At 65.0% G+C, this 57671-nt stretch carries 51 protein-coding genes (1 of these 51 running past the window's edge); 30 read left to right on the top strand and 21 right to left on the bottom strand.

Going from position 1 to position 57671, the window contains the following annotated elements; all coding sequences use genetic code 11:
• The 6 genes from gyrB to dnaA all read right to left on the bottom strand — a co-directional run.
• Positions 1-145: the beginning of a DNA topoisomerase (ATP-hydrolyzing) subunit B gene (gene gyrB / locus PUN71_RS14385; RefSeq protein ID WP_043448613.1), read on the bottom strand. Its footprint begins 1943 nt before the window's first position; 145 of the gene's 2088 nt are visible here — the first part of the coding sequence; it begins with the start codon at positions 143-145; its stop codon lies beyond the left edge, outside the window.
• Between the two features lie 375 nt (positions 146-520).
• Complete coding sequence (locus PUN71_RS14380; RefSeq protein WP_043448611.1) at positions 521-1075, bottom strand: DciA family protein; 555 nt, start codon at positions 1073-1075, stop codon at positions 521-523.
• Positions 1065-2267 (bottom strand): DNA replication/repair protein RecF, encoded by a 1203-nt coding sequence (recF, locus tag PUN71_RS14375; RefSeq protein ID WP_277798951.1) that lies wholly within the window; start codon positions 2265-2267, stop codon positions 1065-1067. The genes PUN71_RS14380 and recF overlap by 11 nt, the downstream gene beginning before the upstream one ends.
• Before the next feature lie 44 nt (positions 2268-2311).
• Positions 2312-3196, bottom strand: coding sequence for a phosphogluconate dehydrogenase (NAD(+)-dependent, decarboxylating) (gene gnd, locus PUN71_RS14370; protein ID WP_277798950.1), 885 nt, complete (start codon positions 3194-3196; stop codon positions 2312-2314).
• Between the two features lie 48 nt (positions 3197-3244).
• Entirely contained in the window at positions 3245-4369 is a 1125-nt protein-coding gene (dnaN, locus tag PUN71_RS14365; RefSeq protein ID WP_043448605.1) for a DNA polymerase III subunit beta, read from the bottom strand.
• Positions 4370-4907: 538 nt separating this feature from the next.
• Complete coding sequence (dnaA, locus tag PUN71_RS14360) at positions 4908-6329, bottom strand: chromosomal replication initiator protein DnaA (RefSeq protein WP_018769876.1); 1422 nt, start codon at positions 6327-6329, stop codon at positions 4908-4910.
• A gap of 468 nt (positions 6330-6797) precedes the next feature.
• Here dnaA and rpmH point away from each other — a divergent pair, with 468 nt between their 5' ends.
• The 8 genes from rpmH (at position 6798) to PUN71_RS14320 (ending at position 12531) form a co-directional block, all read left to right on the top strand.
• Positions 6798-6935, top strand: a complete 138-nt coding sequence (rpmH, locus tag PUN71_RS14355; RefSeq protein ID WP_003800212.1) for a 50S ribosomal protein L34 — start codon at positions 6798-6800, stop codon at positions 6933-6935.
• 40 nt (positions 6936-6975) lie between these two features.
• Positions 6976-7386 (top strand): ribonuclease P protein component, encoded by a 411-nt coding sequence (gene rnpA / locus PUN71_RS14350; protein WP_277798949.1) that lies wholly within the window; start codon positions 6976-6978, stop codon positions 7384-7386.
• A complete protein-coding gene (gene yidD, locus PUN71_RS14345) occupies positions 7379-7771 on the top strand; it encodes a membrane protein insertion efficiency factor YidD (RefSeq protein ID WP_277798948.1) in 393 nt (130 codons plus the stop codon). The genes rnpA and yidD overlap by 8 nt, the downstream gene beginning before the upstream one ends.
• Before the next feature lie 15 nt (positions 7772-7786).
• A complete protein-coding gene (gene yidC / locus PUN71_RS14340; RefSeq protein WP_277798947.1) occupies positions 7787-8752 on the top strand; it encodes a membrane protein insertase YidC in 966 nt (321 codons plus the stop codon).
• Positions 8752-9318 (top strand): Jag family protein, encoded by a 567-nt coding sequence (locus PUN71_RS14335; protein ID WP_043448597.1) that lies wholly within the window; start codon positions 8752-8754, stop codon positions 9316-9318. The genes yidC and PUN71_RS14335 overlap by 1 nt, the downstream gene beginning before the upstream one ends.
• A 20-nt stretch (positions 9319-9338) precedes the next feature.
• Entirely contained in the window at positions 9339-9989 is a 651-nt protein-coding gene (rsmG, locus tag PUN71_RS14330; protein WP_043448594.1) for a 16S rRNA (guanine(527)-N(7))-methyltransferase RsmG, read from the top strand.
• A gap of 89 nt (positions 9990-10078) precedes the next feature.
• Positions 10079-11161 carry a ParA family protein gene (locus PUN71_RS14325; protein ID WP_277798946.1) on the top strand — a complete coding sequence of 361 codons (1083 nt, stop codon included), beginning with the start codon at positions 10079-10081 and terminating at the stop codon, positions 11159-11161.
• A 65-nt stretch (positions 11162-11226) separates the two neighbouring features.
• Positions 11227-12531, top strand: coding sequence for a ParB/RepB/Spo0J family partition protein (locus PUN71_RS14320; protein WP_277798945.1), 1305 nt, complete (start codon positions 11227-11229; stop codon positions 12529-12531).
• A gap of 4250 nt (positions 12532-16781) precedes the next feature.
• On the opposite strand, the gene trxA is transcribed toward PUN71_RS14320, so the two are convergent.
• The 5 genes from trxA to PUN71_RS14295 all read right to left on the bottom strand — a co-directional run bounded on the left by trxA (position 16782) and on the right by PUN71_RS14295 (position 22814).
• Entirely contained in the window at positions 16782-17108 is a 327-nt protein-coding gene (gene trxA / locus PUN71_RS14315; RefSeq protein WP_018762822.1) for a thioredoxin, read from the bottom strand.
• A 36-nt stretch (positions 17109-17144) separates the two neighbouring features.
• Positions 17145-18101: a thioredoxin-disulfide reductase gene (gene trxB, locus PUN71_RS14310; RefSeq protein ID WP_277798944.1), complete on the bottom strand. Its 957-nt coding sequence runs from the start codon at positions 18099-18101 to the stop codon at positions 17145-17147.
• A 213-nt stretch (positions 18102-18314) separates the two neighbouring features.
• Positions 18315-19949 carry an ABC transporter substrate-binding protein gene (locus tag PUN71_RS14305; protein ID WP_277798943.1) on the bottom strand — a complete coding sequence of 545 codons (1635 nt, stop codon included), beginning with the start codon at positions 19947-19949 and terminating at the stop codon, positions 18315-18317.
• Positions 19950-20111: 162 nt separating this feature from the next.
• The gene (murJ, locus tag PUN71_RS14300) at positions 20112-22253 is read right to left on the bottom strand and encodes a murein biosynthesis integral membrane protein MurJ (protein ID WP_277798942.1); all 2142 of its coding nucleotides are present in this window, start codon (positions 22251-22253) and stop codon (positions 20112-20114) included.
• Positions 22254-22313: 60 nt separating this feature from the next.
• Positions 22314-22814, bottom strand: coding sequence for an NUDIX hydrolase (locus PUN71_RS14295; protein ID WP_277798941.1), 501 nt, complete (start codon positions 22812-22814; stop codon positions 22314-22316).
• A 208-nt stretch (positions 22815-23022) separates the two neighbouring features.
• On the opposite strand from PUN71_RS14295, the gene PUN71_RS14290 reads away from it, so the two are divergent.
• The 15 genes from PUN71_RS14290 to PUN71_RS14220 all read left to right on the top strand — a co-directional run bounded on the left by PUN71_RS14290 (position 23023) and on the right by PUN71_RS14220 (position 41274).
• Complete coding sequence (locus PUN71_RS14290; protein WP_277798940.1) at positions 23023-24531, top strand: CCA tRNA nucleotidyltransferase; 1509 nt, start codon at positions 23023-23025, stop codon at positions 24529-24531.
• A complete protein-coding gene (locus PUN71_RS14285) occupies positions 24528-25112 on the top strand; it encodes a histidine phosphatase family protein (protein WP_043448571.1) in 585 nt (194 codons plus the stop codon). Before PUN71_RS14290 ends, PUN71_RS14285 begins: the two co-directional genes overlap by 4 nt.
• 155 nt (positions 25113-25267) lie before the next feature.
• Positions 25268-25399 (top strand): hypothetical protein, encoded by a 132-nt coding sequence (locus PUN71_RS14280; protein ID WP_277798939.1) that lies wholly within the window; start codon positions 25268-25270, stop codon positions 25397-25399.
• A 401-nt stretch (positions 25400-25800) separates the two neighbouring features.
• The gene (locus PUN71_RS14275) at positions 25801-25929 is read left to right on the top strand and encodes a hypothetical protein (protein ID WP_277798938.1); all 129 of its coding nucleotides are present in this window, start codon (positions 25801-25803) and stop codon (positions 25927-25929) included.
• Between the two features lie 60 nt (positions 25930-25989).
• Complete coding sequence (locus PUN71_RS14270; protein ID WP_277798937.1) at positions 25990-27450, top strand: glycosyltransferase family 87 protein; 1461 nt, start codon at positions 25990-25992, stop codon at positions 27448-27450.
• Entirely contained in the window at positions 27443-28885 is a 1443-nt protein-coding gene (locus tag PUN71_RS14265; RefSeq protein ID WP_277798936.1) for a phytoene desaturase family protein, read from the top strand. Before PUN71_RS14270 ends, PUN71_RS14265 begins: the two co-directional genes overlap by 8 nt.
• An 87-nt stretch (positions 28886-28972) precedes the next feature.
• Positions 28973-30961 (top strand): penicillin-binding transpeptidase domain-containing protein, encoded by a 1989-nt coding sequence (locus PUN71_RS14260; protein WP_277798935.1) that lies wholly within the window; start codon positions 28973-28975, stop codon positions 30959-30961.
• Positions 30962-30986: 25 nt separating this feature from the next.
• Positions 30987-32669 (top strand): ATP-binding cassette domain-containing protein, encoded by a 1683-nt coding sequence (locus PUN71_RS14255; RefSeq protein ID WP_277798934.1) that lies wholly within the window; start codon positions 30987-30989, stop codon positions 32667-32669.
• A gap of 49 nt (positions 32670-32718) precedes the next feature.
• The gene (locus PUN71_RS14250) at positions 32719-33492 is read left to right on the top strand and encodes a DeoR/GlpR family DNA-binding transcription regulator (protein ID WP_277798933.1); all 774 of its coding nucleotides are present in this window, start codon (positions 32719-32721) and stop codon (positions 33490-33492) included.
• Complete coding sequence (locus PUN71_RS14245; RefSeq protein WP_277798932.1) at positions 33489-34751, top strand: MFS transporter; 1263 nt, start codon at positions 33489-33491, stop codon at positions 34749-34751. Before PUN71_RS14250 ends, PUN71_RS14245 begins: the two co-directional genes overlap by 4 nt.
• A 21-nt stretch (positions 34752-34772) precedes the next feature.
• The gene (locus PUN71_RS14240; RefSeq protein WP_277798931.1) at positions 34773-36269 is read left to right on the top strand and encodes a bifunctional phosphatase PAP2/diacylglycerol kinase family protein; all 1497 of its coding nucleotides are present in this window, start codon (positions 34773-34775) and stop codon (positions 36267-36269) included.
• Positions 36270-36445: 176 nt separating this feature from the next.
• Positions 36446-37369 carry an ABC transporter ATP-binding protein gene (locus tag PUN71_RS14235; RefSeq protein ID WP_043448548.1) on the top strand — a complete coding sequence of 308 codons (924 nt, stop codon included), beginning with the start codon at positions 36446-36448 and terminating at the stop codon, positions 37367-37369.
• A complete protein-coding gene (locus PUN71_RS14230) occupies positions 37369-38259 on the top strand; it encodes an ABC transporter permease (protein WP_277798930.1) in 891 nt (296 codons plus the stop codon). Before PUN71_RS14235 ends, PUN71_RS14230 begins: the two co-directional genes overlap by 1 nt.
• A gap of 284 nt (positions 38260-38543) precedes the next feature.
• Entirely contained in the window at positions 38544-39950 is a 1407-nt protein-coding gene (locus PUN71_RS14225) for an amino acid permease (protein WP_043448543.1), read from the top strand.
• Between the two features lie 22 nt (positions 39951-39972).
• The gene (locus tag PUN71_RS14220; protein WP_277798929.1) at positions 39973-41274 is read left to right on the top strand and encodes a M18 family aminopeptidase; all 1302 of its coding nucleotides are present in this window, start codon (positions 39973-39975) and stop codon (positions 41272-41274) included.
• A gap of 15 nt (positions 41275-41289) precedes the next feature.
• On the opposite strand, the gene PUN71_RS14215 is transcribed toward PUN71_RS14220, so the two are convergent.
• A complete protein-coding gene (locus tag PUN71_RS14215) occupies positions 41290-41949 on the bottom strand; it encodes a PglD-related sugar-binding protein (RefSeq protein WP_043448537.1) in 660 nt (219 codons plus the stop codon).
• A 182-nt stretch (positions 41950-42131) separates the two neighbouring features.
• The gene (locus PUN71_RS14210) at positions 42132-44828 is read right to left on the bottom strand and encodes a helix-turn-helix transcriptional regulator (protein WP_277798928.1); all 2697 of its coding nucleotides are present in this window, start codon (positions 44826-44828) and stop codon (positions 42132-42134) included.
• A gap of 488 nt (positions 44829-45316) precedes the next feature.
• On the opposite strand from PUN71_RS14210, the gene PUN71_RS14205 reads away from it, so the two are divergent.
• Entirely contained in the window at positions 45317-46168 is an 852-nt protein-coding gene (locus PUN71_RS14205) for a glycosyltransferase family 2 protein (protein ID WP_283532410.1), read from the top strand.
• A 13-nt stretch (positions 46169-46181) separates the two neighbouring features.
• Positions 46182-47171 carry a glycosyltransferase family 2 protein gene (locus tag PUN71_RS14200; RefSeq protein ID WP_043448696.1) on the top strand — a complete coding sequence of 330 codons (990 nt, stop codon included), beginning with the start codon at positions 46182-46184 and terminating at the stop codon, positions 47169-47171.
• Positions 47172-47274: 103 nt separating this feature from the next.
• Here the strand turns inward: PUN71_RS14200 and PUN71_RS14195 are convergent, their stop codons facing one another.
• The 8 genes from PUN71_RS14195 to PUN71_RS14160 all read right to left on the bottom strand — a co-directional run bounded on the left by PUN71_RS14195 (position 47275) and on the right by PUN71_RS14160 (position 54854).
• Complete coding sequence (locus tag PUN71_RS14195) at positions 47275-48318, bottom strand: hypothetical protein (RefSeq protein WP_277798927.1); 1044 nt, start codon at positions 48316-48318, stop codon at positions 47275-47277.
• The gene (locus PUN71_RS14190) at positions 48315-48521 is read right to left on the bottom strand and encodes a hypothetical protein (protein ID WP_043448530.1); all 207 of its coding nucleotides are present in this window, start codon (positions 48519-48521) and stop codon (positions 48315-48317) included. Before PUN71_RS14190 ends, PUN71_RS14195 begins: the two co-directional genes overlap by 4 nt.
• Positions 48518-48844, bottom strand: a complete 327-nt coding sequence (locus tag PUN71_RS14185; RefSeq protein ID WP_240471770.1) for a hypothetical protein — start codon at positions 48842-48844, stop codon at positions 48518-48520. The genes PUN71_RS14190 and PUN71_RS14185 overlap by 4 nt, the downstream gene beginning before the upstream one ends.
• 11 nt (positions 48845-48855) lie before the next feature.
• On the bottom strand, positions 48856-50646 hold the full coding sequence (locus PUN71_RS14180; RefSeq protein WP_277798926.1) for a glycosyltransferase: 1791 nt from the start codon (positions 50644-50646) through the stop codon (positions 48856-48858).
• Entirely contained in the window at positions 50643-51929 is a 1287-nt protein-coding gene (locus PUN71_RS14175) for a lipopolysaccharide biosynthesis protein (RefSeq protein ID WP_277798925.1), read from the bottom strand. The genes PUN71_RS14180 and PUN71_RS14175 overlap by 4 nt, the downstream gene beginning before the upstream one ends.
• Positions 51919-52737 (bottom strand): glycosyltransferase, encoded by an 819-nt coding sequence (locus PUN71_RS14170; protein WP_277798924.1) that lies wholly within the window; start codon positions 52735-52737, stop codon positions 51919-51921. The genes PUN71_RS14175 and PUN71_RS14170 overlap by 11 nt, the downstream gene beginning before the upstream one ends.
• A gap of 13 nt (positions 52738-52750) precedes the next feature.
• A complete protein-coding gene (locus PUN71_RS14165; RefSeq protein ID WP_043448521.1) occupies positions 52751-53842 on the bottom strand; it encodes a hypothetical protein in 1092 nt (363 codons plus the stop codon).
• A 289-nt stretch (positions 53843-54131) separates the two neighbouring features.
• Positions 54132-54854, bottom strand: coding sequence for a glycoside hydrolase family 16 protein (locus PUN71_RS14160; RefSeq protein WP_277798923.1), 723 nt, complete (start codon positions 54852-54854; stop codon positions 54132-54134).
• Positions 54855-55141: 287 nt separating this feature from the next.
• On the opposite strand from PUN71_RS14160, the gene rpsF reads away from it, so the two are divergent.
• The 5 genes from rpsF to PUN71_RS14135 form a co-directional block, all read left to right on the top strand.
• Positions 55142-55447, top strand: a complete 306-nt coding sequence (rpsF, locus tag PUN71_RS14155) for a 30S ribosomal protein S6 (RefSeq protein WP_015939036.1) — start codon at positions 55142-55144, stop codon at positions 55445-55447.
• A 73-nt stretch (positions 55448-55520) separates the two neighbouring features.
• The gene (locus PUN71_RS14150; RefSeq protein WP_043448519.1) at positions 55521-56093 is read left to right on the top strand and encodes a single-stranded DNA-binding protein; all 573 of its coding nucleotides are present in this window, start codon (positions 55521-55523) and stop codon (positions 56091-56093) included.
• Positions 56094-56220: 127 nt separating this feature from the next.
• Complete coding sequence (rpsR, locus tag PUN71_RS14145; protein ID WP_003800144.1) at positions 56221-56460, top strand: 30S ribosomal protein S18; 240 nt, start codon at positions 56221-56223, stop codon at positions 56458-56460.
• 17 nt (positions 56461-56477) lie between these two features.
• Positions 56478-56930, top strand: a complete 453-nt coding sequence (gene rplI / locus PUN71_RS14140) for a 50S ribosomal protein L9 (protein ID WP_043448517.1) — start codon at positions 56478-56480, stop codon at positions 56928-56930.
• Positions 56931-57011: 81 nt separating this feature from the next.
• Positions 57012-57671: PhzF family phenazine biosynthesis protein (locus tag PUN71_RS14135; protein ID WP_277798922.1), on the top strand; the 660-nt coding region annotated here is incomplete at its 3' end.

Genomic DNA, 57671 nt, shown 5'->3' with positions numbered 1-57671 from the left:
TGCGGACAGCTTCAAGGCCTTCAAGGACGGTGATGTCGCTGGCGCCGTATTCGCGGGGGGTGACGGCCTCGGCGGGGGTATCAGGGGTGGGGCCATCCTCGACTGCGTTTTCTGCTGCCAGAATATCTGTATTGTCGTTAGCCACAGGCGCTGTCGACTCCTCTGTTCTCGATGGTGGCCGGCCGGTTCCTCTTCCCAGGGAAAAGCCACCCGCCAACAGGCACAAACTTATGGCGCCGGTGACTTGCTGACGGTCGGTGGTCCACACTCCATGCGGAAACGCGCGGAGAACGGACCCAGTCAACGTCTCACCCGCGCCCAGTTATCTGCGTCAATTCTACCGCGAACACCCCCAGAACCCCGCATTCCAGGCCCGTGCGCAGCAGCGAACATGGCTGTGCGAGGCTCTTGGCCCGGCCTAGGGCGGCTTCGCGGTGGGCCCTCCGGGTGCCTATACACGCTCCGGGGCTTTCAGCGCTCTACACGCCGTTCGGCCGAGTTTCAAGAGCCGGCGCCCGGGCTATCCGTACGTGTCCCGTGGCCCACGGCCGTTGACGCTGCGTCCACCCTTGCGCCAGCTCGGTGCCGACGGACCCAAAACCTGGATGCTGGTGACCACTCCATCTCCCAGTTCCCGGCGGAATTTCTCCAGCAGGCTGGTGCTCAAAAGCCTCAGCTGGGTGGCCCAGGCCGTGGAATCGCAACGTACATGCAGGGTGGTGTCGGTGAAACTCTCAGGCGTGCAGTGGGCGGAGATTTCCGGCCCCACCAGCGTGGCCCACTCGGCCATGACGGAACCCACCGCGACGGGCGAGGTCCAGCCCCGTTCCGCCACAAGCCGACCGACGACCTTTCCCAGGCCCAGCGGATCCCTGCCGGTCGCATGGAACTGGCTAAATCCACGGGTGTCGCGGATGCTGCCTTTGGTCTTTTGCGAGCCGGGCCGTGCCACTTTCCGGCGCACCTCCCCACGCGCGGCGGCGGCCTCGCGCATCCGGTTGAGGGCGGCCTGCGCGGCATCGATGTGGTCGGGCTCGCGGCCGGGCTGAAGCCCGCCGCCCTGCTCACTGCTCATCGATACCTCCCGGGATGACTTTCACCCGCCGCCCGGACAGCTCCTCCGGAATATCGGCGTCGACGGCGGCGGTCACCAGGACCTGTTCCGCGCCGGAGACTATTGCCGCCAGTTTACGCCTGCGCTGGACGTCCAGTTCGGCAAAGACGTCGTCCAGGATGAGGATGGGCGCGGACCCCCCGGTCCGGGCGTCGTCGAGCATGACGTAGTAGGAGGCGAGCCGGAGCGAGAGGCACATGGACCAGGTTTCCCCGTGCGAGGCATAACCTTTCGCGGGTGCCTGGCCCAGCACCAGTTCCAGCTCATCACGGTGCGGCCCGACGAGGGATATGCCCCGTTCCAGTTCCTTCTTCCGGGATTCAGCGAATGCCTTGACGTAGCGGTCCGTCAGTTGGTCCACCGACAACAGGCGCAAATCATCCTCCACGGCGGAAGCACCGCCATCCGCGGGGCGCTGCCCTGGGCCGGGGACGCCGTCGTCGTCCATCTGGTTCTGAAGGGTTGACCGGTAGGTGGCGTCAGCGGGTTTGGACGCGTCGGTGAGCTGCGCATATGCCCGGGCAAGGTGCGGACGGAGCCGTTCCACCAGCTCCAACCGGGCGTGCAGCAGCTCGGCCCCGGCGCGCGCCATGTGCTGGTCCCATACATCCAGGGTCGATTCGTGCGCCGCTGTGAACCGTCCCGACCGGGCCGACTTCAACAAGGCGTTGCGCTGCTTGAGGACGCGGTCGTAGTCGCTGCGGGTGGCGGCATGGTGCGGGATAAGGCTGGCCAGCAGCTCGTCCAGGAACCGGCGGCGGTTGGAGGGGTCGCCCTTGACCAGGGACAGGTCCTCCGGAGCGAAAAGGACAGTCTGGCAGATACCCAGCAGGTCGCGTGCGCGCACCGGGTTGCTGCGGTTGATGCGGCCACGGTTGGCCCGGCCCGCGTTGATTTCGAGTTCCAGGACTGTTGTCTGGCTGCCGCGGACAAGCCGGGCCCGGACCAGCGCCCGCTCGGTTCCGAACCGCAGCAGTGGGGCATCCGAACTGACCCGGTGCGAACTGAGGGTGGCCAGGTAGCCGATCGCTTCCATCAGGTTGGTCTTGCCGATGCCGTTGGACCCCACCAGGACGGTCACACCCGGGCCCAGTGCGAGGTCCACCTGGGCGTAGCTGCGGAAGTCGGTCAGGGAGAGGTGTTCCAGATACACGTGGTTGTCGACAATTCTGGGGACGCTGCCGGTCCCCGCTGGTACTACTTGGCGGGACGGGTTGCGTGGCCACCGAACTGGTGGCGCAGCGCGGACACCATCTTCATGGCCGGCGAAGTGTCTTCGCGCGACGCGAAACGGGCGAAGAGCGCGGCCGTGATCGCCGGAGCCGGAACCGCGTTGGCGATTGCTTCCTCCACGGTCCACCGGCCCTCGCCGGAATCCTCCACGTAGTCGTCGATGGACGCGAGCCCCGGGTCCTCGTCGAGTGCCTTGACCATCAGGTCCAGCAGCCACGAGCGCACGACGGTGCCTTTTTGCCAGGCCCGGAAGGTGCCCGGAAGGTCGGTGACGATTTCTTTGGCTGCGAGCAGTTCATACCCTTCGGCGTACGCCTGCATCAGGCCGTACTCGATGCCGTTGTGCACCATCTTGGCGTAGTGGCCGGCACCGACGCCGCCTACATGGACGAAGCTGTCGGCGCGTTCGCCCTCGGGGCGGAGCGCATCAAAGACCGGCAGGGCACGCTCAATGTCCGCGGCGTCACCGCCGGCCATCAGGCCATAGCCGTTCTGCAGGCCCCACACTCCGCCGGATACGCCGCAGTCGGCGAAACGGATGCCCTTGGCAGCCAGGAGTTCGCCGTGCTTCTGGTCTTCGGTGAACCGTGAGTTGCCGCCGTCGATCACCAGGTCGCCCGGCTCCAGCTTGTCGCTGAGCTCAGTGATCACGGCATCGGTGATGGCGCCGGAGGGAACCATTACCCAGATGATCCTGGGGGCAGGAACAGCGGCGATCAGTTCCTCGACGCTGGCGGCGTCGGTGACGTCGGGGTTCCGGTCATAGCCGGTGACTTCCACGCCGCCCTTGCGCAGGCGATCACGCATGTTGAATCCCATTTTGCCGAGGCCGATCAGTCCAATGTGCATCGTGGAACTCTTTTCTGCGCTAGTGGGGAACGGGGTTGGCGGTGGGAACTAGTTGGGAAGCCGGACCGGCATGACGAGGTAGCGGTAGTCGTCCTGGTCCTCGCCGTCCGCGTCCGCCTGGGCTGTGATCATGGCGGGTTTCGGGGCCGTGGTGAAGGAGAAGCGGACGAATTTCGTCTCGATGACGCTCAGGCCTTCGATCAGGTAATGCGGGTTGAACGCCACCGTGATGTCATCACCTGACAGCTGGGCTTCGAGCTCCTCCGACGCCTGGGCGTCCTCGCCGGTGCCGGCGTCCAGGTTCAGCAGGCCGTTGGTGAAGGCGAGCCGAACGGGGGTGTTGCGTTCGGCCACGAGGGACACGCGGCGCACCGCTTCGACCAGTTCCTGGGTCTGGACGGTGGCGTGGATGGGGGTGGATTCGGGGAAGAGCGACCGGATCTTGGGGTAGTCGCCGTCCACCAGCAGGGACGTGGTGGTGCGTCCCCCGCTTTCGAAGCCGATGAGGCGGCTGTCGTCGTCGGACAGGGCCAGGTTGATGTCGCCGCTGTTGCCAAGGGTCTTGGCTACCTCGTTGAGGGTTTTTGCCTTGACCAGGGCGCTGGTGGAAATGCCCGGGGTGACCGGTTTCCACGGTACTTCGCGCATGGCGAGCCGGTAGCGGTCGGTGGCAAGCAGGGTGATCAGGTCATCCTCGATCTCCATGCGGACACCGGTGAGGATGGGGAGGGTGTCATCCTTGCTTGCCGCGATGATGACCTGGGAAACAGCCTGGGCAAAGGCGTCGCCGGGCACCGTTCCGCTGATGGCGGGCAACGCAGGCAGCGGAGGATATTCGGCTTCCGGCATGGTAGCCAGGTGGAAGCTGCTTCGACGGCAGGTGAGCGTGACTTTGTTGCCGTCGGTTTCGACGTCCACCGGTGCAGAGGGCAGGCTCCGGCAAATGTCTGCCAGCAGGCGCCCGGAAACCAGGATGGTGCCCTCGTCTCTGATGTCCGCCGCGATGTTCAGCCGCGCGGATGTTTCGTAGTCGAAGCTCGAGAGGCTGACGGTACCGGCTTCAGCTTTCAACAGGAGGCCGGAGAGGACGGGCACGGGCGGCCGCGGAGACAACGAGCGGGCTGTCCAGGTGACGGCTTCTGCCAGGACGTCCCGATCGACTCTGAACTTCACGGAAGGGTGCCGCCTTTCATTACTGCTGCCATGTAGACCCGGGAATTCCGTACGGAAACTCCGGAAGAAGTTGGACGCACCCGGGGTGGTGCATGGTCCGTGGAGTTCGAAACCACACGAAAACCCAGGGATGGGAGCGCTGCTGACAGCTTAGCCGGAAGATCCGGGATTAACCCATCCCCGGGACCGGCCCCATCCCGTCCGGGGGCCGGCAGGCCCCGTCGCGAGGGAGTGCGGATCGATCTTGTTGTTTGAGGGATTTCAATTTTTTGGGATTCGTAGTGTTAATAACTGCTGTGGAAACTGTGGATAACCCTCTCCTGTCCCACGGATCCGCGGTTAAGCCCTGTTCATGGAGTGTGCGTTACCTGGGTTTTAAACAGGGTGTGGATGGGGACAACGCCAAGGCCGGTTTTTGACGATCCACAGACGGCTTAAGGGTTTTAAGCCCATTAACCGCGCTTGTCCCCTTAACTATCCACAGGCTTATCCACATGCCCCTGTTAATAAGGTATAGAGCGCGGGGTGCAGTGTGGATTCAGGAGTCCCGCTGCTGCTGCTTGATCCGGTTGGTCAGTTCGGTCACCTGGTTGTAGATCACACGGCGCTCGGCCATCAGCTCACGGATCTTCCGGTCTGCGTGGATAACGGTGGTGTGGTCCCGGCCGCCAAGTTCCTGCCCGATCTTGGGCAAGGACATGTCGGTCAGTTCCCGGCAGAGGTACATGGCGATCTGGCGGGCGGTGACCAGGGTCCGGGTACGGGACTTGCTGCAGAGCTCCTCCATGCTGAGCTTGAAGTAGTCAGCCGTCTGCTGGAGGATCTGGGCGGACGTGATCTCCTGGGCGCCGTCGTCCGTAATCAGGTCCTTGAGGACCATTTCTGCCAGCGCCACGTCCACGGGCTGCCGGTTGAGGCTGGCGAAGGCCGTGACGCGGATCAGGGCGCCTTCAAGTTCGCGGATGTTGCTGGAGATCTTCGAGGCGATGTACTCCAGGGCGTCATCCGGTGCCGACAGTCCCTCGCTGAGCGCTTTCTTGCGGAGGATGGCAATACGGGTCTCGAGTTCCGGCGGCTGGATGTCAGTGAGCAGGCCCCACTCGAAGCGAGACTTCATCCGGTCCTCGAACCCTGCCAGCAGCTTTGGCGGCTGGTCCGAGGTGATGACCACCTGCTTGTTGTTGTTGTGCAGCGAGTTGAACGTGTGGAAGAACTCCTCCAGCGTCCGGTCCTTGCCGGCCAGGAACTGGATGTCGTCGATCAGCAGGACGTCAACGTTGCGGTACGTGGTCTTGAAGCTGGCGCCTTCATCGTCGCGGATTGAGTTGATGAAGTCGTTGGTGAATTCCTCGGAGTTGACGTAGCGGACACGGATCCCGCTGTACAGCCGGCGTGCGTAGTGGCCGATCGCATGCAGGAGGTGGGTCTTGCCCAGTCCGGAATCGCCGTAGATGAACAGCGGGTTGTAGGCCTTTGCCGGAGCTTCGGCCACCGCGACGGCGGCGGCATGGGCAAAACGGTTCGAGGAGCCGATGACGAAGGTATCGAAAACGTACTTCGGGTTCAGCCGGCCAAATTCATGGGACGTGCTGGGCAGCATGGGCTGCGGCTTTTGCTCGATGAGCTGGTCCGGTGCATAAGCAGGCTCGACGACGGGCTCGGGCTCTTCGTGGATGGGCACCAGGTCGGTGTCGACGTCGATGGCGCACCGGATGTCCTCGGAGAAGACGTTGTGCAGGGCATCGTCCAGGGCATCCTTCACCTGCGTCTGCAGCACTTCGCGGGTGAGCTCGTTGGGAACGGCTACCAGGAGCGTGGATCCGATGAGGCCCTGGGCCTGGGCGAGGATGACAAAGCCCCGCTGGCGCGGCGATACGCGGTGGTCCTGTTCCAGCAGGCTGACCACCCGGCGCCAGGAACTTCCGACAGTATTGGCGTGGTTGGCTTCGTCTACTGTCATCAATCGGTTCCCTCAAAACTTGCTATGCCTGCATTGCCTGGCAGCCCAAGTCCGGGACCAGGGTGCTGGCCCAACTTAATCCACAGGGTTATGCACAGTCCGTGGATAATCGGCTACTGGGACACTCTAGGGGATGAAAAGCCCAGAAGATAGCTGGCCTGTTGGCTGTGGATAATTACACGGTTGTGGTTCTGAAAGCACCCCTGTGAGCCACTTCATCCACAGGCTGTTGGGGATACTTAGGCACAGCTGGGGACAGCTGCGCGAGGGCCGTCCGGTTTGACTCGGGGCAGCGGATTGCCCTAACGTTGTGAAGTCCTTTGTGTCCGCTTTTTGGCCCCATCTGAACTCTCCAGGCAGTACGCCTGGGAAGCCGGGGCAGGCGTGCATATACAAAACTTAGCGTCGGCCAGTTCTTCCCCATTACTGATCGGGTGGGCGCACCTTTGATCCACTGGAGTAACTAACGTGAGCAAGCGGACTTTTCAGCCGAATAACCGCCGTCGAGCCAAGAAGCACGGCTTCCGCCTTCGTATGCGTACCCGTGCCGGCCGTGCCATCCTGGCAGCCCGTCGTGGCAAGGGCCGCACCGAACTGTCGGCCTAAATAACTGGCTTGTCGGTAGACATCCCTTTGCGAGTTTAAGGTGCTGGCCGCCCGCAACCGCCTGAGGACCTCAACCGATTTTTCAACAACTGTACGTTCCGGTGTCCGCAATGGGCGCCGGAACGTAGTGTTATATGCGGCAGCCATTGCTGCCGACGAACCCAGCCGGATCGGGTTCATTGTTTCCAAGAGTGTAGGGAACGCCGTGGTCAGGAACCTCGTTAAGAGGAGACTGAGAGAAGCAGGTGCTGCCTCGCTGCGCGAGCACGGTACGGGACTGGCCATTGTGGTGCGGGCGCTTCCTGCGTCCGCGTCCGCCAGCTGGGACCAACTGCTGTCGGACTATAACGCTGCACTGGAATCTACGCTGACCCGGCTCGCCGGCCGCACCCCACGGGTGGCGGCCAAAGGTTCGGCCGGTACAACACAGGAGGGGACAACGCGTGCCTAACGCCACCGCCGTCGTCGCCCGTTTCCGCAACGTACCTGCCGCCGTCGGGAGGTTCCTTTGGAACCTGCCCCGCAACATCCTCATTCTCCTGCTGATGGCCTACCGCAAGGTGGTTTCGCCCTTGTACGGCCAGGTCTGCAGGTTTTTCCCTTCATGCTCGGCCTATGCCCTTGAAGCAGTGACCGTGCACGGGGCCGTCAAGGGAAGCTGGCTCGCGCTCCGGCGCCTTGCCCACTGCCACCCATGGAACGCCGGCGGAGTGGACCACGTCCCCGCCGGCCGCCGGGAATGGCCTGCAGGCCAGACCCCCACAATTGTTGTGCTGAACAATCCGGACCGGTACCTGGTTGCTCGGACTGATGAAGAAGGCCGCAGTGCGGCCTGACGAATAGGGATAAGTATGGACTTCTTTGGAACAATCATGGCCCCGTTCAAGTGGCTGGTTTCCATCATCATGATTGGATTCCACGATGGCTTGAGCGCCATCGGGATGCCCGCCGCCAACGGCTGGACCTGGACTTTGTCCATCATCGGGCTGGTGCTGGTGATCCGTGCCGCCCTGATCCCGGTGTTCGTCAAGCAGATTAAGGCCCAGCGGGGCATGCAGCTGCTGCAGCCCGACCTGAAGAAGCTCCAGGACAAGTACAAGGGCAAGACCGACCAGCTGTCCCGCCAGGCCATGGCGCAGGAACAGATGGCCATGTACAAGAAGCACGGCACCAACCCGTTCTCGGCCTGCCTGCCCATGCTGATCCAGATGCCGTTCTTCTTCGCCCTGTTCCAGGTCCTCTCCGGCATCTCGGCCGCCAAGGACCAGGGGGCCGGCATTGGGGCCATGAGCCATGAGCAGGTTGTGGAATTCGACGCGTCCAGCATCTTTGGCGCCCCGCTGTCTGCGGCCCTGCTGCATGGCGGTTCCGGCAATGTCGCCGTGGTGGTGCTTTCGATCGTGATGATCCTGGCCATGACGGCTTCGCAGTTCATCACCCAGAAGCAGATCATGGCCAAGAACATGTCCGAAGAGGCCATGGCCAGCCCGTTCATGCGCCAGCAGAAGATGATGCTGTACATCCTGCCCATCGTCTTCGGTGTGGGCGGAATCAACTTCCCCATTGGTGTCCTGATCTACTGGACCACCACCAACCTCTGGACCATGGGCCAGCAGTTCTTCGTCATCCGCCGCATGCCGACGCCGGGATCCCCCGCAGCAAAGGCCCTCGCCGAACGCCGTGCCGCCAAGGGCCTGCCGGCACTGTCCGTCCTCAGCGGCAAGCGGGATGACGCAGCCGACGCCGCCGCGGCTGCCGCAGTTGAGATCAAGGGACAGCGCGTCCAGCCCCAGCGCAAGAACAGGAAGAAGAAGTAATGTCAGCCGAGAGCACCGAACACGCCTTTTCTGAAGAGCTCGAAGATCAGGACGCTCCCGTGAATGAGGACGCCTCCCCTGCCGCCAAGGCTTCCGCTGCCAGCCGCCTCGAGGAAGAGGGCGATGTGGCCGCGGATTACCTGGAGGAGCTGCTGGACATTGCCGACATCGACGGCGATATCGACATTGAGGTCCGCAATGGCCGGACCTACATCTCCATCGTTGCCGATGAGGAAGCCGAAGGGCTTGATGGCCTGGTGGGCGAAGACGGCGAGGTCCTTGAGGCCCTCCAGGAACTCACCCGGCTGGCAGTCCTGTCTGCCACGGAGAACCGCTCCCGGCTGGTGCTGGACATCAACGGGTACCGCCAGGAACGCACCGGACATCTGCAGAAGATCGCCGAGGACGCCGCGGCATCCGTCAAGGAGACCGGCAAGTCCGTGGCCCTGGAGCCCATGAGTGCCTACGAACGGAAGATCGTGCACGACGCCGTCGCGGACCTTGGCCTGGTCAGCGAGTCCGAGGGCGAAGGCGCCGGACGCCACATTGTTGTTTCCGCCGACTAGAGATTGCTGGCCCTATAACCATGGTTGACATCACGGCAGCAGAGCTTCGCGCTGCTGAGAAGATCTTCGGCGACCGCCTGGAACTGGCCAAGCGCTACGTGGAGCACCTTGCCACGTCCGGGACGGAACGCGGCCTGATTGGTCCGCGCGAGGTTCCCCGGCTCTGGAGCCGCCACGTGCTCAATTGTGCCGTCATCGAAAGCGAGATCCCGCAGGGAAGCCACGTCGCGGACGTCGGCAGCGGTGCGGGCCTGCCGGGCCTGTGCCTGGCCATCGCCCGTCCCGACCTTGAACTGACGCTCATCGAGCCGCTCGAACGACGGGTCATCTGGCTCCAGGAAGTGGTGGATGACCTTGGACTGGACAACGTCACGGTGATGCGTACTCGGGCTGAGCTTGCTGTGGGACAGGTGGAGGCCGACGTCGTCACGGCCCGGGCAGTCTCTGCCCTGACCAATCTTGCCGGCCTCACCATCCCGCTTCTGGGCGGCCACGGCGAAGTTGTTGCCATCAAGGGCCGCAGCGCCGGCGAGGAAATCGAGAAGGCGGCCAAGACCATCCGAAAGCTGGGAGGCGTCGAGACCACGGTGCTGACGGTTGGCGACAGCCTCCTTGAGGAGCCCACCACGGTGGTCCGCATCGTGGTGAACAAGTCCCAAAAGAAGTCCTGACCCCGGACCCGCTGACGGCTGTCAGCAGGCCGGAGCGGTTAGGCTAGACACGGCAGCAAAATTGGCTGAACGAGAGTGAGTGTGCCCCAGTGACCAGTAGTGAAGCCTCCGCACAACGGATCCCGCCGTTTGTGTCTTTGGGGTCGGCACGTTCTGTCGCTGGATCCGGGTTGGCCGGTCCGGCCATGGTTCCTGGACGGGGCGCCAATCACCCCAAAACGGTTGCTGGCCCTAGCGTCAGTAACGCAGTTTCACGTGAAACAACCTCTTCCGGTCGGTCAAACGTGATTGATGCGATCGATGATTCAAGCCCGATCGCGCGGGAGCTGGCGCATGAGACAAAGCGCCGGGAGCGCCTCATGGGCCGCCAATTGCCCCGGCCCGATAAGACCCGGATCTTCACTGTTTCCAACCAGAAGGGCGGGGTGGGGAAGACCACCACCACGGTGAATATTGCCGCCGCCCTGGCAGCTGCCGGCCTGAACGTCATGGTCATTGATATCGATCCGCAGGGGAACGCTTCAACAGCGTTGGGCATTGAACACCATGCCGACGTGGACAGTATTTATGATGTGCTGATCAACGACGTCCCGCTGGCCGACGTCGTGGCTCCCTGCCCCGACATCGGAAAGCTTATCTGTGCTCCGGCCACCATCCATCTTGCCGGTGCGGAGATTGAGCTGGTATCACTCGTTGCCCGCGAGCAGCGGCTTCGCCGCGCCATCGACGTTTATGCGAAGGCACGCGAGAAAAACGGCGAGGAACGCCTGGACTACGTCTTCATCGACTGCCCGCCCAGCCTTGGCCTGCTGACAGTGAACGCCTTCTGTGCCGCCAGCGAGGTACTCATTCCCATCCAGTGTGAGTACTACGCGCTGGAAGGCCTGAGCCAGCTGCTGAAAAACATCGAGATGATCCAGAAGCACCTGAATGCTGACCTCGTTGTTTCCACTATCCTCCTGACCATGTACGACGGCCGCACCAACTTGGCGGCCCAGGTCGCCGCCGAGGTGCGCCAGCACTTCCCGGAACAAGTGCTCTCTGCCGTGGTTCCACGCTCGGTCCGGATTTCCGAAGCTCCCAGCTACCAGCAGACCGTCATGACCTATGACCCGTCATCAAGTGGTGCACTGTCCTACCTGGAAGCCGCCGCTGAAATAGCGGAACGCTAGAATCTTCAATACCGCAACGCATGGAGTCAGGCTGGTCCTGGCTCTACCACTGGAGGGATTTACCCATGAGCGAGAAGCGACGGGGCCTAGGCCGCGGTCTTGGCGCGTTGATTCCAAGTTCTGCCGCAGCCGGTGGGTCTGCCAACGGTGGGACGGTCTCCCGGCCTGTGGATCTGTTCTTCCCGGAGGGCCGGCGGAAGACGGACGCTGCGGAAGAACCTGCCGTGGCACATACTGCACCTGCGCAGGGTAAAGAAGCCGGTGCCGCCGAGGCGCGGGAAATGGCCCCCAAGGCGGCAACCTCAAAGCCTGCATCAGGGAAGGCAAGTGAGGACAAGAAATCCACTCCTGCGGCCCCTGCAAAGAAGGCTCCTGCCAGGAAGACTCCTGCAGCCAACTCCAAGACGGCGTCCGAGGCCTTCCCCGATGTTGTAGACATTCCGGAGGTCGGGCCGGGTGCAGCACCAGGAGCCCAAAGCGAAACGGCCGATGACGTCGCAGCAGCTGCCCCTGGAGAAACCACCGGTGATTCCGGCGTGGAACTGGTGGAAGTCCCCGGCGCGCGTTTTGCGGAAATTCCCGTCGCGGATATTCATCCCAACCGGAAACAGCCCCGGAATGTCTTCGATGAAGACGATATGGCCGAGCTGGTGCACTCCGTCCGCGAAATCGGTGTCCTCCAGCCCATTGTGGTCCGGACATCAACTGAATCCGGTAGTGAACCTTACGAACTCGTTATGGGTGAGCGCAGGTGGCGTGCCGTTCAGGCAGCCGGGCTGGATACCATCCCCGCTATCATCCGCGATACCACGGATGACGACCTGCTCCGGGACGCACTGCTTGAGAACCTTCACCGCAGCCAACTGAACCCCTTGGAAGAAGCTGCTGCGTACCAGCAACTGCTGGAGGACTTCGGAACCACCCATGAGCAGTTGGCGGACCGTATCGGCCGCTCCCGTCCTCAGGTGTCCAACACCCTGCGCCTGCTGAAGCTGCCGCCGCTGGTCCAGCGCCGTGTAGCTGCTGGAGTACTGTCTGCGGGCCACGCCAGGGCGCTTCTTGCCCTTCCTGACGCTGCTGCCATGGAACGCCTTGCACAGAGGATCGTAGCTGAGGGAATGTCCGTTCGCGCCACCGAGGAAGCAGTAACTCTTTACCAGGACCCTGCCAAGCCGGCGAAGAACAACATTCCGCGCCCCGGCGCCCGGCACGAGCGCCTGGATTACCTTGCTTCTTCCCTTTCTGACCGCTTGGACACCAACGTGAAGATCTCCCTTGGTGTCCGTAAAGGCAAGGTCAGCATCGAGTTCGCGAGTGTTGAGGACTTGAACCGGATTATGGACGTACTGGCCCCTGGCTCAACCAATTGATTCTTCAGCTCCCCCAGGCCCCCTTCTAAGCGAAGGGGGCCTTTTCTTTGCAATGAACGACGATTGGCCCGTTCAGTCAGATCTCTTGGGTGTTCTGATCGGCCCTGATGGGCCTCACCGGCACTATGCGTCCGGCCGCGGTCCCTCAACTTGTCCCAGTTCCTGTTTCGTACTTGCATCCTCAGCGCCACAGCGCCGATGTCGTGGCGGTTCTCATCCAGTGTGACAATCGTGATTCGCCGCTGTTGTGCGGCTGCTGGGAAGATTTCCGCCGTCTTCTTGTGAGGTCAGTCTGGCAATGGGTGGTTGTCCGGGATTAGATTGTTGGCCGTTTCACGTGAAACACCCTGATAGTTGCGGTTTGGATCGTACGACTGCGGAGCGCGGAGACGCTCAACCTCTCGCGACATTTTTGTCCGCCCTCGGCCTCAGCCCTCATAAAAGATGGCCTTCTGATGTAGTTTCGACAGGCAGTCGTTATCTCACATCCGGATCCAGCACGCCTGAAAACGGCTGCGGTGGTACTGCGCACGGTGCCCTCGTTCGTGAATTGGCTTCTTTACGTCGCCCCTTTTGTGCGGTGTATTCAGGGCGTCTGTGATCAAGGAAAGTGGTGTGTGGTTGTCCTGCTGGAGCGAAAGATGAGTTGCGGGACCATCCCGTTGAAGACACAAGAATGTGGAAACCGGCGAGCGGTCAATGCCCGGCCCTATGGGCGTCCAAAGGTGTGGACTACTGGCTATCGCGCTCCCCCCAAGAGTGATGATCCGTTTCGCCGTCATTCTGGGACCTATTATCGGCCCATGAGACGTGCGATGAGGCATGGCGATTTCAGTGACCCAGGTCTTCCCCTGGCTGGCAGGGTCCCTCTCACCTCACACTAAGGTGTTTCCACTCGGTGCCAATCCGAGCGTCTGGTGTTGTTTACCTGGAGCTGCCAACAATGCTGATTGGCGCCTGAGCGTGGTTCACGAATCTGTTTCCCGCGCGGCAGGAGTTCTGAGATCATACTTTGGACGGCCTCGCTTGATGCGACGTGTTTCACGTGAAACACGTCGCCAACCCCAGTGCTTGGAACCACACTTGGCAGAGACCGCGACTGGCAGACACCGCGGCGTGTCACGTGAAACGCGTCCCAAGTAACTGGGCGAACACGCACTCACAACAGATGTGTTTCACGTGAAACAAGTGCTTTTGCTGCCTGGACCGCCGTACTGGGTGACGGGCCGTATGAGATCTGATGGTGCTAATACCCCAGGACTGTGAGGAATTGGTCGCCACCTACGCGTGCTGCTTTTCCTTCTCAAGGAGACGCCAGCAGGGGGATGCAAGCGGGCACTATAAGAAGCGAGCTGCAGTACGATCCACCGTATTGCGCGTGAAGGTCAAGAGTAAGGGCTGAGTAGGGGGTAGGTCCGCCAGTCTCTCTCTTGACCCATGCAGTTCCACCGGCGTCGAGGCCGTGGGTCGAAGCAGCGGTCGATGCCAGGCATTCCATTGGGGTGGGATATGTCCGTGCCGCTGACTCCAAGCCTGCGCCGCTCTCTTCAAGCAATTGCTCAAAGCGGGACGCTGGCCACTCGGTCCTCCCCCGCGGTGCTCAGCCTGGCGGCAGTTGCTCCCTTGTTCCTCCTACCGCTAGGGGGACTGTCGCCAGAGTCGGACCACTGATACTTCCGCCCAGCAAGGGGATGACCAGATCGCCTGCCGTGGAGCACTCGCGGTTGCGCATGCGCAAGGCCGGCCTTCACCCGAGCAGGTGCAGGGTCCTACGCTCGTCTGTTCCACATGGCCTTCCCGGCCGCAGAAACCAGTGTCGGTCCCCCGAGCCCAGGCGGAACGCTTTGAACCGTGCATGTCTGATCTAGCTGTCGGAGCCTGGGATATGGCTGACGATCTACCTGGGACGGCTCCTGCCAGGGCCCGTCTTCGAGGGTCCGCAATATCGGGTACCTCGGGCCGGTGGTGCGCTTCGGATGACCTGAATGTTGTGGATCACCATCCACAGGCACAGCTGTTCACCGGTGGATATAGCTGTGGATAACTTTGTGGATAGAGCTGCGCGATGCGTGCCGTCTGCTGGTTCGGTGAGCTTGACACGTGTCTGGATAAGAGCCAGCGCGGCCACGGGTCCACTGCGTAGGGGCGGCTCTTTGACGTTGTTTCACGTGAAACGCCGGCAGTCACGCGAGGCAGGCCCAGAATATGGCCTATGATCACCCGTATTTAGTCACCTTAGCGCTTCTTTGCCACGCGGCGAGCTCCACTTGGCATCTTGATCCCGCGGACAGCAGGGAACCGGCCCCTGTTGTCCCTAGTACCGCGCCAACTCCCTCCACTCGTCCGCAGCTTGACGTACACCTCCGGCCCTGTGGATAACGCTGTGGATACCAAGGCACCACCATGTGGATAACTGTGTGGACAAGTAGGATGACGCCTGACTGCCTTATGAGAGCGTGGGGAACATCGGTTACCGATCCGCCCCCGCTCTGGTCCCTTCACAGACCGAACTGGAGTCGGTTTTGGCGTCCTCACTTGGGTCGCTATCCGGAAGATCATTCAATAGTCCGGCCGCGCCGTTCCGCCGACGCAGCAGGCTCGGCGGGCACCTCGCAGGTCTGGTGTACCGCGCTAGGACAGGAACAGACACCCCTCGAGCTTCGGGTTATGGGCGCACGTGCCCCACGCGCCAGTCCCTGGTAGGAGGACGTCGGATCCCTGATGCAGGACGTTTCCACCTTATGCTTACCTCCACCGACCGTTCGTGGCTGGTATCGAAGGCTGCGGCTAGGAACTCATGCCGCACCTCCATGTATCGCCAAGCATTCCTCGTTTCTCCGGAATGTTTCACGTGAAACGAGCCAATCACATTCTTCAGTAATTTTTTGGAAAACCAGGTGCGCCGCCTGCAACCTATGTGCATGTCCCCGTCGCACAGCTCGGGGTGGTTATCTGCAAAGTCTCGAGGACTGCAGCTAAACAGAGCGCATTGGGTAACGAATATGTAGAAGCTGAAGGGCAAACCAGCGCGCTGCTGCGATGCGCCGGAGCCCGCAGAACCCTAGGCTGAATTCCGGCCGCCGCGCGCAAAGGCCGTATCTGGAGATGGGATGTCAGGGGTCTGGGTGTAACTGGCCGAGCGAGCCCCAGGGGCGGCTGCCAGCTGCCGAACCCTGACACAGGCCTGCAAGACTCCTGGCCTTCGCCGCAGGATGTACGTCATCGGGAACGGGTCTGCTCGCTAGTACTTAGTACCGGCGGCATCAGCTTGCTTCGCCTCGGCTTCCCAGATGAAACTGCAAAGTATCTCTGGGGCAGATGGCGCTAGACCGTCTAAGGCACGCACGCTCGGATAGTGGTCCTAGGACACACCTGTGTGTGCAACGGGAATGATTGGCGTAAGACAGAGCGGAGATCCGGCTCAACGATGTTCACAGTGCGCTCACGCTGCAGGCGACAGAAAGTGCGGACTACCCGCCCGGTAGATTCGTTACGTCAGCTTCACACCGCTCCGACGGGTCCCCGTACGGTGCCTCAGGGTTTGCTTGCTCCTGATCAAAGCCTGGGCTGGAAGGTGAAGGAGCAATCGAGTCCTGCCACTTCTGTTTCGAGCATCGACCGTAACCTATTTCATAGAACCACGGCATGGTTTCACGTGAAACGGACTTGTGGCAGACCATCTGTTCGCCCAGCCCTCTGCGGATGCAGGGAATTCAGCCGTATCGGCCACCAGCGCACGGGTATCAAATCGGGTCATCTGCTGATGGCAAGTTCCATCGGCAGTGAAACGTCTAGGAACTACTGTGGAGATGCGCGAGTGGATCGGTGCGGGGGTACGAGTGCACTCAAGGGCACGCGTGCGTGGGCCTGGAGTAGCTGGAGAAGGAAAGCCCCTACTTCTGACCAAACGGTGCAGGCCGGGGATTTTGTGAAGCTGTTCCCCCATCGAGGAGTGAGAGCTGGGACCGGCACTCGTTCTCGTGACCAGCATTCGATCACGAGCAGAAATCACAGCGAAACGCTGGCCCTCGTCGCCGTGTACGCGGGGTTCCGTCCCGAGATCCAGCACAACGTTTCACGTGAAACACGACCAACAGCAGGCGTAGCGGCGGCAACATGCGCTCCCCTTCCCAGGCCAACAGCCGCCCGTAACGGCAGCGCCCACTGTCACCGGTCATCGCAAACGAAAAATGGCCACCGCCCGAAGGCGATGGCCATTTCAAAAAGATAGGCGCGCTTTAGGACGCGTATCAGGAAAGGACGTCGGAGAATTCCTTCTCAAAGAACTGCTTCGGCTTCGCACCGATGACGGTGCTCTTCACCTCGCCGCCCTGGAAGAGGTAAACAGCAGGAATGGAAGTAATTCCGTATTCAGCAGCGATTGCCGGGTTGTCGTCAACGTTGACCTTGACGACGTCGACTTTTTCGCTGTACTCAACTGAAATCTCATCCAGGATGGGTCCCAGCTTGCGGCAGGGACCACACCATTCAGCCCAGAAATCAACAATTACCGGCTTCTCAGATGAGAGTACATCGGTACCGAAACTTGCATCGGTTACATCTTTGGCGTTGCTCATAGCCTTATCTCTTTCTCTTCGGATACAGGGGGCAGACTATTCCGGCAGGTCGGCCAGATAGTGTTCAACATCGATGGCCGCGACGCAGCCGGAACCGGATGCGGTGATGGCCTGGCGGTAGGTGGGGTCCACAACATCGCCGGCGGCAAAGACGCCAGGAACGCTTGTCCTCGAGCTTCTCCCCTCCACCGCGATGGTTCCTTCCGGCGTTAGCTCGAGGACGTCCTTCACCAGGTCGGTACGGGGATCGTTGCCGATGGCGACAAAGACGCCGGTCACGGCCAGGTCAGACACCGAACCATCCAGCAGGTTCTTTACCCGCAAACCCGTGACTTTGTCCTCGCCGAGAACATCCTCCACCGCGCTGTTCCACACAAAGTTGATCTTCTCGTGTGCCAGTGCCCGGTCGGCCATGATCTTTGAGGCCCGCAGCGAATCGCGCCGGTGGACCACTGTCACAGACTTGGCGAACTTCGTGAGGAACAGGGCCTCCTCCATCGCGGAGTCGCCGCCACCAATGACGGCGATGTCCTGGTCCTTGAAAAAGAAACCGTCGCAGGTTGCACACCAGCTCACGCCATGGCCTGACAGCCGCTTCTCATTCGGCAAACCGAGTTCCCGGTAAGCGGAACCGGTGGAGAGGATGACAGCCTTGGCCCTGAAGCTCTCCCCCGTGCCGATGGTGACGGTTTTGACCGGGCCCTGCAGATCCAGCGCGGTGACATCCTCAAACTGGATTTCCGTGCCGAAGCGTGCGGCCTGCTTCTCGAAGTTTTCCATCAGGTCCGGTCCCATGATTCCGTCCGGGAATCCGGGATAGTTCTCTACGTCGGTGGTGTTCATAAGTTCACCGCCGGCGGTGACAGATCCTGCCAAGAGCAAAGGGTTGAGGTTAGCCCTGGCGGTGTAGACGGCCGCCGTATAACCCGCGGGGCCTGAGCCCACAATGATCACGTCGCGTACGTCGGACGCCGTCTTTTCTTCGATGGTCACTGGACCGTGAACCTCTTCCTTGTTCGACTCGCCTCCGTGTAGAGGCCGGCCACATGGCACAACTGTGTCCGCGTGCTGAATATTCCAGCGCCCGGACGGGGTGAACCTGCAGGCAGGACAGAGGACCAGCCGCTGCGGACGCTCATCCCAGAGTACATTCCGGGCGCCGCAGCATTGACTCCGGCGGTAACACGCGCAACGGGAAGGGTTGGCTTACTGGACCTTGATCTCGGCGAGCCGGATGCCGTAACCGTAGCGGGTCTTCGGAGCCGCCAGCTTGGGCAGCGAATTGATCGAGACAATCACGTACTGGGCCTGGACCGGTTCAGCGAGGGGCACGTTCAAGTCGGTGGACGTGAAGCTGTTGGTTCCCACGGTCTTGGCACCATCCAGCGACGGACGGTCGTTGGTGTAGACCGTAATGTTGCCGCCGGATCCTCCCAGCTGGGAGAGCGTGATGGAGGAGATGGTGGCCTTGTTCTTCAGTTTTACAACCAGGGGGACACCCTGCGGTGCCAGGCCGCCCCAGTTCTCCGTGGCGAATTCCATGTCGGACCAGTAGCTGGCCGCGTTGCCGTCGTATGCCTTTACCAGGTCACCGTCGAAGGTGGCTGCGAAGTCGAAGTTCCCCTGCCGGCTGATGCTCTCAATCGACGGCGGGACAACCGGCGGGGCCGAAGGTGCCGCCTGGCTTGCAGACCCGGAGGGCTGCGGCGCGGTGGTGCTGGCGGGGGCAGACGACTTTGCCTGCGGTTCCGAAGTGAAGAGGCTTCCGAGGTTGGTGACGGCGAAAATGAGGCCTGCGATCAGCACCACGGCGAGGAGCCCGCCCACCAGCCAACGCATGGATCGGGGCTGGTCCCGGGATTTGTCGTCGTCATCGTCGTAGTCGTCGCGGTCCGCGAAGGAAACTCCGGCAGCGGCGGGAGCAGCCGCCCGGGCGAAGAGGGCGGACTTGCCCTTCAGCGGTGTGGACTTCTCCGGGGAGTCATCCGCGTCGTCGTACTGGTCATGCTGCCCGGACTGGGCATAGTCATCGTTGGACCAGAGAGAAACCTTTGGTGTTCCCTGGTCAACGGAGGGCTGGGCCTGCGTGGCAGCGGCCGCGGTATCGTTCGGGCCGGTGTCCGCCTCCGCCGAACTTGCCCGGGCGGTCTGGGGACGGCTATCGGCGACAGGTTGCGCGGCCGTGGCGTCGTGATCGATTCGGGAGGCGCCAGCGCCGGCACCGGTACCAGCGGAAGAAGCGCCGGCAGCAGAAGCTCCCGCGGCTGCGGCAGCACCGGCAGCCCCCGCCGCGGCTGCGCCGTTGCGGCCGGTGGAAGCGGGTTGCTGGGTGGCTGGCCGGACAGGAGGCCGAGGCGGCACAGCCGGTGCTGAACGGTAGGGATCCACCTGGCTGGGGTGGGAATCGGCGTAATTGATGTAGCCGGCCTCGACGTGGTCCTCTTCGTCGTACGGCTCGGGCTCATGCGAACGGGGCTGGCCAAAGATCTCGCTGCCCAGGGTGTCGGTGAAGAACGGTTCGACGTAGGGCGGATTGGGCGCCACGACCAGGTCCAGCAGGTCGGCGGCGGCTGTGTGGTTGGTGATGAGGTAGGTGGCATCCTCGGTGACGCCGAGGTCCAGGACCTGCATGGTGCCCGGACGCTCGCCGGTGGCCACTTCGCGGGCACTCTGCGCCACCTGCTCCGTGTTCTCCGGTCCGGCGACCAGGATGCTGACCGGGCGGTTGAGGACCTGATCCACCCCGTCCAGCACCAGATCGTGGTCATGCGAGGCCAACACTGTGGCGGTGACCTTGTAGCGGCCGCCCAGTACTGATCCGACATCGATCGGGTTGGACACGTGTTCCTCCTAGACTGTCCGGGATTGCCGGCTCAATGACGCAACCGCCATTCAGGCCCGGCGCATGGGCCAACCTGAATGCAACTACCCCTGTACCTGTTCGATCCTAGCCGATCCGGCCCGGACGGCCGTGGAGAAGACGGGCGCCGGAGGCCGTGCGTATCACTTTTTTCGCGGCCGGCGGCTCTTGAAATACGGGTTCTCCCCGGCCTTGCCCTGGTACGTGCGCCGGCCCGGAAGGGGAATCTCCTCGCTCAGCAGGCCCCCGCGCGCTGTACTTGGCTGGTCCTCGGCCGGCAGGTAGTCGCTGTCAGCACCTTGTTGCGTGCCGCCGTCGTACGTTTCAGGACGGCGGGCGCCGCGGTCCGGGTCCGGCCCGGCACGGAACGAGACGGCATCGAATTCCCCGGAGATCCGGGGTATGAGGCCGGTGTCAACGGACGTGGTGGCACGCTCCGGACGGCGCCCGGGCTCAGCCCCGGTTCCACCGGCGGCAGGGGACGACGGCGTGTCCCCGGCGTCCGGGGCAGGGGTCAGGCCGCCGCGCCCAAACCTGCCCAGCAGGGGCCGCAGCATGTCGCTGAGCTCAGAGACCCGGAAGAGCCTGAGCAGGAAGAAGTAGACCAGCAGCATGACCGGCCCCACCACGACCACCGTCACGAGTGCCTGGAGGCGGCCGCTCCAGGCGAAACCGTCCGGGGTGTAGCTGCCCATCAGCCACAGGGCGCCGGCCCCCGCAATCGCCGAGCCCAGGGCGGCGTAGCCCATCCGGATGTACGAATTGGCGATCCGTGGGCCGTCGAGGTGCCCCAGCATGCGGCGCAGGAAGAACGCACTGATGACCACCGAAAGGATGTTGCCCACCATGTACAGAACGGCAATGGCGTAGATGATCTGGCCTACCGGCAGGAATTGGATGGCGAAGGCGCCGGCCACGTACACCACGGCGAGCAGCAGCTGGACATAGAACGGGGTTCGGGCGTCCTCGTTGGCGTAAAACACGCGGGACATCATGAAGTTGGCACTCATGAAGGGCGTGCTGAGCGCCAGGATGGTGAGCGTCTGGGCCAGCATGACGCCGTCCTGGCGCAGGCCGCCCGAGAAGAACATGCCCAGCGGACCTGCCAGGGCAAACAGCGCCAAAGCGCCAAACACGGTGGCCACGGCCATGGTCCTGAGCCCATGCGAGAGGGCATCGCGCAGTTCCGCGCGGTTGCCGTCCTGGGACGCCCTGGTCATGCGGTTGAAGAGCACAGTGGCCAGGGAAAGGGCAATGATCGAGTGCGGCAGCAGGTACAGCTGGCTGGCCACCTCGAGGACCGCGTTGCCGGGAAGGGTGGAGGCGGACGGGTCCCCCGCCTCCTTCAACCTGATCCGTTCGGCGCCGGGGATGGTGGCGATGCGCATGACGTACAGGAAGGCCAGCTGTCCGACGGCGGCCGTCAACAGGGTCCAGATGCTCAGCCGGGCAGCGTGGCCCAGTCCCACACCTCGCCAGCCGAACCGCGGACGGAGGCCGAGCTTCAGCCGGAAGACCGGCACCAGCAGGATGGCGGTCTGGGACAGCACGCCAATGGTGGAGAACCCGGCCACCAGGAGCGTCTGGGTGGAACCCCAGTTGTCCAGGGTGTGCGGGCTGAACTCGTTCGTGCCGAAGATCCAGATGAACATCCCCAGGCCGGCGATGGCCACCACGTTGTTCAGGATGGGCGCCCACATGGCAGGACCGAACGCGCCGTTGGCATTCAGGACCTGGGTGAGCAGGGCGTAGAGGCCATAGAAGAAGATCTGCGGCAGGCACCAGAACGCAAAGGTGACCGCGAGGGCCTTCTGCTGCGGCGAATAGCCCTGCGTGGTCAGCTCGATCACTCCGGGAGCGGCCAGCGTGACCAGCGCGGTCAGGCCAAACAGGAGCAGGACGGCCAGCGTCAGCAGCCTGCTGATGTAGTCCGCTCCCCTGTCCGGAGCTTTGCTGGCCTTGATGATCTGCGGAACCAGCACGGCATTGAACACCCCGCCGGCCACCAGCAGGAAGATCAGGTTGGGCAGGTTGTTGGCATTGATGAACGTGTCATTGACCGTTGAACCCAGGCCCAGGGCGGTGCCGAGCATCCACGTCTTGCCAAAGCCCAGGAAGCGCGACACCAGCGTTCCGGCGGCCATGATGGCGCTGGAACGGGTTTCGCTGACGCCGGAGGCCGCGGGCTGGGCGACGTCCGGGGCCGCCGGCTCGGGGGGCACACCGTCGGGTGCGGCATCATCGGGCCGGCCGGACCGGTCGGAAGGAAAGTTGGTAGCTGACATCGACTTCATCGTCTCACCCGGCAGCGGTTAACACCGCAACCACGACGGCGGCGGCCGGGCCTAGAGGTGTCCGGGCAGGACCTCGCGGGCGAGGTCGGCGATCCGGCGTTCGTTGGGGAAGGACAGCTTCCGGGCCAGCTCCCGGATGGGCACCCAGGCCACATCCACGGCTTCCTGGTCGGGATCGTTCTCGATGGTGAGCTCGCCGCCGGTGGCGCGCAGGAGGTAGTGGTGCACGGTCTTGTGGACGCGGTGGCCGCTGACGGTGAACCAGTAATCGATGCTGCCAAGCGGTGCCAGGATGGTGCCCTCGATGCCGGTTTCCTCGGCGATTTCGCGGACCGCGGCCTCTTCGTTGTTTTCCTTGCCCTCAGGGTGGCCCTTCGGCAGGCACCACTCGAGCCGTCCGCCCCGGTTAAGGCGGGCAATGATCGCAACCCGCAACCCGGCGTCGGACGTATCCACCACAACGCCGCCGGCAGAAACTTCCTCAACCGTGGGCAGCGACGCCGGTGCCGACTGCTGGGCAGGGGCGACGTGCGCACCGATTGCCGACGGCAATGGTGCGTTTGTCCTCCTGCCTGGAGCGCTCGGTACTGGATGGGCCATGGAGTCCACTCTAACGACTGTTGCCCTGCTGTGATGACCGGAACATGACACCAACATGGACGGGATATGACGTACTTTCCGGCGGGTAAGGCCAATCAGCGCCGATCGTGACGCATTTTTGGACTGCCGCGCCGCTGGTTTCTGCCAAGCTTAAGGAACTATGTCGCACGCACATCACAAGATTGATTCCCACACTGTCGACTTCAAGGTGGACCCGGTGGTCCTGGAGCTCGGGCAGCGTTTCGTGGACGCCGGCCACGAGTTGTCCCTGGTGGGCGGACCGGTGCGCGACCTCTTCCTTGGCCGGACCTCCCCCGACCTCGACTTCACCACTGACGCCACGCCTGACCAGACCGTGGCGCTGATCAAGAAGTGGGCGGACAACTTTTGGGAGATCGGGCGTGCCTTCGGCACGATCGGCATGCGCAAGGCCGGCTTCCAGATCGAGATCACCACGTACCGGGCCGAGGCCTACGACCCCGACTCCCGCAAGCCGGTGGTGGCGTTCGGCACATCACTGACCGATGACCTGCTGCGGCGCGACTTCACCATCAATGCCATGGCGCTGAAACTGCCCTCGATGGAGCTCGTGGACCCGTTCGGCGGGGTCCGGGACCTGCACGCCTCCGTGCTGGCAACGCCCGGCGCCCCGGAATCATCCTTCTCCGACGACCCGCTGCGCATGATGCGTGCGGCCAGGTTTGCCGCGCAGCTGGGGGTGTCGGTGCGGGCGGACGTCCGGGAGGCCATGGAGAGGATGGCGGACCGGATCAAAATCATCTCCGCCGAGCGGGTCCGGGATGAACTGGTCAAACTGGTCTGCGGTGCGCGGCCCCGCAGCGGCGTGGACCTGCTGGTGGAAACGGGACTGGCCGAACACGTGCTGCCCGAGGTGTCCGCCCTCCGGCTGGAGTCCGACGAGCACCACCGGCACAAGGACGTCTACCAGCATTCCCTGCAGGTCCTTGAGCAGGCGGCGGAACTGGAGACGGACGCGGCGGGCCCAGTGCCGGGGCCCGACTTCGTGCTCCGCTTCGCTGCCTTGATGCACGACGTCGGGAAGCCGGCTACGCGCCGCTTCGAACCGGGCGGTGCGGTGAGCTTCCGGCACCACGACATGGTGGGTGCCAAGCTGACGGCCAAGCGCATGAAGGCGCTCCGGTTCGACAATGACACCACCAAGGCCGTGGCCCGCCTGGTGGAGCTCCACATGCGCTTCTACGGTTACGGTGACGCGGGCTGGAGCGATTCCGCCGTCCGCCGGTACGTCACCGACGCCGGTCCCCTGCTGGAACGCCTGCACCGGCTCACCCGCTCGGACGTCACCACCCGGAACCAGCGCAAGGCCGAACGCCTGGCCTTCGCCTACGACGATCTGGAAGCCCGCATCGCCGCGCTGCGTGAACAGGAATCGCTGGACGCCGTGCGTCCGGACCTGGACGGATCGAGGATCATGGACCTGCTGGGCCTCAAGCCGGGGCCCGTGGTGGGCCGCGCGTACAAGTTCCTCCTGAACGAACGGATGGAGCACGGGCCGCTGCCCACGGCGGAAGCGGAGGCGCGCCTGCTCCGCTGGTGGGCCGAACAGCCTGAAGCAACACCCGCCGGACCTGCCGCCGAAGCCCCTGCCGCCGTCGTCGAACCTTCCCCTGTTGAGGAGTCCAAGTGACCAGTCCCGCCTTTGCCCCGCGCCCCCAGCTCTGGATCCTCCGCCACGGCGAGACTGAGTGGTCCAAGAGCGGGCAGTACACCGGCCTCACCGACCTCCCGCTGACTGTGGAGGGCGAGCAGCAGGCCGTGGAGGCCCGCAAGGTGCTGGACGGCGTCGACTTCGACCTTGTGCTCACCTCGCCGCTGCGGCGCGCCCGCCGCACGGCCGAACTCGCCGGCTTCCCCGATGCCCGGCACGAACCGCTCGCGGTGGAGTGGAATTACGGAGATTACGAGGGCATCAGCTCTGACCTGATCCGCAAGGACAACCCGGACTACCTGATCTGGACCCACGGGGTGCCCAACGGCGAAACCCTCGACGAGGTGGCGGCCAGGGCGGACAAGATCATCGGCCGGATCCTGGAATCGGGGATGGACAATGTGCTGATCGTGGCACATGGGCACTTTTCCCGGATCCTCACCGCCCGCTGGCTGGAACTGCCCGCCACGGAGGGCCGGCACTTCGTTTTGGGTACGGCCAAGGTCTGCACTCTTGGGTGGGATAAAAAGACGCCAGCTATTGTCCGCTGGGGCCTGTAAAACCTATTTATAGGAAACTTTTATCTTCTTTCCCTGAATTGCTGGATTCCCACAGTTTCCTGCGGTACCTTTATTCCTGACACCACGGCGATCTGCCTGGGTCGATGACCGCATTGCAATCCACGCAGCGGACAGCAGAAAAGGAGGTTGGGAAAATGATGACTTTGACTGGCGAATGGAATACGCCCATCACTGCGTTCCCGGCCTTTGCTGATGACGCGCGCGTGGCTTCGGTCCATGACGGTTCCCGCCGGGCGGCTGCCTTCCCGGGCTGGCTGCGCGGCTAAGCGGCACCAGTCTCCGGCAATCGGCACCCTCTGGGTCCAGCGCCTGGACTGCGCCTGCATTGACCGTCCGCACCGGTAGCGGCACCCGCGTCGGCCCCTGGCCAGCTCCGCACCTGCCTGCCCGCGTCACTGCCGTGTCCAGCCGGCGGCATAGCCTTCCCCGGGCCCTCCCACCTGCTTTTCATGTGGAGGCTCCGTATCCAGCTGTGCCGTTCGACGCCGGCGCCCCGCGTTCAGCAGCAAGCGGCAATCGGTAAGGTTGCGCTTTTCCGCGCAATTTCCCTAATTCCCGTTTGTGGAATTCCCACACCCTAATTCGCGCATTCCTGCCCACGGATTCAGGGCTAATCCGGCATGCGCTTTTCCGTGCCCAAATACCAAGGAAGGAGGTGGCTCCCTTGATGCAAAAAATCATGGGACTTCTGTCCCGCCAACTGCAGCGCCGCAGTTCCTTCAACAGTGAACTGCTGGAACAGCACCGGAACGATGTCTTCGTGCTGATGCACCAACAGCTTGGCGGCCTGCGCTGACGGCCGGTCCCGATCCTGCGGTCCGTTCCCGTGGGACGGGCCGGCTGTAAGCTCGATGCCATGCACGAGACCCAGCCGCCGGAAGACGGACGACGGCCCCGAATCGTGGTGCCCAGCCGCAGCGATACCCTGCTGCGGAATTTCACCGAACTGGTCGGTGGCCCATTGGGGGCCAGGACGGATCCCGGCGTGGTCTCCCCCGGCATGTTCACCGTTGAGCGCGTGCTGATCCTGCTCACGGCACTGGCAGCACTCGTGGGCATCCTGCTGAAGGGATACTGCCGGGCCAACGGCTGGGAAACGCCCACCCAGTTCTACGCCACCTGCTACTCGGATTTCCCCGAACTGTTCCGCAACCGCGGCCTGGCATCGGGAATCTTTCCCGTCCTTGGCAGCGGCAGCCAGTTCGAGTACCCGGTCCTCATCGGTTTGATTGCAGGGGTGACGGCCTGGCTGGTGCCGGGTGGGGATGCTGATGCCCGGGCCCTTGCCTACTTCGACATCAACACCGTGCTGCTGGCGGCAGTTGCCATGGTGGCTGTGCTGATGACTGCGCGGATGCCCGGACGGCGTCCCTGGGATGCCGCCATGGTGGCCGTGGCCCCGGGGATCATACTTGCCGGAAGCATCAACTGGGACCTTTGGGCTGCGTGCCTGCTGGCCGTGGGCATGTACCTTTTTGCCCGGCAGCGGCTGGTTGCCGCCGGAGTCCTGATCGGCCTGGCAACCGCCACCAAGCTGTATCCCGTGCTGGTCCTCGGGGCCATCCTGCTGCTTGCCGTGCGCACGGGACGGTGGCGCCCCCTGCTGGTGACCGGGGGCAGCGCGGCCGCTGCCTGGGTGCTGGTCAACCTGCCCTTTGCCGCCGCCAACCCGTCCGGGTGGGCCTTCTTTTTCCAGTACAGCGCTGAACGCGGCGCCGGCTACAGCTCGGCCTGGTTCGCCTACAACCTGGTGGCCGGCAGGCTGGGGTGGGCCGGGTTGGGGGCGGACGCCGTCAGCTGGTTGTCCGGTGGCTTGTTCGTGGCGGCATGTGCCGGCATCGCCGCCGTGGCCCTGACCGCTCCCCGCCGGCCCCGCCTGGCGCAGCTCGCTTTCCTGGTGGTTGCGGCCTTCATCCTTACCAGCAAGGTCTACTCGCCGCAGTATGTGGTGTGGCTGATCCCGCTGCTTGCCCTGGCCAGGCCCCGATGGCGGGATTTCCTCGTCTGGCAAGGCATCGAAGCCCTGCATTGGGCTGCTATCTGGATGTACCTTGGACAGGTGACCAGCGCAGGTTCCTCCCAGCACAACCTGGACATGCCCTACTACGTCCTGGCCGTGGCCGCACACATGGCCGCGGTGGCCTATCTCATGGCCCGCGTTGCCCGTGATATCTACGACCCTGCCTTTGACCCCATCCGCCGCCACCATCTTGACGACCCCCACGGCGGACCCTTTGCAGGTGCACCGGACCGGGTCCGGCTAAAGCCTTGGCGGCGCCCCGCATCCCTGATCCCGAAAGCCAGGTCCAATGCCTGATGTGGCGGTAGTAGGTTCCGGACCCAATGGACTTGCGGCCGCGGTGGTCATGGCACGGGCAGGCCTCTCAGTGGAAGTCTTCGAGGCCGCAGCAACCATCGGCGGCGGAACACGCACCTCCGAGCTGATGCAGCCCGGGCACTTCCACGACGTTTGCTCGGCAGTCCACCCCATGGCCCTGGCATCCCCGTTCTTCCGCGCCTTCGAGCTCCCCCGCCGGGTGGACCTGGTGACCCCGGAAGTGTCCTTCGGTTCCCCGCTGGACGGCGGCCGTGCAGCACTGGCCTTCAGGTCACTGGAGCGGACGGCGGCTGAACTGGGCCAGGACGGGCCGGCTTACCGGCGGTTGATGGAACCGCTGGTGCGGCACATCGACGACGTCATGGATTTCACCCAGAACCAGCTCCTGCGGATCCCGCGGAATCCCCTGGCGGCGGCGGTGTACGGGCTGCGCACCCTCGAACAGGGGACCGGACTGTGGAACGCAAGGTTCAAGGAGGAACTTGCGCCTGCACTCCTCAGCGGAGTGGCCGCCCACGCCGTGTCCCATTTGCCCTCCCTGGCGGCATCCGGGGCCGGTCTCATGCTCGGCGCCTTGGGGCACGCCGCCGGCTGGCCCATCCCCCGCGGCGGCTCTGCCACGATCGCGGCGGCACTCGCGGACGACATCCGCGCCCACGGCGGGGTCATCCACACGGAAACCCCGGTAGACCGGCTGGAGGGGCTGCCGGCCACCCGCGCCACACTGCTGGACGTTGCGCCCAAGGGCCTGCTGGACATGGCAGGGGAATCCCTTCCCGGCCATTACCGGCGCGCACTGGAGCGTTTCCGCTACGGCAACGGCTCCTGCAAGGTGGATTTCATCCTGTCCGGGCCAGTGCCATGGCAGGGCCAGGGACTTTCCGACGCCGGCACCGTCCACGTGGGCGGCACGCGGGCGGAGCTGGCACGCTCCGAAAACGAGGTCAGCGCCGGCCGCCACCCTGACCGGCCCTACGTTCTTGTCGCCCAGCCTTCGCGCTACGACTCCAGCCGTGCACCCCAAGGCCGGCACACGCTCTGGACCTACTGCCATGTCCCCGCGGGCTCGAGCAGGGACATGACCAACGAGGTTGCGGCGCAGCTCGAACGCTTCGCACCGGGTTTCCGCGACCTTGTGGTGGACTCACATGCCGTCACGGCAGCGGAGTTGGCGCAGTACAACCGCAACTACATCGGAGGCGATTTCAGCGCCGGCATCATGGACGTCCGGGGCCTTATCCAGAAGCCCGTGGTGTCCCCCGTGCCGTGGCGGACTCCGCTGCTGGGCGTCTACCTGTGTTCTTCGTCCACGCCGCCGGGCCCCGGAGTGACGGGCATGCCGGGGCTGCACGCTGCTACGTACGCCCTGAAGGACGTCTTCAAGCTCCCGGTCCCGGACCTGGGACTGGACTAGGCGGTACCACCCCGCCCTGCTTCTCCCGCCTGCCGCCCCGGAGCCGGGATGGCGCTGCAGGTGCCCGGGCCGGGGGATAATGGCGCCATGGGGAACACAACAAAATTTTCGCTTGCCATAGCTGTGCTCATTCTTGGAACCTCGCTGGTGGCCTGCGATGACGGAAAGTCCGGGGCGGAAGCCGCAGCACAGCAGCTGGCAGGCGCCGTCTCGGCACTGGACGTAGGTTCCGTGGCATTTGAGGGCAAGGACGCCGCCGCGGCCAACGACCAGCTGCACCAGGTCTTCGCCGGCCTTGATCCGCAAAAGCCCCAGGTTGAGGCGGGCAGCCTCACCCTGGACGGGGACAAAGCCTCGGCCCCCTTGAACTACACCTGGAAGTTCGGCGACGCCGAATGGAAGTACACCATCGCGGCGAACTTCAGGAAGTCCGGTGACAAATGGCTCACCGTCTGGGACCCGGCCATGCTGGCGCCCGGGCTCGCGGACAGTGAAATCGTCACCAAAGGATCCCAGTCACCCCAGCGCGCCGACATCCTCGGCGCCGGAGACGTCCCGCTGGTGACTTACCGCCCCGTGGTCAACGTCGGAATAGACAAACCCCAGCTGGGCGGAGCCGACCCCGCCGATTCGGCAGGCAAATTGGCCGCGCTGGTGGGCGTGGACCCGGCAGGCTACGTTCAGCAGGTCAAGGCAGCCGGTGCCCAGGCCTTTGTATCTGCGATCACGCTGCGCCAGGAAGGCCGCACCATCACCGATGAGCAGATCCAGGCCATCCCTGGCGCGCGCGGCATACCGGCATCCATTCCGCTCGCCCCGTCGCGGACATTTGCCCGTGCAGTGCTCGGATCCGTGGGGGAAGCCACCGCCGAGCAGATCGACGCCTCCAACGGTGTGCTGGCCGCCGGCGATGTCACCGGCATCGGCGGCCTGCAGCAGCAGTATGACAAACAGCTGCGCGGATCGGACGCCGTCGTCATCCGGGCACAGCGCGCCGACCTCACCCGCGAACAGATCCAGTCCGCAGGCACGGACCCCCGGCGCGTCCTCTTCCAGGTGGAACCCAAACCCGGAACACCCCTGAAGACCACGCTGGATCCACGGCTGCAGACCCTGGCGGAGAGCACCCTGGAGGGCGTGGGCCCGGCCTCAGCCATCGTGGCCATCAGGCCCTCCACCGGCGCTGTGCTGGCAGCAGCATCCGGACCTGGCAGCAACGGGTACAACACGGCCATGCTGGGGCAGTACGCGCCCGGTTCCATCTTCAAAATGGTGGATTCGCTGGCGATGTTCCGCAACGGCATGACGCCCGACTCGACCGTCCAGTGCACCCCAACGCTCACCGTGGACGGCCGGACCTTCAAGAACTCGGAAGGCTATCCGGAATCCTCCCTGGGAGCGGTCACCCTGCGGGATGCCTTCGCGCACTCCTGCAACACCGCATTCATCTCGCAGCGGGACGCCGTATCGCAGGCCCAGCTCGAAGCTGCCGCCACTTCCATGGGCGTGGCTGTGGAAGCGCCCAAACTCGGGGCCGAAGCCTTCCTGGGCTCCGTCCCGGGCAAGGCCGAAGGGACCGAACACGCAGCATCCATGATCGGCCAGGGCAAGGTGCTCCTCTCCCCGCTGGCCGCGGCCATCATGGCCGGCTCCGTAGCCAAGGGTGCGCCGGTCTCGGCGCAGCTGGTCCTTAATCCCGACGCCGGAGCTCCCGCCGCCGGGACCACCGCGGGATCCACGGCTCCAGCAGCCGAACCCTCAGCCACCGCCACTGCCGAAGCCCCATCGACGGCGTCGGACAAGCCCATCACCGCGGCGGAGGCGGCGTCGCTGGCAGACATGATGCGCGCCGTAGTGACCTCCGGACACGCGGGCTTCCTGTCCAGCGTCCCCGGGGCGCCGGTGGGCGCCAAGACCGGAACCGCCGAGTTCGGTACCGAAAATCCGCCCAAGACGCACGCCTGGATCGTGGCCGTGCACGGCGACCTCGCCGTTGCCGTCTTCGTGGAGGACGGTGGCCTCGGTGCCACCACTTCCGGACCGCTGCTGAAGCAGTTCCTCACCGCCGCCGGGTAGGTACGGGCATGGGAGGATTGACGTCGTGGCCCATATTGACGTTTCCGGCATCGACTACTTCCTCTCCGACGGCACCCAGCTCCTGAACGGCGTGACCTTCAAGGTTCCGGACGGCACCAAGACCGCCCTGATCGGGCCCAACGGGACTGGCAAGACCACCCTGTTCCGGATCATTGCAGGGGACCTGGTCCCGGACGAGGGCGTTGTTGGGCGTTCGGGCACCATGGGCATCATGCGCCAGTTCGTGGGCCAGGTCCGGGATGATTCCAGTGTCCGGGACCTCCTGGTTTCCGCCGCTCCCCCGGCATTGGCCGCCGCTGCCCGCGAGGTCGCCGAGGCCGAGCTGGCCATGATGGAGCACGACGACGAACCCACCCAGATGCGGTATGCCCAGGCCATCGTGGACTGGGGGGACGCCGGCGGGTACGACGTCGAAACCGTGTGGGACGAGGTCTGCATGGCAGCGCTGGGACTCCCCTACGACCGCGCACAGCACCGGCCGGCGTCGAGCCTTTCGGGCGGGGAGCAAAAGCGCCTGGTGCTGGAGGCACTGTTTGCCGGCCCTGACGACCTGCTGCTGTTGGACGAGCCGGACAACTACCTGGACGTGCCGGGCAAGCGCTGGCTCGAGGAGAAGCTGAATGAGTCGAAAAAGACAGTCTTCTTCATCAGCCACGACCGGGAACTGCTGAACAACGCCGCCGGCCGCATCGTCACGCTGGAGCCTGGGATCAATGGAGCCGCGGCCTGGATCCACGGCGGCGGTTTCGGTTCCTACGTGGAGGCGCGGGCGGACCGGAACGCGCGCTTCGAGGAACTGCGCAAGCGCTGGGACGAGGAGCACATCAAGCTCAAGGAACTCGTCAACATGTACAAGAACAAGGCCGCGTTCCGCTCGGACATGGCCAACCGCTACCACGCCGCACAGACCCGGTTGGCCAAGTTCCTTGAGGCAGGACCCCCGGAGGCGTTGCCCATCGAACAGAACGTGCAGATGCGGCTCAAGGGCGGCCGCACGGCAAAACGTGCCATCGTGGCGGAGCGGCTGGAGCTGACCGGGCTCATGAAGCCGTTTTCCACCGAGGTGTGGTTCGGTGACCGCGTGGGCGTGCTCGGCTCCAATGGGTCCGGCAAATCCCACTTCCTGCGGCTGCTCGCCACCGGCGGCACGGACCCCGAACGTGAACACCTGCCCGTATCGGATGTGGACATAGCGGAGGTGCCGCACGAGGGAACCGTCAAGCTCGGCGCCCGGATCCGCCCTGGGTTCTTTGCCCAGACCCACGTCCGTCCCGACCTGCTGGGAAAGACGCTGCTGGAAATCCTGCACCGCGGCGATGAACACCGGTCCGGACTGGGCCGGGAAGCCGCCGCAGGAGCCCTGGACAGTTACGGCCTTGCCGGGCAGTCGGAACAAAAGTATGAATCCCTGTCCGGTGGACAGCAGGCACGGTTCCAGATCCTCCTGCTCCAGCTCAGTGGCGCCACGCTGCTCCTGCTGGACGAGCCCACGGACAACCTGGACCTGCATTCCGCGGAAGCGCTGGAGCGGGCCATCGACCACTTCGAGGGAACGGTCCTTGCGGTGACCCACGACCGTTGGTTTGCGCGCACCTTCGACCGGTTCCTCGTCTTTGGCTCCGACGGGAAGGTGTACGAATCGGCGGAGCCGGTCTGGGACGAGCAGCGGGTTCAGCGGGCCCGCTGACAGCTGATCAAGTAATGATCAAATGATCAATACTTGATATCGTTTGCTCATGAAGACGGATGAGCGGCACCGGACTATCGCCGAGATCCTGCGGCGCCAGTCGGGCGCCACTGTGGAAGAGCTGATGCAGGCCTGCGCCGCCTCCGGCGCCACCATCCGCCGCGACCTCGAGATACTCGCAGGCCACGGCGTCCTCCGCCGGGTCCACGGCGGTGCCAGGAGCCTGATCGGCCAAGGGCAGAACCCCGGTTACGGCCAGCGCGAGCTGGAGGAGCGTGACGCAAAGGCCCGTATCGCCGCCGCCGTCGCCGGCCTGGTGGCGGACCGGGAACACGTCTGGCTGGACAGCGGAAGCACAGCGACGGAGGTAGCCAGGGCCTTATCCGGCCGCGAATTGACGCTGATGCCCATGTCCCTGCAGGCGCTCAATGCTGCTGCCCAGGGCGACGGCACCGGAGGCCCGCGGCCGTCCCTGCTGCTGCCCGGCGGCAGCGTCATGCCCGGTGAGTTCTCCTTCCGGGGACCCCTCGCCGAATCGAACATCAGGTCCCTCCGCTTCGACACCGCCATTGTCACGCCCTGCGCCATGGACTTCCAGGACGGCCTGCTGGCCCACGACCTGGACGATGCCGCGGTCAAACGTGCGGGCCTGCAGTCCGCCGGCCGCGTTGTGGTGGCGGCCTCCGCAGCCAAATGGCATGCGACTGCCCGGGTGCTCGTCGCCGGCCTGGACCGGGTGGACACCATCGTCACGGACAGGCAACTCAGTGGGCACGACAAAGCTGAACTCGACAAATTTTCTGTGGAAGTAGTGAACGTATGAGCATCAACACTGGTACAGACGAGCACGCGGGGCTGAACGCCGCTGCCACCGCCACGTTCGTGGTTTTTGGCATCAACGGGCTTGTCTTTGCCAGTTGGGCCGCCCGCATCCCCGCTGTCACCCAGACCCTCCAGATCACCTCCGGCCAAATGGGCACGCTGCTGCTGTGCACTGCCGTCGGCTCCCTCCTTGCCCTTCCCACGGCCGGCCTGGTCGTTGGGAGGATCGGCACCGCCAATACGGTCCGGTCTGCCGGAATGCTGGCTGCCGCTGCCGGCGTCGGCATCGCCCTTTCCCTTTCGGCTGTATCGATTCCCGGGACGGCGGTGTCCCTGTTCTTCTTCGGCATCGGCATCGGGCTATGGGACGTGGCGCAGAACATTGAAGGCGCCGATGTGGAACACAAGCTTCGGCGCACCATCATGCCGCAGTTCCATGCGGCCTTCAGCGGCGGAGCGTTCGTGGGCGCCTTGGTCGGCGCCGGACTGTCCACCCTGGGCGTGGACCTTCCCGTGCACCTGCTGGTCATCGCCGGCGTCGTTGTGCTGGTGGCCCTCACTGCCCCCCGCTATTTCCTTCCCCACCTGTCAACCGCGCCGGCTGCAGGGGAGCCGAAGCCCGCCAAGGGGCCGTCCGCCTGGCGCGATGGCAGGACGCTGCTCATCGGCGTGGTGGTGCTGGGGGCAACCCTGACGGAAGGAGCGGGCAACGACTGGATTGCGAAGGCTTCCGTGGACGGGCTCGGTACATCCGAGTCCACCGGGGCACTCATGTTCGCCCTGTTCGTCCTGGCCATGACGGCAATGCGGTTCCTCGGCGGCCGGGTGATCGACAAGTACGGCCGCGTCGTGGTGCTCCGGGCCAGCATGGCAGCAGCTGCGGCCGGCCTTGGTCTCTTTGTGCTGGCACCCAATATCTGGCTCGCCGGCGTAGGTGCCGCGCTGTGGGGCGTGGGGGCGGCCCTTGCCTTTCCTATGGGCATGTCCGCAGCATCGGATGATCCCCGCCACTCGGCGGCGCGCGTTTCCGTTGTATCCACTTTGGGGTATATATCGTTTCTTGCGGGGCCGCCACTGCTGGGGTACCTGGGTGATCTCATCGGCATCCACACCGCCCTGCTGGCAATCATGTTTCCCATCGTGGTTGCGCTGCTGCTGGCCGGTGCGGCCCGGCCCCTCAGTGTTGCCCCCGAAACGCCCAGCCGGGAGCCTGCAACCCAGGAACCCGCAAACAGGGAGTCGCGGCCCGGCGGGAACTAAGCCCGGGGATAGGGTGAACACATGCAAAGCATGAAGCCCCGGGGCAGGAGCTGGATCAGCCGGGTTGATAGATACCTCTTACGGCATGTTTCGAACCTTCCAGGCGGCAACCACGACACGTTTTTCCGGCGGCTTTCCGCCTCCGCCAACAACGGCAAGCTCTGGATGGGGACTGCCGCTGTGCTGGCGTTGTTTCCCGGAAAGACGCGCAGGGCGGCCCTCCACGGCCTGATTGCCCAAGGTGTGGCATCCGCGGTCACCAATGTGGTCTTCAAGACCCTGCTCCCCCGTACCCGGCCGTTGCCGGAACACCTGCCGGTCTTCCGGTTCGTGCACCCGCAGCCCACAAGTTCGTCCATGCCGTCCGGGCACTCGGCGTCCGCCGTGGCGTTCGCGGTGGGGGTGGGACTGGTGCGTCCCGCGCTCGGGCTTGCCGTTGCCCCGGCCGCGGCCGGGGTTGCCTACTCCCGGGTGCACACCGGTGCGCATTGGCCAACCGATGTTCTGTTCGGCTCGGCCATCGGGGCCGGCGCCGCGCTCGTGACCCGTCACTGGTGGCCCGTACGCCCGCCTATCCCGCAGACAACGCGGGCGTGGACAACAGCCCCTGCGGTGCCAGGCGGGGAGGGGCTCAGCATCGTGGTCAACACCCTGGGCGGCTCCTTCAAAGAAGAAACGGCTGCCGCACTCCAGGAAGTATTTCCCAAAGCGCATATAAATACCGTCCAGCCTGATGAGGACCTGGTGGCGCGCATCAAGGCGACCGCCGACCATCCCGGAACCCGGGCCCTCGGTGTGTGGGGAGGTGACGGGACCGTCGGCGCAGCGGCCGCGGCCGCCGTCGAACGTTCCATGCCCCTCCTGGTCCTCCCCGGCGGGACCCTCAACCATTTTGCCCGGGATGCCGGAACGGGGAGCCTGAAGGATGCCGCGGAGGCTGCAAACGAAGGCGAAGCCGCCCTGGCGGACATCGGACTTGTCACGGTGGAACGGGGGCTGGCCGGAGCTCCGGAAGTCGCGGAACTGGCAATGCTCAACACTTCCAGCATCGGCATCTACCCGAACTTCGTCAGGCGGCGGGAACACCTGCAACCCGCGCTGGGCAAGCCACTGGCCGGCGTCGTCGCCATGTTCCGGACCTTTGCCGCAGGAACCCCCATCACCCTGAACGTGGACGGCGTCCGGCACAAGGTGTGGATCGCGTACCTGGGCCGGGGCCGCTATTACCCCCGCGACCATGCTCCCCTGATCCGGCCCGTAATGGACGACGGCGTACTTGATGTCCGCCTCATCACCGCTGACGAATCCTTTGCCCGGCTCCGGTTGCTGTGGGCCGTCCTCACCGGAACGGTTGCCACCTCCCGGATCACCCATCTCCGCGAGGCCAGGGAGGTCAGGATCGACGCCGGCGGCGCACCCATGGCGCTGGCAGTCGACGGGGAAGCCTTGGCCGGCGTCCGCAGTGTCTCCTACACGGTCCGGCCGCACGCACTGACGTATTACTCCCCGCGCCGCTGACCCGCCGGACCTTGGGGACGGGGCACCCGCGGAAATACCCTGATTCTCCCCTGAATCATCCCTGAGACGGGCGAAAAGCCGTTGCCGGCTCGATAGCGTGGGAAGGGTATTCCACCGACCTGTTTTTCCACCATTCCAACGTGTGCAGCCGCGCGCTGCCGTCCAAAGGACCATTCATGATCGAGGCAAACGGACTGTCCAAGGTCTACGGCACCAAGACCGCCGTGGCCGGTGTCAGTTTCACCGTCCGGGCAGGGCAAGTCACGGGTTTCCTGGGCCCCAACGGGGCCGGCAAGTCAACCACCATGCGCATGATCATGGGACTCGACCGGCCGACGGCGGGATCCGTCACCGTGAACGGCCTGCCCTACGTCCGGCACAAGGCACCCCTGCGCGAGGTGGGTGCCCTGCTCGAGGCCAAGGCCGTGCACACCAGCCGCAGCGCCTACAACCACCTGCTGGCCATGGCCGCCACCCACGGCATCCCCAAAACCCGGGTGCACGAGGTCATCGAGATGACGGGACTGGAAGCGGTGGCGCGCAAGAAGGCGGGCGGCTTCTCACTGGGCATGGGACAGCGGCTCGGCATTGCTGCGGCCCTGCTGGGAGATCCGCAGACCCTCATCCTCGATGAACCGGTCAACGGCCTGGACCCGGAGGGCGTGGTCTGGGTCCGGAACCTGGTGCGGTACCTCGCCGGGCAGGGCCGGACGGTATTCCTCTCCAGCCACCTGATGAGCGAGATGGCACAGACGGCTGACCATTTGATCGTCATCGGGCGGGGCAAGGTGATTGCCGATGCGCCGATCCACGACATCATCAGCGGCCAGGGCCGGTCCCGGGTCCGGGTGCGCACCGACGAACCGGAACGGCTCCGCCAGCTGCTGGCCACACGGGGTGCAACCATCGAGGTTCCCGACCGCGAACTTCTCGAGGTGACGGGCCTGGAGCCCAGGGCCATTGCCGCGGCAGCACTTGAAAACCACGTCATGGTCTACGAGCTCACCCCGCTCGTGGCCAGCCTCGAGGAGGCCTATATGGAACTGACCAAGGACGACGTCGAATACCACTCCCTGCCCGCCGCGGAGGTAACCAAGTAATGAGCTCCCTGACCACCGAATCAACGTCCTCCCCCGAACCTGCCTCCGCCCCGGGCCCACGCAATCCCCGCGGCGCACGTTCCCTGGCCGGCCCCACGTTTTTCCGGGTCCTCAACTCGGAAATCATCAAGTTCCGCAGCCTCCTGTCCACGCTGATACTGCTCGCCTCCACCGCCGCTGTGATGGTCGGGTTCGGCGCACTGTCTGCCTGGGGAACGGGCCAGTTCGCGGATGCCGCCACCCGGGATCCGCAGGCCGCTGCCCGGATGGCATCCCAGGGCGGCGACCTTGCCATCAGCGTGCCCACCTCGGGCATCGCCTTCGCCCAGCTGATCCTGGGGTCCCTTGGCGTCCTGCTGATGAGTTCCGAATTCACCACGGGCATGGCCCGGTCCACCTTTGCGGCCGTGCCCAAGCGTCTTCCCGCCTTCGCAGCCAAGCTGGTGGTGGTGATGGTGACGTCCTTCGTGGTGACCGCCGTATCCACCTGGGTGGCCGGCCTCGCTGCCGTACCCATCCTGGACAACTACGGCCTCGCCCTGGACCTGGGCAGCTCACAGTCGGTCAAGCTGCTCCTGGTCAACAGCATCTACGTGGCAGCCGTGGCCGCCATCGGCATGGCCCTGGGCACGCTGCTGCGCAACTCGGCCGGCGGCATCATGAGCCTGGTGGGCATCTTCTTCGTGGCCCCCATCGCGTTCCAGCTCATCCCCGGGGATTTCTTCAAGGAAGCCCGCAAGTACCTTCCCGGCAACACCGTCGAACCCCTGACGGCCGCCCAGCACGTCCCGGACACCCTGGAAGCGTGGCAGGCCGGGCTGGTCCTTGGCGGCTGGGTGGTGGTGCCCGTGCTGCTCGCCGCCATCCTGCTGAAACGGCGCGACGTATAGGTCCAGCACGTCGGGGAGCCATGTGGCCAGGCCGGGCACGTGGCTCGCCGCGTGGTTTCAGGCACATTACAAATATGCCTGACAGGCAACTTTCATTGCCTCTGATGGTCTCTGCTTGGAGTGCCGTCCTGTTCGCCGCAACCAGGTCTGTTGGACTGCACAAAGCAGGGCGCATAATGGCGGACCTAGGGTGAAACGACGATGTGGTGCATCACACGGTCCGCCGGTGGTCGCCAAGGCACGTCGCTCAACCTCTGCTATTTCCCCAACAGGACGGCGCTTCCATGCATGCTGACCAGCAACTTTCAAAGTCCCTGAAACCCAGGCACCTTTCCATGATCGCCATCGCCGGCGTCATTGGGGCGGGCCTCTTTGTCGGCTCGGGGGCGGCAATCCAGCAGGCCGGCCCGGGCATCCTCATCGCGTACGCAGCCGCCGGCCTGGTGGTCATCCTGGTGATGCGGATGCTGGGCGAGATGGCCGCGGCCAACCCGGAAACGGGATCCTTCTCCACCTATGCGGACAAGGCACTGGGGCGCTGGGCAGGGTTCAGCATCGGCTGGCTCTACGCCTGGTTCTGGATCATCGTCCTGGGCATTGAAGCCACCGCCGGTGCTGCCATCATGCACCGCTGGGTGCCGGGCATCGACCAGTGGGTCTGGGCACTGGTCCTCATGGTGCTGCTGACGCTGACCAACCTGGGTTCGGTCAAGTCCTACGGCGAGTTCGAGTTCTGGTTCGCATCCATCAAGGTGGCGGCGATCGTCCTCTTCCTCATCTTCGGCGCCGCCGCCATCCTGGGCCTCATCCCCGGCGTTCCGGCGCCCGGCCTGAGCAACCTGGTCAACAACGGCGGGTTCATGCCCAACGGTCCCGGCGCTGTCCTGGCCGGCATCCTGGTGGTTGTCTTCTCCTTCTTCGGCGCCGAGATCGCCACCATCGCAGCCGGCGAATCCGAAAACCCGGTCGACGCCGTCAAGAAGGCCGTGAAATCCACCGTCTGGCGCATCCTCGTCTTCTACATCGGCTCCATCGCCGTGGTGGTCACCCTGCTTCCGTGGAACTCGGCCTCCGTAGCCAAGAGCCCCTACGTGGCCGTCATCGAACTGTTCGGCATCCCCGGCGCCGGAACCATCATGGACGTCGTGGTCCTGACCTCCGTGCTCTCCTGCCTCAACTCCGGCCTGTACACCGCAAGCCGCATGCTCTTCTCGCTCTCCACCCGCGGTGACGCACCCCGCTCCTGGACCCGCATCTCCCGCCGCGGCGTCCCGGCCGCAGCCGTGCTCGCCTCCACGGTGGTCGGCTTCATCACCGTGGGCCTGAACTACATCGCCCCGGACACCGTGTTCCTCTTCCTGGTGAACACTTCGGGTGCGATCGCCCTGTTCGTCTGGCTGGTCATCTCCGCCTCCCAGCTGGTCCTGCGCCGCCGCATGGGCGCCGCGGCCAAGGACCTGCAGCTGAAGATGTGGCTCTTCCCGTACCTCACCTGGGCCGCCATCATCAGCATCGTGGCGCTCCTGATCGGTATGGTCATCGTGGAGTCCACCCGGGAGTCCCTGCTGCTGTCCCTGGCGCTGGCCGCCGTGGTGGTCGCGATGGGCGTGCTGCGCTACCGCCGGAAGGGTGCTGCAGCCGCCCGCCAGGAGGTGCCGGCCACGGAGGCTGCACCGGCACCCGCGGAGTAGGGCCGGCGCTAGACTCGGGACCATGCCTTTGCCTTCCTCTGCCGCAGACCACATCCAGGACCTTGGCGCCTATGTCAGCGCGTCGCCGTCGAGCTTCCACGCCGCCCACGAGGGCGGCCGGCGGCTGGAGGAAGCGGGCTTCACCCGCCTGGATGAGCTGCAGCCGTGGGAAGGCGGGCCCGGATCCTTCTTCATCATCCGCGACGGCGCCCTGATCGCGTGGGTGGTCCCGGACGGCGCGGGACCAACCACGGGGTTCAATATCCTCGGCGCCCACACCGATTCGCCCACGTTCAAACTCAAGCCGAAGCCCACCACCGGCGCGCACGGCTGGCTGCAGGCCGGGGTGGAAATCTACGGCGGGCCCCTGCTGAACTCCTGGCTGGACCGCGAGCTGCGGCTCGCGGGCCGGCTGGTGATGCTCGACGGCACGGAACACCTCACGGCGACCGGCCCCATGCTGCGCTTCCCCCAGCTGGCCATCCACCTGGACCGGGCCGTGAATGAGGGACTCACGCTGGACAAGCAACGCCACATGAACCCCGTGTGGGGCCTCGGGAACCCCGCCGAATCGGACCTGCTGGGCGTCCTGGCGTCCGCGGTCGCCGGTGCGTCCGTCGACCCGGGGCAGATCGGCGGGTACGACGTCGTTATGGCAGACACGCAGGCACCGGCGGTTTTCGGGGGCAAGGGGGAGCTCTTCGCATCAGGGCGGCTGGACAACCTTTCGGCCACGCACGCCGGGCTGGCGGCACTGGCCGCCCATTCCGGATCCGCGCCGGCCGGTGGCCCCATTGCGGTGCTCGCCGCGTTCGACCACGAGGAAATCGGCTCCAACTCACGCTCGGGTGCGTGCGGTCCCCTCCTTGAGGACGTGCTGGTGCGCATCTCCGACGGCCTGGGTGCCACGGCGGGCCAGCGGCGGCAGGCCCTGTCGGCGTCGTTCTGCCTCTCTGCCGACGCCGGGCACGCCGTGCACCCCAACTATCCCGAGCGGCACGACCCCGCCAACCACCCGGTGCTGAACGGTGGCCCCCTCCTGAAGATCAACGCCAACCAGCGCTACGCCACCGACGCCCCCGGAGCCGCATTCTGGGCCCGCCTTTGCCGGGAAGCAGGCGTGCCGTTCCAGGAGTTCGTTTCCAACAACGTGGTGCCCTGCGGCTCCACCATCGGTCCGCTGACGGCCACCCGGCTGGGGATCCGGACCGTGGACGTGGGCGTGCCGCTGCTCTCCATGCACTCAGCCCGCGAGCTGTGCGGCGTGGAAGACCCCCTGCGCCTGGCCGCCGTGGCGGAGCTGTTCTTCGGCACTGCCGCGTAGCGGGCTCCGGCCCGTTCAGGAGGCGTCGTCCAGGCTGAAGACGCCGCCGTCGACCTCGCGCGCCGGAACCCCTACCCAGGTTTGTCCGTCCGCCGCATTGCTCAGGACAGCGGCACCCATTCCCACGGTGGCGTAAGCCCCCACCGAGATATGCTCCCGGACGCTCGAATTCATGCCGAGGGAGGCGGCCCGGCCAATGCGGACTCCGCCGCCCAGGGAAACACCCGCGGCAAAGGTGGCAAAATCTGCCACGTCGACGTCGTACCTGAAGCTCACCGAGGGCATCGCCACCACATGGCAGCCCAGGGTAACGGACGCTGTAAGCACCACGTTCCGGAGCAGGATGCTTCCCCTCCCCACATGGCATCCCTCCGGGTACTGCACGGTGGGGTCGATCGCCGTGGCATAACGGGTTTCCCCCAGGCCGAGCACACCCAGGCGCTGTACCGTGGCTTCCCGGGCAGTGGGGGACTCGAGGCAGACGAGCATCAGGGCATGGGGATACTTCTTGGCGTCTTCGATCTTGCCCAGGACAGGGGCGCCGTCCACCGTAACACCCGCCAGTTCCCGGTCATCATCGAGCAGGCCCACCACGTCGTACTGGCCGCTGCCGCGGACCATTGCCAGCACTTCCCGGGCAAGGCCCGTGGCACTGACGAGGATGAGCTCGCTCATGCACCCGCCCTGCCCGCCGGTACTGCTGCCATGGCTGTCCCTTTCCGCGTCATCCGGTGCCCCAGCCTGCTGCAAAATTAGCGGTCCGCCTCCGGGTTTGGCGATGCCGCACAGGCGTTTCGCCTGCCCTGCAGGGGAAAAGTGCGGGAACTGCGGTTACCTGCGGTGCCCGGCCATGCAGCCTACAAAACGGGCAGGACGTAGGGCTCGGGTGCCTTGGTTCCCTTGCCCGCAGCAAGGGCGGTCAGCTGTGCCCGGGACTCGACGCCGAGCTTGCGGTAGATGGCGGTAAGGCGGACTTCCACCGTACGCACGGAAACGTACAGGGTCCCGGCGATTTCCTTGTTGCGCATGCCGCGCGCCACCATCCTGGCGAGGGCGCGCTCATGCTCCGACAGCAGCAGCAGGGCCGGATTGCCCTGCGGGCTGGCAGGTTCCATCCGCTCGTCCAGCAGGAGCGAATCCAGGTGCTGGGTCCACGCATCCGCCCCTGCCTCGTCGAACAACACTTTGGCCCGGAGCAGCGCATCGCGCGCATCACGCAGCCTGCCGAAGGCGTGCAGCCGCTCGGAATAGCACATCAGCGTCCTGGCCCGTTCCAGCGTGTGCGGGCTTCTGCCTTCGAGTGCCTCGCGGAACAGCTGCAGCGACTGTTCACCGTCCGCAAGCATGGCGCGGCTCCTTGCCACGGCCATCGCAAGCCACGGAGAACGCAGCCCCGCGGAGCGGGCCTCAAGGTGAAGGAGCGCCTGGGTGGCTTCCTGGTGGCGGCCCAGGCGGATGAGAGCTTCCACCAGGTCCGGCCCGGAGCGCAGGAGGGTGGGGTTGCCAAACCGGCTGCCTGTCTCGGCGGCCCTGGACAGCTGCGCGACCGACTCCGCCAGGTCACCGCGCAGCAGCGCGAAATGGCCCTGGCAGGCAGCAAGCTGTGCCGTGAGCGCCGGGTGGTCTTCCCCGCCGGCATACCGGAGCGCCTCTGCGGCCGCGACACGCGCCTGCCCTTCGTCACCAACGGAGTGGGCGCGCCAGACCCGGAACAGGTGCCGCATCCCGCGGTGGTACTGCAGGTCCGGTTCCGACAGTTCCAGGTCATCGATCAGCCGGACCGCCCTGCGGTCGTTCCCGGCACGGATCTCGTTGTCGACTGCCAGGATGGCTGCGGCGTGCTGCCAGATGGCGGAGCCCGGTCCGCTGGAATTGCGGAGCAGGGCGAAGGCTTCCCGGGCGCCGTCGTAGCGCTCCGCGTAGGTGAGGGCCCGGGCAGACACTAGGAGACCCTGGGCACGGGCGGCGCCGCGGTGTCCATCCTTGCGGGCCGGGTCGGCCGTGCCACCGCCGATGACATCCATCAACAGCCCGGCCTGCCGGGCCATGGCCCCGTGCTGGGCGGCTGCGGAGCCGTCGCCGGCCAGGCGCAGCACGTCCGCTGATGCCTGCAGTACCTCCGAGGCTACCTGCAGCTCCCACCGTTCGGCGTAGTAACAGGCGCCGGTTGCCAGCAGCCCGGCCGAGTATTCGGGATCATGCCGGCCGAACTCCTTCACGAGGCGAAGCAGTGCGCTGGACCGCACCGCAGCGCCCTGGGCGAACTGGATCTCGAAGTCCAAGCCGGCCAGCCGCAGGATCAGCGCTGGATCGGGGGTTAGCCGCTGCGCCCACTCCAGGTAGCGGCGGGCGTAGGCAAATTCGCCGCGGCTGAACAGCAGCTCCGCTATGCCGGCAAGCTCTGCCGCGGTTCCGGCGTGGTCGGCATCGATCGCCAGGGCCCGCTCGACATACTCCAGCGCCATCGGCACTTCACCCTCCCCGGCCAGGTCCCTGGCGTGCCGCAGCAGCTGGAGCGGCATCTGGGGCCGGGCCTCGGTGAAACTCAGGTGCCAGGTCCGGGCGTGGGGGGCGTTGCCGTCTGCTGCCGCCGCCATTTCCCGGTGCCCGGCGAGGCGTTCAGCGGGCGCCATGGACCGGAAAATATATTCCCGAAGGAGTTGGTCCACGATGCCGACATGGGGTCCTGACCGTTTCACCAGGCCGGCAGCCAGCAGCCCGTCCACCCACGTCCATGCACCACCGCACGTCCTGGAGATGGCAGAGATGTCGGTGTGGCGGGAGAGTGCCAGGAGGTCCAGGACATGGCGGGGACCGGGTGACAGCATCGCCACCTGCGCCGCGAACCCTGCGTCAAAGCTGCCGCTGGCCGGCAGCGGGAAGGGCAGCGCGGAACGGCCTCCGGCGTGCTTTTCCACAAGCTGGGCGTGAAGTTCGACGGCGGCAAGCGGGTTTCCGCCGGCAGCCGCGGCAACCGCCTGGGCCGCCGCCGTCGTGATCCGCCTGGGTGCCATGCTTTCAAGCATCCTGACGGTGTCGCTGAAGCTGAGCGGGCCCAGCCTCAGGGTGGGCAGGCCGCCGAAGGGGCCGCCGGGATGGTCGTTCCGCAGGCCGGCGAACAGGACCGTGTCCGTGCCTGCCAGCCGCCGGGCCAGGAACCCGATGACCGCCTGGCTGGCGGGATCCATCCGGTCGGCGTCGTCGATCACGATGACGGTGCGGGGTGACAGCCGCTGCCGCAGGCCGGTGAGCAGCATGCCGGCGGCCGCCGGCAGGTCCTGGGCGTCTTTGCCGGGGAGGCTGCCGGCGATCCGGTTGAGGACGGGATCGTCCATCTCGTTCAGGAGCGCTGTCAGCCCGGACAGCGGCCAGCCTGATTCCGCTGCGGCGGCGTGCAGGACAATGCTCCGGTTGTTGGAGAGGGTGGGGATCGCGGACAGGAGGGCGGTCTTGCCCACGCCCTGGGGGCCGGCCACCGCCAGTGCTGTGTCCTTGGGCCCGCGGATGACGGACAGGATGCGGTCCAGTTCCTTGCGGCGGCCTACAAGCGGCATGGCGTCCCCAATCATCGACGAAGGAGACCGCTTCCAGCAATGGCGATACGCGGCCTTGCGCCGCTCCCCAGTGCAGGCGTCGACCGGTAAGGATTGAATATAGCGCGCAATGCGGCACTTTCACTACCGGAAATTGATACTTTTCCGGCTTGGGGGGTGCCGGCAGCCGGAAATCACTATTTTCCGGAAAACCATCCCCTATACCTAAAACCGCTGAAAGAACGCATCCCCTATACCTAATACCGGCCGGCGCGGGTAATCCCTGTACTTGCCTTGGCACGGGATTGAGGCGGCCAAAAGTGAGTACTTACTACTGGTGACAGTTGCAAGGCACTCTCAATAGGCTTTCGTCACGGCCAGAGTCAAAGGCTAAGTGAGCTGGGGCCCGAGACCAGACCCATGACCGGATAAGCATTAAAGCCGTGCTCGGCTTCAAACCGTGCGGCTCTTTGATAACTAATCCGCAACGTCATGAAGTGGTGAGGTATTTGTCCATTTCCATCCAGCTCCCAATTACTTTCGCGATGCCGGCGGTCGAGTCGGCCAAGGCATCGATCAGCGTCGTTATCCCCACTTTGAACGAAGCCAGGAATATTCCGTGGGTCCTTCGCCGAATGCCGTCCTACGTCGATGAAGTCATCATCGTGGACGGCCGCTCCACCGACAACACGGTGGGTGTGGCACAGGCCATCCGTGATGACCTGGTGATCGTCAACGAACAGCGCAAGGGCAAAGGCGTGGCGCTCCGGTCGGGGTTCGCCGCGGCCACCGGCGACATCATTGTCATGCTGGACGCGGACGGCAGCATGGACCCGCAGGAGATCGGCTGGTTCGTTTCCCCGCTGCAGCACGACTACGACTTCGTCAAGGGTTCACGCCACGTCACCGGCGGAGGTTCAGAGGACCTCACGCGCCTGCGGCGGGCCGGCAACCGCGCGCTCACCAAGCTGGCCAACGCGGTCCTGCACAGCAACTATTCCGATCTTTGCTACGGCTATATCGCTTTCCGGCGCGAATGCCTGGAAATCCTGCAGCTGGAATCTGACGGGTTCGAGATTGAAACCGAACTGATTGTCCGGGCTGCCCGCGCCGGTCTTCGGATCGCGGAGGTTCCCAGTATCGAGCTGGACCGGATTTCCGGAAATTCGAACCTGCAGACATTCCGCGACGGCTGGCGGGTGCTGCGCAAAATGGCGCATGAGTGCACCATGTGGGAAGCGCCAACGGCGGGTGCCCGGCCGGAGGCCCTTCGGCGGGTCAAGTATGCCTACGCCAATATCAGTGTCCCGCGGACTCCCACGGATCCGCAGACAATCCTTTCACTCGTCAAGGGGGTTTAGCATGCTGGACCGGATGAACGACCATTTGAGCGTTTCGATCGTGATTTGTGCCTACACGGAACGGCGCTGGGATCTTCTCCTTGACGTGATTGAGTCCGTCCGGGCACAAACGCTCGCGCCGCAGGAGATCATTGTGGTCGTGGACCACAACGAGGACCTCTACGGCAGGCTGCAGGAAATCGTCGATGACGTGACCGTCGTGGAGAGCGTGGGACCGCGCGGTCTCTCAGGCGCCCGCAACACCGGCGTGGCCCTGGCGGATTCGGACATCGTCGCTTTCCTTGACGATGATGCAGTGGCGGCGCCGGACTGGCTGGAACGCCTGGTGGTTCTTTATGACGACCCCGATGTCCTCGCGGTCGGTGGCCGCGTCGAGCCCGTGTGGGACCAGGGCCGGCCAGGCTACTTCGGCGAGGAACTCGACTGGATCGTCGGCTGCAGCCACCGCGGACTGCCGACGGTTGCCTCCGAGGTCCGCAATGTCATTGGCGCGAACATGTCGTTCCGGCTCGAAGTCCTTCGGCAGGTGGGAGGCTTCAACCTTGCCCTTGGCAGGCAGGGAAGCATACCCCTTGGCTGCGAGGAGACCGAAGTGTGCATCCGCTCCACCATGGGTGCACCGGGGTCGCGGATCGTCTACGAGCCGGCTGCCCTGGTCCGCCACCATGTGCCGGCAGACCGGGGAACCATGCGCTACATGCTCTCGCGGTCCTGGTCGGAGGGAATCTCCAAGGCACAGGTCAGCCACATCGTGGGCCAGAAGCGGGCGCTCGGACCCGAGCGGCGGTATGTCCGCAGCACGTTGCCGCGTGCCGTGTTTTCCGGACTCCGGGAGTGGGGCAGGGGAGAGAATCCCCAGGGACTGGGCCGGGCCGGGTCTGTCCTGGCGGTATTGGCCTTCACGTCCGCCGGTTACCTGCGGGGACGGCAGTTGGCGCACGCCTCCACGACGGAGCTGAACAAGGCAGCTCCCCATGGAGCGGCTTGGCGGGAAGTGCAGTAAGGGCCTGTGAACCAGCAGTAGGCCTCCGTCCCCTGGGGATGGAGGCCTACTGCTGTGATGTTTGCTGCTGCATTGCCCACAGAAGAAGTTGCTGTGGGCCGCCTTAGGGCCGCCAGTAACGCAGGCCGCCGCTGGTGGTGCCGTCGTCGGCCACGTCGATCAGGGCGTAGGGGAAATCCTGGCGGTCGGCCTGGTCGGGTCCGGGCCCGCGCACGTCCGATGACCAGGTGCCGGTGTTGATGTAGCGGGTGGGGGAGGAGCCGAGCGGCACGTCGAGGGCACGGTGGGTGTGGCCGGAGATGTACCACGGGACTTCCGAACCGTGCGTCTTCAGGATCTGTGCGGACCGGGCGGCCGCCGGGGGAGCGGCCGCGCCGCGGGTATTGGGTGCAGCCGCCCGCAGCACCATTCGGGCCGCGGCGGCCGGAATAGCCGATACCGTCCGGAACCGGGATACACGTGCCAGCTTTCGCACGGCCACCCGGTCGAGTGCCAGCCGCGAGGACTCGGTGCTGAGCAGCTGGTCGTAGGCGGGCCTGCGCATGCGGCTTTCCGCCCGCTCGGAGGCAAGGCATGCCCGGGCAACGGCCCTGGCCCGCCCCAGGCGTGACCGTGAGGGATGCGCGTGCAGGGCGGCAAGGGGAGGAAGGTCCAGGTCATCGGTGCCGTTGATTGCCGTCCGCAGGACCTCGGGTATGCGGTGCAGCGGGTGGTGCAGATGGCCGTGCTCGGCCAGGAGCACGTTGGGGACATACAGGAGCCACGGGTGCACCTGGACCCGGGTGGGATCGGCCGGCGAGAGCAGGCCGGCCAGGCGTTCGGCCACAACGGGCCGGGCCAGCTCCACGTCATGGTTGCCGGTTACGAAGTGCAGCTGCACGCCGTGTGCTGCGCACGCCTGCAGGGTCTGGAAGGTGTCCGGGTGGCCGGCCCGGATGGCTTCGAGCCGCGCCAGGCTTTCCTGCCCGGTCAGGGCCGCAAGCTCGAATGTGTCGCCGAGCAGCACGAGGTGCTGTTGTGGTCCGGAACCTGCGAGGACGGTGCGGTGCAGGAAATCGGTGAGCATGCTGCCGGTGCGTCGTGGATCGTTGTCCGACGCGTCGAGGTGGAGGTCGCTGACCAGCAGCCATCGCGCCGCACCGCTCACGTGAGCAGTCCCAGCACGCGGGGAAAGAGGAGGACCAGGAACAACACCCACATGACGGCGACAACGGCCTTCATGTTCACTGTCGATCCGAGGATGGTGGAATGGACCGGCGTCCCGCTGTTCGGTCCGGCATGGCGGACCTCGAGCGCGACGAGGGTGACGAGCAGGACGGCGGCCGCGAGCAGCCCGGCAATATCGATCATGCTGCGGCCTCCTGCCGTGCGCGTGCCAGGCACGCAAGGATAGTGATGACGGCCATGGCGACGACGCAGGCCTGCCATGACCAGACGGTGAGGTAGAACATTGCCGTGGACACCGCGGTGAGGGTGGCAAAGCCGAGGGCCAGGACGAGCAGGGCCACGAGCGCCAGGTCGGTCACCGGCGTGAGCCGGGTCATTGCCTGCCCCGGGAGCAGCACCAGGACCGCCGCTGCCGAGAGCGCCTGGAGCGGCGTCGGCAGGCCGATCAGCATGACCAGGGACAGCACCGCGGCGGCGATCGCCAGTGACAGCGTTGGCCGGCTCACTCCACGCCAGTTCATGGCCCCACCCGGTAGACGCGCGCGTCGCTGTTACTGAACACGAGGTTTACTCCGTCCTGGTCGCTGAGCCAGTTTTCCAGCTCATCAAAGCCTTGCGTGGTGGTTTGGCCCTGCACTATCAGGCTCGATTCCGATGAGCGCAGCAGCACCAGGTATCCGCCCGCCACGTTATGCCGGGCGTAAGCGTAGATGAGGGGACCGCATGTCCCTGCCGTCAAGTCGGAGGGGCAGAGGTCCTCGATGGTCCGGTACCGGTGGCCCAGGTAATCCTGGTTGCGCCAGGGAGTTGGGTGGGCAGCCGAGATGATGGCTGCACCGTCCGGTGCGAGGTGGTCCACCGTGTTGACCGCGTCGATCTCAGCGTTGGTGAAGACATCGTACTGAGCGTTTCCGAACCGGCCGGTGACCGTCATGCCGGCCATCAGGAAGAAGGTCAGCACGAATGCTCCGGCAGCCAGGCGCGAGGGCCGATTAACCCCCATCCCCCTTCCCTCCGCCGGGAGCAGGACCGAGCACGCCTGCAGGGCAACGAACGGAAGGGCGAACAGGGAAATACGGATCAGCATCTCCCCGCCATAGGACTGCGCGGGGAAGAGCAGCAAGGGGGTGACAGCGAGGAGGAGCACGCGGATGTCGAGGTGTCCCCGGCGCCAGTCGCGGAACATGCCGATGGCAGCCAGGGTCCAGAGCAGGAGGGTCAGGGCCATCCGGATCTGCACCACCAGCACATGTCCTGCCGTCCCGTTCGTGCGGTCCACGACGTTCGCTTCAATGGCGGTCTGGAGGCCCGCGTCTGCCAGGGGCGGATGGCCGGCAAGGTAGGTGCTGGCGGGGTAGGCGAGCCAGAGGACCAGCACGACGCCGGCAATCAGCGCGAGCCGTCCCGGCCAGACGCGTCCGGCCAGGGTCAGGGCGGTCAGGGCAATGAGCACCATGAACGGCGTCAGCTGGTGGCTCGCGGAAATGACCACGATCAGCAGGAGCGTTATGGCCAGTGCGCTCACGCGGTGGCCGGGCCGGGAATCGGCGGGAGTGCGGGCGCGCCACCACGCCGTGAGGTTGGCCCGGCGGAAGCCGCCGAAATGGGGGGCGTTGGCGGCCAGGGGGCCAAGGACCAGGGCGATGACGACGAGGTACAGGAAGAAGCCGAAGGCCTGTGGTGAGAGGTAGTCCTGGTCCTGCCAGTTGCCGAGGCAGAAGAGCCACAGCACCAGCCACCGCCGGCGCGGATCCTTCGTCAGGTACCGCGTCACCACTGCTACGGCCACCAGCCACAGTGCCACGTTAAAGACGGGTGCCCAGAGGGCAACGCTCACCGGGTTCAGGCCCGAGGCCCCGAGGACGGTTGCCACCAGGGCGAAGAAGCCTGGCCAGTTGAAGTACGCATCGATGTTGGGGTCGATGCCCACGTTGTGCGAGAGGGCGTCGGCGATGCCCAGGTGGCGGAAGGCGACTTCGCCCCGCGGTACATCCGTGACGAAGGCTGCGGTGCCGAAGAGCACCAGCACCTGCACCGCGACCAGCCACACCATGACGGGGCTGCGTGCCGGGCCGGCCGCGTCTCCCCGCAGTGCCACCACGAAGGTGACGTTCAGGATCAGGACGGCTGCCCAGAACGGGTAGGGCAGCACCCCGATGAGCCCCAGGTCGCTGTTGACGGGCAGGGCCACCGTTGATGCGGACCAGGCCGCAAGGGCGAGTGCGAAAGCGCCCGCCACTGCGCACCAGACATCACGGGCCTTCCACTTTGCCAGCGGAGGGATGGTCTCCTTGAGCGTGCTGGTCATGTTGCCTCCTTTTTCACGCGGCGGAGAATGGCGAGAAGCCGGAGGCCGATCGCGACGGCCCCGACGGAGAGCACCACCAGCCACGCGAGGGCCATGGCGCTGGAGCCCTGTGCGGCGGCCACCAATGCCGAGATGCAGAGGGCGGCGCCGAGGACCACGCCGACCGCGATTGCCTCGGTATAGAGTCCGAGGACCCTGCACACGGAGTTGTAGGCCTGCAGCACGGCGTAGGCCACCAGCCCGGCGGCCAGCAGCCGGAGGGCCACGGTGGACGCGTTGGCGTACCTGTCTCCCAGAAGATGGAGCAACGGGTGCGCGAAGACGATGAGGACGACGGCGGCGAGGCTTCCGATGACAAGCGACCAGCGGAAACTCGCCCAGGTGGTTGCGGCCAGGCGCCCCGGCTCACGGACTCCTTCAGAGAACTGCACGATGCCGATCAGCATGGGGGCTGTGTAGGCGGCCCAGGCCATCATCCATGCCGGGTACCAGTACGCAGCGACCTCCGGCGACACCAGGTGCGCCAGCAGGAGCGGCAGCACCAGTCCGGGCGCACGTTCGGTGAGGGTAAGGAGCTGGTTGGGGATGCCAAGCATCAGCAGCGGGCGCCCGCGGGCGGGGTGGAGGGACGGCCTGGGCCGGTAACCGACCAGCCTGCGCAACTGGATGAAGCCGATCAGGCAGGAAACAGCAGACCCCAGGGTCCAGCAGGCCATGAGCACGTCGGCGCCGGCGCCGTGCGCCTGCCAGGCCACGAGGGCTGTCGCAAACAGCGGCACCAGGCCGCCCACCGTATACCGCAGCGTGGCGCTGCTGCCCCGTCCCAACGCCACGAGTGCCTGGTCCAGCACAGTACACATGGTCCCGGTGACGGCGGCCATGATGAACATGAGCCAGAAAAGGACCGTCAGCGAACCGGTGTCCGGCGATACGACCGTTTCCAGGACGAGATAGCCCAGGGCCAGCACGGTGCCCGCCACCCCAACGATGCCAAAGGCGGTGTCGAGCACCCGGGCCGGAGCCTCCCCCCTGCCGACGGAGACGATGACCGCTGATCCTGTACCCAGCACTGCAAGCTGGGTACAGATCATCACCGCGGAAACCGCCGCCGTGGTGAGCCCTACCTCCCGGTCAAACGTGGCGTGGGCGGCAATGATCCAGAAGGCGAAGCCCGTACCGGTCTGGGCGGCTTTGGCGATGACGAGGCCGATGGAACTGCGCAGGGGGGAGTGCCGGACGACGGTTGAGGCATCCGATGGGGCGATTTCCCGTTCAGCCGTCACGACCTAAACCCCTCGCCATACCCGCGTAGTTGTACCAGCAGAAGGCGATGTAATAGCGCAGCCATTTGGGTTGTCCGGCAGCGAGGCTCAACGCACTGCCCCGGACTGCCGCTGCGGCGGGCAGGAGGGCAAGGCGGGCACCGCGCCAGCCGTGCTTGCGGACCATCTTGCCAAGCCCCGTTCCGTCCATGAGGAACTGGTCCAGTGCGAAGTCGAAGTCGTCGGCGGCGAACCGGTGCTCAACGAAGACGCGCTGGGACACGCCGGTCTTCATCCCCGACTGCCTCATCCGCCAGCGAAGTTCGATGTCTTCCCCCGACTTGAACGTGTCGTCGAATCCCAGGGCCAGCATGAGGTCCCTGTCGACCAGCGTCGCCACCAGGCCAAACCAGTTGCGGCTGCGGCCCGTGCGGTGGTGGTGCGCCAGGGCCTGGCCCCAATAACCCGGTCCTGCGACGCTCTCCAGTCCCGCCTGGAGGGCATCGTAACCGTCCTCCATCAGTTCGATGAGCAGGTCCGCGACCCCCGTGGCCCCGAAGACGACGTCGGCATCCACCAGCAGGACCCAGCGGGTCCTGCTGCTGCGGACGCCGAGGGTCCGGGCCCAGGGCAGGCCCCGCCCCTCGTCACTCAGGACGCGGGCACCTGCCGCGCGGGCGATGTCGACGGTTTTGTCAGTGGAAAGTCCATCCACCACGATGATTTCGGCGACACCGGACTGGCGCAGGGAGTCGAGGCAGCCCGGGAGCAGGTGTTCGGCGTTCCGGGCCGGAACAACTGCTGTGATGTCTGCTGTGCTGTGGCCCATCGTGTCCACCCCCTCACACCTGCTCGTCGAGGACCGACGGCAGCAGCTCATCAAGGTGCCGGACGATGTCATCCGACGCCTGGTCCGCAGAGTAGGCGGCGGGTACCTGCAGCAGGTGGCAGGGGCGCCCGTCGAGCGCTTTGCTCAACACGAGGCCTTTCGCCGCGAAGTGCTCCCGCCACGGGACGACCGAGGTGGCCGCCAGGCCCGTCACGACCCGCTGCGAGAAGCCGGCCATTTCGATGTGGAAGTTGCCGATCATCCGGTCGACCATCCAGTCGGTGGTCCGTTCCAGCGCCCTGGTCTGCGCACCGTCATAGCGTTCGACGTAGATGGCCGCGGCGAGCGGGGCTTTGGTGGTTACTTTCCGGCCCGGGAACGCAGCCTCAGGGGTGACCATGCGGTGTTCGGGGGACCAGCGCCGGGAGAAGTCTGCCAGCCGCGGATAGCGGATGACGTAAGGGTGGACCACAGTGGTGAGGCGTCCGACAGTCCCGGAAAGTTGGGAAGGGACGAGGGGCTTGCGGGCGCCCTCGAACAGGTGCGGATAGATGTCGCGGTGGTGCGGCTTGATGAACATCGGCTTCGCATAACCGAGAAGGGTGGCGTCCTCGGCGAGGAACGCCCAGTCGTCTCCCATGAAGGACCAGCCCTCACGCCGCATCAGTTTGGCGGCGGTGCTCGTCTTGCCGGTTCCGCCGGCTGCGGGAAGCGCGATTGCATGGCCCCGGTATGCCATGGTTGCCGCGTGGATCATTGCTGCTCCCCGGGCGATCATGGCCGCATCAAGGACAGGTACCACGGACGTCAGCAGCTCGCCCGGCCCGTGGATGCGCCAATTGTCTCCGTCCCGTACCACCTGGACCCGATCGGCCTGGAAACGCACGCTGTTGTCTGTGTACGCCAGCTCATGCTCCACGTGGCCTGCATCCGGCATGGCTTCCGGTTGGTCGTCGACGATGATCTCGGCCTGCCGCTCCGTATCCGAGGCAAAGCATGCCAGCATGCTCTGAAGCTGCCTCGCTGCCGGGGCATTCGCGTCGACGCTGATGGTGACGCGGCCGTGAATGTCGAAGTGCAGAGCCTTCGTCCGCCTGGTGCTCATAGTCCTCCCCTGTCTGATTGGTGTCGGCCGTGGAGCCCGGCCCGGGTCCCGATCCGTCAGTGCCCCTAGGCGAATCCGGAAACCCCGGCCGTGACGCCGCCGGCAGAATCGAGCGTAGGGTAGGCGGCCCGGGTAAACACCGGTAGTGTGTACTCGCTTTTGTCCCGGCTCCTACGTGGGGAAATACGTGGTGACGCGGGAGGCAGGGGTGGCGGGACAGCCGTTAGTCCGGCGTTAGGTACATTGGGGGTTTTGGCCGTCCGGGCGGCGGGTAGGGAGGGTGCCTTTCCTAGCCGGCCGGGGCGTAAACGCGCACCCAGTCCACCCGCATCTCGCCTGAGCCGTTGGAACTGCCGTCCGGGAACCAGTCCAGTTGCAGTGTCTGGTGCATGGGACCAGGGGGATGGTGTGTGGGGTCGTTGTCCTCAAACCACTTCACGCCGTCGATGTAGCCCACGATGCCCCGCGGGGACCAGTCCACGGCATAGTTGTGGAACTCGGTGAGGTCCAGGGCCTGTGAGACGGAGGTCTTCGAGTTCGAACAGCCGTAGTGGTGGAAGAAATTGACGACGCTCCAGTCCCCGGTTGTCTCCGCATAATCGACTTCGCCGTCGCACGGCCAATTTCCGCTTTCGGGCCACAGGATTGCCACCATGTGGTACTCGTCGTCGCCGGAGCCGGCTGCCCGGACTTCCCAGCGCCCGTACTCCTGGCTGCCGAACTTGGCGGACATGCCGGCTGTGGTCCCGTCGTTGGTGCCCGAAATAACCAGCTTTGAACCGTCCACGGTGGCCTGCCGTGGACTTCGAACACCGTTCCCGGCGTGTCCGGCACTGTCGTACACGGACCACTTTGCGGGGTCCGGTGCGCCGGCATAGTTGAACTCGTCCCCGCCAATCGGCGCGCCCCACTGCAGCCTGGCCGCGGCCGAAGCCTGCCCGGCCGCGTCCGTTGGGGTGGAGCACCCAGCCAACAGCATTGCCGCCCCAAGGGCGATCACGTGTCTGCGCACACGTCAGATGATAGGGCTGCCGGGGCAGATTGGGCACCCTATCTTCAGTCGGGCGGCCCGGAGGTCCGGGTTTTCCACATAGCCGTGTGCCGGTGCGCTAAGAGGGGGACCATGCACCTAGCCTTGAGTCAAGCGCGAATCGCCTAACAGGGCCAAATGCACTAAGATAGTGAAGTCTGTGCTTGTCCTGCCTCCGTTCCGGCGGCAAGGCATGGCGCGGAATCGCAAATGAACCTCCTGTTACGGAAATCCCGTAACCGCTTAGCCCAAAGGAGGTGGGTTCACATATGCGTCCTTACGAATTGATGGTAATCATCGACCCCGAGGTCGAAGAGCGTACCGTTGAGCCGTCGCTTCAGAAGTTCCTGAACGTCATCACCAACGATGGTGGAACCATCGAAAAGGTTGACATCTGGGGCCGTCGCCGTCTGGCTTACGACATCAAGAAGAAGTCCGAAGGTATCTACGCCGTGGTGAACTTCACCGCCAAGCCGGAAACCGCCAAGGAACTTGACCGCCAGCTGTCTCTTAACGAGACCATCATGCGCACCAAGATCACCCGCCCCGAAGAGCAGAAGGTTGTCGCTGAGTAATTCAGCTGCATCTTTCATTCTTTACCCCGCAGGAAACGCACTCTTCACCCAGGATCGAACAAGGAGGCAGTAGATGGCAGGCGAGACCACCATTACGGTCATCGGTAATCTCACCAATGACCCGGAACTGCGGTTCACACCGTCCGGTTCGGCGGTAGCGAACTTCACCATCGCTTCCACCCCGCGTACCTTTGATCGCCAGTCCAATGAGTGGAAGGACGGGGAGACCCTGTTCCTCCGCGCCGCGGTCTGGCGTGAAGCAGCCGAAAACGTTGCCGAGTCCCTGACCAAGGGCATGCGCGTCATCGTCACCGGCCGCCTGAAGAGCCGCTCCTACGAAACAAAAGAAGGCGAAAAGCGCACCGTTATCGAGCTTGAGGTCGACGAGATCGGCCCGAGCCTGCGCTACGCCAATGCCAAGGTAAACCGCACCCAGCGCTCCGGCGGTCAGGGCGGCGGTTTTGGCGGCGGCAACAGCGGCGGTGGCTTCGGCGGAGGCAACTCTGGTGGAAACCAGGGCGGCAACTCCGGCGGAGGGTGGGGCGGCGGCAACCAGCAGGCTGCACAGGACGATCCCTGGGCTACGCCCGGAGTGTCCAACGCAGGCGGCTGGGGCAACGGCCCCGATTCCGAACCTCCCTTCTAAACACCCACTAAAGGCCCGACGCCGGGACCGCCAAGGTGCCGAAAGGCACCTGAGGCAGCTGCCGCCGTCGGACCACCACCATCCCGTGGATCAATATCCACGGGCTCCCTAGAATAGGAGCTCCACGATGGCTAAGGCTGAACTCCGTAAGCCCAAACCAAAGTCCAACCCCTTGAAGGCCGCTGACATCACCGTCATCGACTACAAGGACGTAGCATTGCTGCGCAAGTTCATCTCCGACCGCGGCAAGATCCGCGCCCGTCGCGTCACTGGCGTTACGGTGCAGGAACAGCGCAAGATCGCCCAGGCAATCAAGAACGCCCGCGAAGTTGCTCTGCTGCCTTACTCCGGCGCTGGCCGCGGCTAAGGAAGGGATTAACTAACATGGCAAAGCTCATTCTGACCCACGAAGTAACCGGTCTCGGTGCTGCCGGCGATGTTGTCGAGGTCAAGGACGGTTACGCACGTAACTACCTGCTGCCCCGCAACTTCGCCCTGACCTGGTCGAAGGGTGGCGAGAAGCAGGTTGAGTCCATCAAGGCTGCCCGCGCTGCCCGCGAGCACGCTTCCCTGGAAGATGCTCAGAAGCAGGCCGCTGCGCTCTCCGCCAAGCCGGTCAAGCTGGTCGTCAAGGCCGGCGAGTCCGGCCGCCTGTTCGGCACCGTCAAGCAGGGCGACGTCGCCGACGCTGTTGAGGCCGCTGGCCTCGGCAAGATCGACAAGCGCAAGGTGGAACTGCCCACCCACATCAAGTCGGTTGGTTCCTACCAGGCCAACGTCCGCCTCCACGCTGACGTTGCCGCTGTGATCGAACTGGACGTGGTGGCAGGAAAGTAATTTCCCCACTCCACGTTACGACCCCCGTCGCCGGACTCCGGCGGCGGGGGTCTTTCGTTTGCGCGGTGGTAGCCTGCTCCGGTGACCCCAACACTCCGCAGCCGTCCCTTTCACCAGGTGGATGTCTTCGCCAGCGACGCCTACCGCGGCAACCCGCTCGCCGTCGTGCTTGATGCCCAAGGTCTGGACACAGCAACCATGCAGCAGTTCGCGAACTGGACCAACCTGTCCGAAACAACGTTCCTGATGCCGCCGGTCGACCCCCGCGCCGACTACAGCGTGCGGATCTTTACCGGCGCCGAGGAATTTCCCTTCGCGGGACACCCCACGCTGGGGTCGGCCCATGCCTGGCTCGAAGCAGGCGGAGTGCCCAAGTCCGACGGCTACGTGGTCCAGGAGTGCCGGGCAGGACTGGTCCGGATCAAGCGCGACGACGGGCGGCTGGCTTTTGCGGCCCCGCCCCTGACACGGTTCGGCGGAGTCGAAGCCCCGGTCCGCGAACAGCTGTCCAGGGCCCTGCGGCTGCCGGACTCCGGGATCCTCGACGCCGCGTGGCTGGTCAATGGGCCGGAATGGGTCGGGGTACTCCTCCGGTCCGGCGAGCAGGTGCTGGCGCTCGAACCGGACACGGCGGCGATGGGGGACTTGAAGGTAGGAGTCATCGGACCCCGCCAGCCCGGGGCCGACACCGACTTTGAGGTCCGCACCTTCCTGCCCGGGGACGCCATGGTGGAAGATCCC

The sequence above is a fragment of the Arthrobacter sp. NQ7 genome, assembly GCF_029581595.2.
GTDB classification, from domain to species: Bacteria; Actinomycetota; Actinomycetes; order Actinomycetales; family Micrococcaceae; genus Arthrobacter; species Arthrobacter phenanthrenivorans_B.
The sequence above is the reverse complement of the archived record's forward strand: the minus strand, read 5'-3'. Positions and strand labels throughout refer to the sequence as shown.

What these genes read in the sequence shown, in the direction of transcription:
- PUN71_RS14380 (WP_043448611.1), bottom strand. Translation starts at nt 1,075, where the DNA reads ATGAGCAGTGAGCAGGGCGGCGGGCTTCAGCCCGGCCGCGAGCCCGAC.
- gnd (WP_277798950.1), bottom strand. Translation starts at nt 3,196, where the DNA reads ATGCACATTGGACTGATCGGCCTCGGCAAAATGGGATTCAACATGCGT.
- dnaA (WP_018769876.1), bottom strand. Translation starts at nt 6,329, where the DNA reads ATGACAGTAGACGAAGCCAACCACGCCAATACTGTCGGAAGTTCCTGG.
- yidC (WP_277798947.1), top strand. Translation starts at nt 7,787, where the DNA reads ATGGACTTCTTTGGAACAATCATGGCCCCGTTCAAGTGGCTGGTTTCC.
- PUN71_RS14335 (WP_043448597.1), top strand. Translation starts at nt 8,752, where the DNA reads ATGTCAGCCGAGAGCACCGAACACGCCTTTTCTGAAGAGCTCGAAGAT.
- rsmG (WP_043448594.1), top strand. Translation starts at nt 9,339, where the DNA reads ATGGTTGACATCACGGCAGCAGAGCTTCGCGCTGCTGAGAAGATCTTC.
- PUN71_RS14320 (WP_277798945.1), top strand. Translation starts at nt 11,227, where the DNA reads ATGAGCGAGAAGCGACGGGGCCTAGGCCGCGGTCTTGGCGCGTTGATT.
- trxA (WP_018762822.1), bottom strand. Translation starts at nt 17,108, where the DNA reads ATGAGCAACGCCAAAGATGTAACCGATGCAAGTTTCGGTACCGATGTA.
- murJ (WP_277798942.1), bottom strand. Translation starts at nt 22,253, where the DNA reads ATGTCAGCTACCAACTTTCCTTCCGACCGGTCCGGCCGGCCCGATGAT.
- PUN71_RS14290 (WP_277798940.1), top strand. Translation starts at nt 23,023, where the DNA reads ATGTCGCACGCACATCACAAGATTGATTCCCACACTGTCGACTTCAAG.
- PUN71_RS14280 (WP_277798939.1), top strand. Translation starts at nt 25,268, where the DNA reads ATGATGACTTTGACTGGCGAATGGAATACGCCCATCACTGCGTTCCCG.
- PUN71_RS14275 (WP_277798938.1), top strand. Translation starts at nt 25,801, where the DNA reads ATGCAAAAAATCATGGGACTTCTGTCCCGCCAACTGCAGCGCCGCAGT.
- PUN71_RS14270 (WP_277798937.1), top strand. Translation starts at nt 25,990, where the DNA reads ATGCACGAGACCCAGCCGCCGGAAGACGGACGACGGCCCCGAATCGTG.
- PUN71_RS14265 (WP_277798936.1), top strand. Translation starts at nt 27,443, where the DNA reads ATGCCTGATGTGGCGGTAGTAGGTTCCGGACCCAATGGACTTGCGGCC.
- PUN71_RS14260 (WP_277798935.1), top strand. Translation starts at nt 28,973, where the DNA reads ATGGGGAACACAACAAAATTTTCGCTTGCCATAGCTGTGCTCATTCTT.
- PUN71_RS14250 (WP_277798933.1), top strand. Translation starts at nt 32,719, where the DNA reads ATGAAGACGGATGAGCGGCACCGGACTATCGCCGAGATCCTGCGGCGC.
- PUN71_RS14245 (WP_277798932.1), top strand. Translation starts at nt 33,489, where the DNA reads ATGAGCATCAACACTGGTACAGACGAGCACGCGGGGCTGAACGCCGCT.
- PUN71_RS14240 (WP_277798931.1), top strand. Translation starts at nt 34,773, where the DNA reads ATGCAAAGCATGAAGCCCCGGGGCAGGAGCTGGATCAGCCGGGTTGAT.
- PUN71_RS14235 (WP_043448548.1), top strand. Translation starts at nt 36,446, where the DNA reads ATGATCGAGGCAAACGGACTGTCCAAGGTCTACGGCACCAAGACCGCC.
- PUN71_RS14230 (WP_277798930.1), top strand. Translation starts at nt 37,369, where the DNA reads ATGAGCTCCCTGACCACCGAATCAACGTCCTCCCCCGAACCTGCCTCC.
- PUN71_RS14225 (WP_043448543.1), top strand. Translation starts at nt 38,544, where the DNA reads ATGCATGCTGACCAGCAACTTTCAAAGTCCCTGAAACCCAGGCACCTT.
- PUN71_RS14220 (WP_277798929.1), top strand. Translation starts at nt 39,973, where the DNA reads ATGCCTTTGCCTTCCTCTGCCGCAGACCACATCCAGGACCTTGGCGCC.
- PUN71_RS14215 (WP_043448537.1), bottom strand. Translation starts at nt 41,949, where the DNA reads ATGAGCGAGCTCATCCTCGTCAGTGCCACGGGCCTTGCCCGGGAAGTG.
- PUN71_RS14210 (WP_277798928.1), bottom strand. Translation starts at nt 44,828, where the DNA reads ATGCCGCTTGTAGGCCGCCGCAAGGAACTGGACCGCATCCTGTCCGTC.
- PUN71_RS14200 (WP_043448696.1), top strand. Translation starts at nt 46,182, where the DNA reads ATGAACGACCATTTGAGCGTTTCGATCGTGATTTGTGCCTACACGGAA.
- PUN71_RS14190 (WP_043448530.1), bottom strand. Translation starts at nt 48,521, where the DNA reads ATGATCGATATTGCCGGGCTGCTCGCGGCCGCCGTCCTGCTCGTCACC.
- PUN71_RS14180 (WP_277798926.1), bottom strand. Translation starts at nt 50,646, where the DNA reads ATGACCAGCACGCTCAAGGAGACCATCCCTCCGCTGGCAAAGTGGAAG.
- PUN71_RS14170 (WP_277798924.1), bottom strand. Translation starts at nt 52,737, where the DNA reads ATGGGCCACAGCACAGCAGACATCACAGCAGTTGTTCCGGCCCGGAAC.
- PUN71_RS14165 (WP_043448521.1), bottom strand. Translation starts at nt 53,842, where the DNA reads ATGAGCACCAGGCGGACGAAGGCTCTGCACTTCGACATTCACGGCCGC.
- rpsF (WP_015939036.1), top strand. Translation starts at nt 55,142, where the DNA reads ATGCGTCCTTACGAATTGATGGTAATCATCGACCCCGAGGTCGAAGAG.
- PUN71_RS14150 (WP_043448519.1), top strand. Translation starts at nt 55,521, where the DNA reads ATGGCAGGCGAGACCACCATTACGGTCATCGGTAATCTCACCAATGAC.
- rpsR (WP_003800144.1), top strand. Translation starts at nt 56,221, where the DNA reads ATGGCTAAGGCTGAACTCCGTAAGCCCAAACCAAAGTCCAACCCCTTG.
- rplI (WP_043448517.1), top strand. Translation starts at nt 56,478, where the DNA reads ATGGCAAAGCTCATTCTGACCCACGAAGTAACCGGTCTCGGTGCTGCC.